This is a genomic window from Pseudomonas sp. JDS28PS106 (genome assembly GCF_036706555.1).
Lineage (GTDB): Bacteria > Pseudomonadota > Gammaproteobacteria > Pseudomonadales > Pseudomonadaceae > Aquipseudomonas.
In genome coordinates this window covers 57,555-114,250 of sequence record NZ_JBAJGT010000005.1, presented here as the reverse complement: position 1 = coordinate 114,250, position 56,696 = coordinate 57,555, and the positions used below count along the sequence as shown (strand labels likewise).

Genomic DNA, 56,696 nt, shown 5'->3' with positions numbered 1-56,696 from the left:
TGGCCGCCGCCCGCGGATGTGTCTCGTGACAGAGTCGCGTTGGTGCTGCCCGCAGCCGCCTGTAGCCATTTCCAGATCCCCGCGCCGCCAGGTCTCAAGCGGCATGAATGGCCGTTGCTGCTGGAGGACGTGTTACAGCAGCCGGTCGAGCAGGTGAGGGTCGAGTGTCTTGCCCGCCGAGAAGGCCGCCTGGAGCTGCTGGTGGTCGAGCAGGCCAGGTTCGATCAGTGGTTGGCCGAATGCCAGGCGCTCGGAATGGCGCCGCATGCGGTATGGGCCGAACAGCAGCTGTTGCCGCAACAGCTTCCAGGTCAGGCCTTGTGCTGGACCCGTTCCACGAATGATTGTCTGCTGCGCGCAGCGGATGACGGTACGCAGCACTGGCTGGTCTGGCCAAGGCAATTGGGAGCATGCCCCGCGGACTGGCCGCAGGCCGATCTGCACATGACCGGCGAGTGGCCTTCGGAATGGGCGCGTCTGGAGCATTTGCCCAGCCTGCTCGGGCGTCCGGTGGTGCGTCGCCCACGCGGGCCTGGACGCGTCTCGTTCACCCGGTTCCAGCGCCGTCTGGCCGGTGTCTGCGCCGGGTTGGCGCTGTGCTGGGCAAGCGTGCTGGCAGTGCAGTTCTGGCAGCAACTGCCGGTCTGGAAAGCCCAGGTCGAAGCCGTGACCGGGCCGGTTGCCGATACCCGGCAGGCGGCTCGCGCGCTGTCACGTTTGCAGGCGCGGCAGACCGACTGGCGCAGTCGTCAGCAGCAGGTTGCGGAGCTGGAGGCCGCGGTTGCAGACTGGCTGGCGAGCAGGCCGGGTTGGGGCGTGTCGGGCAACTATTTCGACGGCCGCAACTGGCGACTGGTGCTCAGCGGCGACGCAGCGGCCTCGGATATCGGGCACTGGCAGGCCATGGGCAAGGCGGTGGGCGCGGTCGCCAACGCGGTGGTCGATGACAAGACTTCCCTGCTCACCGTCAATTTCGATCTGGGTGCACAGCCATGAACGCTCTGACGCAACGCGCATCGATCGCCTTCCAGGCCCTGCCGCCCGTGCGGCGCTATCTGTTGCTGGGAGGCTGGGTCGTGGTCCTGACGCTGGTCCTTGTTCTGGTCGGCCGACCTGTGGTTTCGGCCGTGAAAGAGGTGAGCCAGTGGCCGCAACTTGCGCGCCTGGCGCAAGCCCTGAACCCCGGCCCGGTATTCACTGCCGAGCACTGGCAGACGCTGGCGAGCGCGCGGGGTATCGTCCTGACCAAAGTGGAACAGCGCGGTGACATCTGGCTGTTGCGTGGCGAGGTCACAGGCGCCGAAGCGCTGGCGCGGTTGATGCGCAGTATTCAGGAGCAGGGCGGCACGCCCATGCGCTGGAGCCTGGAGCAAGGCCATCAGGCCATGCTGTTCAGTCTGGATGTCGGTCGCGGGAGTGTCGGTCCGTGACGCGCAGACTCTGGATCATCGGTGCCGTCGTCTTCGTTGTGACGCTGCTGCTCAACCTGCCGGCCGCCTTGATCGCGCGCACGATCGACTGGCCGTCCGGCTGGGAGCCGAAAATCATCACCGGCAGTCTCTGGACCGGACGCGCCGAGCAGATCGGCCCGTTCGGTCCGCTGGCCTGGAAGCTGCGCCCCTGGCTGGGCGAGGCGCACCTGGACGGGGGCTTCCAGCAACAGGCGTGGGGAATGTCGATCAGCGGCTGGCCTTGGGCCTGGCGAGCGGACCTGCTACCCGGCGCGGCCACGGTCACGCCGCCTGTCGGTTATGCGCTGGACGGTCAGTGGCGGGGCAGGTTGCAGATCGAGGGGCGCGGTGCGCGTTGCGTGTCTAGCGAAGGCGAACTGATCGGCGACGACATGGTGCTGCTCTCGCCGTGGATGATGGTCCTGGGCAATGCGCGACTCAACGTGGACTGTCGGGAGAAAATACTGCTGCTGGTCCAGGTCGCGCGTAACGGGCAGCATCGATTCGACGCCCGGATCGACCCGTTCACCCGCCGGACGCAGATCACCGGCCAGGTCGAAGCCGAGGCCGGCGTACGACCTTTGCTGATCCAGGCGGGCTTGCTGAGGCCGGGCGAAACACGCTTCGAGCGAACGCTGGGGAAATAACCGCGGAATCTACATGACCGCAGCATGTAGGAGCGGCCGGGCGGCGTTCCGCTTTAGCCGCGATTGACCGCACAGGCGCAAATTTTTTCATCGCCTGATCAATTGCTTCGCGGATGAATCCGCTCCTACGCTTTATCCCCGCTTGGTATGCGCGTGACTGGCCAGCCGCTCCAGCGCGGCGCGCAGTTTCGGGTCCGTGATACCTTCGGCCGTGGCCTGAATGTTTTCGGCGGCCACTGGAGACAGGTCGATGGTATGACCCGCTGTCGCGCCGCGCACCGTCGGCGGCTGGACCTTGAATACGATCCGGGTGAGGTTCATGAACTCGTCGAACGCCAGCAACTGGCGATGCAGGCGCTTCTGCTGATAGCGCAGGCGGGTAGCCCAGTGCCCGTCGGTGACGATCAACAGCAGGCAGCCCTCGCGCCATGACGCCACGTGGCAATGTTCCCGGGCGGCTGGTTGCAACTGGCTTTCGAGCAGGCGCTGCAGATGGCCGAGGCGTTCGGCCTGGCGGAAAATGGCTTTGAGCGGCTTGGCTTCGCGCAACAGGACAGCCGGGGCGCGGGCGTTGAGGGGACGAAAGGCCATGAGGTGCAATGCCTGGGTGTGACGAGGCCGATATCTTAGCAGAAAGCGGGCAGGGCGCCGTGAGCCGCCCGATTTGCGGGCTTTCATAAGAAAATCAATGAGTAACTTCAACTATTCGGGGGTTGAAGTGTCAGAAAACGGCCCCATTGTACCTGTGCCCCGTCACAGCGCTGTGCCAGCATCGTGGATTAACGCCACTTTCCTCACCATCGTTTCCGGGTAGAATGCTCGTTCGCATGCGGCCTTGGGGGCTGCACGGGCGACTCACGGGGCCGCCCTCCATTCCTATGTGTGGAAGATCCTGTCGATATGTTTGCGCCTTTGTTAAAAAAACTTTTTGGAAGCAAGAACGAGCGTGAAGTCAAACGCATGCTCAAGACGGTACAGATCGTCAATGCCTTCGAAGAGCAAATGTTGGGCCTCACGGACGAGCAATTGCGCGCCAAGACCCCAGAGTTCAAGGCCCGCATAGCCAAAGGCGAGACCCTCGACCAGCTTCTGCCGGAAGCCTTTGCCGTCGCGCGTGAAGCGGGCAAGCGCATCATGGGCATGCGTCACTTCGACGTTCAGCTGATCGGTGGCATGACCTTGCACGAAGGCAAGATCGCCGAGATGCGTACCGGTGAAGGCAAGACCCTGGTCGCCACCCTGGCGGTATACCTCAACGCGCTGTCCGGCAAGGGCGTGCACGTTGTGACCGTCAACGATTACCTGGCACGCCGCGACGCCAACTGGATGCGTCCGTTGTACGAATTCCTCGGCCTGACCGTCGGCATCGTCACGCCGTTCCAGCCGCCCGAGGAAAAGCGCGCCGCCTACGCCGCCGATATCACCTACGGCACCAACAACGAATTCGGTTTCGATTACCTGCGCGACAACATGGCGTTCAGCATGGACGACAAGTTCCAGCGCGAACTCAACTTCGCCGTGATCGACGAAGTCGACTCGATTCTCATCGACGAAGCCCGTACCCCGCTGATCATCTCCGGCCAGGCCGAAGACAGCTCGCGCCTGTACACCGAAATCAACCGTTTGATCCCCAAGCTTGAACAGCACATCGAGGAAGTGGAAGGCGAAGTCACCAAGCCGGGTCACTTCACCATCGACGAGAAATCCCGTCAGGTGGAACTCAATGAAGCCGGGCACCAGTTCATCGAGGAAATGCTCACCAACGCCGGCCTGCTGGCCGAAGGCGAGAGCCTGTACTCGGCGCACAACCTGGGCCTGCTGACCCACGTCTATGCCGGCCTGCGCGCGCACAAACTGTTCAACCGCAACGTCGAGTACATCGTGCAGGACGGTCAGGTGCTGCTGGTCGACGAGCACACTGGCCGTACCATGCCGGGCCGTCGCCTGTCCGAAGGCCTGCACCAGGCCATCGAAGCCAAGGAAAACCTGAACATCCAGGCCGAGAGCCAGACCCTGGCGTCGACCACTTTCCAGAATTACTTCCGTCTGTACAGCAAGCTGTCGGGCATGACCGGTACGGCGGACACTGAAGCGTTCGAATTCCACCAGATCTACAACCTGCCGGTCATGGTCATCCCGCCGAACAAGCCGCTGGCGCGCAAGGACTTCAACGACCTCGTCTACCTCACCGCCGACGAGAAGTACGCGGCCATCGTCGCCGACATCAAGGCCTGTCTGGCGGAAAATCGTCCGGTACTGGTGGGTACGGCGACCATCGAGACTTCCGAACACATGTCCAGGCTGCTGGAACAGGAAGGGATCGAGCACAAGGTCCTGAACGCCAAGTTCCACGAGAAGGAAGCCGAGATCATCGCTCAGGCCGGCCGTCCGGGCGCGCTGACCATCGCCACCAACATGGCCGGTCGCGGTACCGACATCCTGTTGGGCGGCAACTGGGAAGTCGAAGTCGCGAGTCTGGAAGACCCGACTCCCGAGCAGATCGCGCAGATCAAGGCCGACTGGCAGAAGCGTCATCAACAGGTCATCGAAGCGGGCGGCCTGCATGTGATCGCCTCCGAGCGTCACGAATCGCGTCGTATCGACAACCAGCTGCGTGGTCGCGCGGGTCGTCAGGGCGATACCGGTTCCAGCCGTTTCTACCTGTCGCTCGAAGACAGCCTGATGCGCATCTTCGCCTCCGACCGGGTCAAGAACTTCATGAAGGCGCTGGGCATGCAATCCGGCGAGGCCATCGAACACCGCATGGTGACCAACGCTATCGAGAAAGCGCAGCGCAAGGTGGAAGGTCGCAACTTCGACATCCGCAAGCAATTGCTTGAATTCGACGACGTGGCGAACGAGCAGCGCAAAGTGATTTATCACATGCGCAACAGCCTGCTGGCCGCCACCAACATCGGCGACACCATTGTCGATTTCCGCGAGGAAGTTCTGAGCAACCTGATCAGCCAGCACATTCCGCCGCAGTCGCTGCCCGAGCAGTGGGACGTAGCGGGCCTGGAAGCCGCGCTCAATACCGACTTCGCCGTCAAGCTGCCGGTCCAGCAGTGGCTCGACGAAGACGACAATCTGCACGAAGACACTCTGCGCGAGAAGATCCTGGCGGAGCTGCTGGTGGCTTACAGCGAGAAGGAAGATCAGGCGAGCGCCGAAGCGCTGCGCAGCTTCGAGAAGCAGATCGTGCTGCGTGTGCTCGACGATCTGTGGAAAGACCACCTGTCGACCATGGACCACCTGCGTCACGGCATTCACCTGCGCGGCTATGCGCAGAAGAACCCGAAGCAGGAATACAAGCGCGAGTCCTTCACCCTGTTCCAGGAACTGCTCGACTCGATCAAGCGCGACTCCATTCGTGTGCTGTCTCACGTACAGGTTCGTCGCGAAGACCCCGAGGAAGAAGAGGCGCGCCTGCGTCAGGAAGCCGAGGAACTGGCCAAGCGCATGCAATTCCAGCATGCCGCGGCGCCAGGCATCGAGCAGCCGGCCGAAGAAGAGGAAGCTGCGGACGTAGCCGTCGCCGCCGCGCCGGTCCGCAATGACCAGAAGCTGGGCCGCAACGAGCTGTGCTGGTGCGGTTCGGGCAAGAAATACAAGCACTGTCACGGCCAGATCAACTGATCGCCTGACCTTGCAGTCACCACGCCGCGACCGGCTTTCCTGTCGCGGCGTTTTTTCATTGAACGCCGCTGCGATGCGCGCGGCGCGGATTGTCCTTGAGGAGCACACCCATGGCTGTTGGTCTTGGTCCTTTGCCTACGCTGCACCCGGTTCCAGGTTTCGAACTGGGCATTTCGTCCGCCGGCATCAAGCGCCCAGGGCGCAAGGACGTGGTGGTCATGCGCTGCGCCGAAGGCTCCAGCGTTGCGGGCGTGTTCACCCTGAACGCCTTTTGCGCCGCGCCGGTGATTCTCGCCAAACAACGCGTGCAGGGCACCGTGCGTTACCTGCTGACCAACACCGGCAACGCTAACGCCGGGACCGGTGAGCCGGGCCTTGCCGCGGCTCGTCGTACCTGCGAAAAGCTGGCCGAGCTGACTGGCGTCAACTCGTCCGCCGTTCTGCCGTTCTCCACCGGCGTGATCGGCGAGCCGTTGCCGGTCGAGAAAATCGAAGGTGCCTTGCAGGCCGCGATCGACGACCTGTCCGTGGATAACTGGGCGGCCGCCGCGACCGGCATCATGACCACCGACACGCTGCCCAAGGGCGCGAGCCGTCAGTTCCAGTATGAAGGCGTGACGGTCACCGTGACCGGTATCAGCAAAGGCGCGGGCATGATCCGGCCGAACATGGCGACCATGCTCGGTTACATCGCCACTGACGCCAGAGTGTCGCAGTCCGTTCTGCAGGACCTGATCCGCGATGGCGCCAACAAGTCCTTCAACCGCATCACCATTGATGGTGACACCTCGACCAACGACTGCTGCATGCTGATCGCCACCGGTCAGGCCGACGTGCCTGAAGTCACCGAGGCCAGCGGCCCCTTGTTCGACGCGCTGAAAAAGGCGGTGTTCGAGGTGTGCATGGAGGTGGCCCAGGCGATCGTTCGCGATGGCGAGGGCGCGACCAAGTTCGTGACGGTAGAAGTCAACGGCGGCGGTAATCACCAGGAATGCCTGGATGTCGGCTACGCTGTAGCACACTCGCCGCTGATCAAGACCGCGCTGTTCGCGTCCGATCCTAACTGGGGTCGCATCCTGGCCGCGGTGGGCCGCGCGGGCGTGCCGGATCTGGATGTCAGCAAGATCGACGTATTTCTGGGCCAAGTGTGCATCGCCAGCCAGGGCGGTCGCGCCGCGACCTATACCGAAGAGCAGGGCTCGGCGGTCATGGCCGAGGAAGAAATCACCATCCGCATCGAACTGGGCCGCGGCCAGTGCAGCGAGACGATCTGGACGACCGATCTTTCTCACGAATACGTGAAGATCAACGCCGAATATCGGACGTAAGCGGCGATCTGCGCGGCCGATCGCCAGCAAGCTGGCTCCTACAGGTCGTGTAGGAGCCAGCTTGCTGGCGATAAGGCTATATCCACGCGTTTCCTGTCACGGAGCCAAGAACATGTCCCTGCACCTCATCATCGGCGACAAACGTTACTCCTCCTGGTCAATGCGCCCTTGGCTGGTGCTGGAGATGACCGGCGCACCGTTCACCGATCAGGTAATCCGCCTGAACCAGCCTGACACCCGCGAGAATATTCTCAAGTACTCGCCGACCGGCAAGGTGCCGGCGCTGCAGTGTGAGTACGGCACCATCATCGACTCGCTGGCCATCTGCGAATATCTGGTCGAGCGCTTCCCCGAAGCCAACCTGTGGCCGACCGACATCGCAGCCCGCGCCCAAGCGCGCTCGGCGTGCGCGCAGATGCACAGCGGTTTCGTCAATCTGCGCTCCAGCATGCCCATGGACCTGCGCCGCGATCAGCCGCTGGAAGTGATCCCCGTCGACACCCAGAACGACATCGATCGCATCATCGAACTGTGGGGCGAGTGCCGGACAGCGTCCAGCGAAAGCGGGCCGTTCCTGTTCGGCAAGCCCAGCGTCGCCGACGCCTTTTTTGCGCCGGTCGCCGTCCGCTTGCGCACCTATCACGTAGACCTGCCGCCCGAAGCGCAGGCTTACGTGGAAACCATCTATCAATGGCCTGCGTTCAAGCGCTGGGAGCAGGCGGGCCTGGAGGAATCCTGATCGTGAAACGCGTGCATGTAGCCGCAGCCGTCATTCGCCGTGCCGATGGCCGAATCCTGATCGCCAAGCGTGCCGACACCCAGCATCAGGGCGGGTTGTGGGAGTTTCCGGGCGGCAAGGTCGAGGAGGGCGAAGGCATCGAAGCCGCGCTGGCCCGCGAGCTGCACGAAGAACTGGGCATCGTGGTCACGGCCTCGCGCCCGTTGATCAAGGTGCATCATGACTACGCCGACAAGCAGGTCTTGCTGGACGTACGAGAAGTCACCGCTTACACCGGCGAACCTCACGGCGCGGAGGGGCAGCCCTTGCGCTGGGTTACGCCCAGGGAACTGCCCGATTACGAGTTTCCCGCGGCGAACCGGCCGATCGTCTCGGCGGCACGACTGCCCGGCGAATACCTCATTACGCCCGAAGGCCTGGAGACGCCCGAGCTGTTGCGGGGCATCCAGAAAGCTATCGCCGGCGGTACGCGCCTGATCCAGCTCCGCGCGCCGGGCGGTTACGATCCGCAATATCGAGACCTGGCGGTGGATGCCGTGGGGCTGTGCGCCGGCAAGGCTCAGTTGATGCTCAAGGGTCCGCTGGAATGGCTCGGGGATTTCCCGGCGGCAGGCTGGCATCTGACCTCGCAACAACTGCGCAAATACGCCAGCCGGGGCCGACCGTTTCCGGAGCATCGCTGGCTGGCGGCTTCCTGCCACGATGCCGAGGAACTGGCGCTGGCCGAGCAGATGGGTGTGGACTTCGTGACGCTTTCGCCTGTGCAGCCGACCCTGACCCATCCCGATGCAGAGCCATTAGGCTGGGACAAAGCGCGAGAACTGATCGCCGGTTTCAGCAAACCCGTGTTCCTGCTCGGCGGCGTCAGCCCCGACCAGCGGCAACAGGCTTGGGAATGCGGTGCACAGGGCGTGGCCGGTATACGGGCGTTTTGGCCTTAGACCCCGCGCCCAGATCGCCAGCAAGCTGGCTCCTACGGTACCGTGTAGGAGCCAGCTTGCTGGCGATGAAACGATAGCGGTTCGCCTGAAACGCCGACCCGGCCGCTCCTACGGTTTTGACGCTGGTTGCCACAGGATCTCGGCCACCATCTGCCGACGGGCGATGATGCGGGCAGCGACGAACAGCAGGTCCGACAGCCGGTTGATATAGGCCAGACCCACGCCCGCCAACGGTTCGATAGCGTTGAGGTGCTGACAGCGACGCTCGGCGCTGCGAGCCAGGCTGCGGCATACGTGCGCTTGTGCAATCAGCATGGAACCTCCCGGCAGGATGAAGTTTTCCAGTGGCCCCAGTTCTTCGTTCCATTGATCGATGGCCACCTCCAGACGCTCGATTTCAGCGGCGGTCAGCGCCTGCCAGGCCGGCATAGCCAGTTCTCCGCCCAAATCGAACAGGCGATGCTGACAAGGTTGCAGCACTGTGATCACTTCCCCCAGCTCGGGTGTGTTCAAGGCTTCCTGCGCCAGCTGGGCAAGCAGCAAACCCAGCTGGCTGTTGAGCGTATCAACCTCGCCGATGGCCTCTACACGCGGGTGGTCTTTGGGCACTCGTCGACCATCGCCCAGTCCGGTCTCGCCACTGTCCCCGGTGCGGGTGTAAATCTTCGACAAACGAAAGCCCATTGCGCATGACTCCTGGTTACAGCCTGGAAATGACCTGTTCCTGCACGCTCACCGGGCTGGCGACCAGAGGCAGCCGGAGGGTGAAGCAGGTGCCCGAACCAACGGAAGAATGCACTTCCATCTGGCCTTTATGGTTATTGGTGATGATGAAGTACGAAACCGAAAGACCCAGCCCGGTTCCCTGACCGATCTCCTTGGTCGTGAAGAACGGCTCGAATGTCCGCTTGCGTACGTTTTCCGGCATTCCGACGCCATTGTCTTCCACCTGAATCTCCGCCCATGGCGGATTCAGGCGAGTGCGCAGGATGATCCGGCCCGGCTCGGCGTTGTCCGGCCGTTGATGGATCGCCTGGGCCGCATTCTTGAGCAGATTGAGCAGGACCTGCTCCAGTTCGTTGGCAATACAGGGTACCTGGCCGAGTTCGGGATCGAACTGGCGGATGATGTTCTGACCCTTGAAGTCGAAGCCTATGGTCAGGTCGAAGTCGTTGCCGGCGATTTCCACGGCCTGATCGATAAGGGCGGGCAGGTCGCAAGGCGATAGCTGACGGTCGCTGAGCCGGCTGAAGTTGAGCATGTGGCTGACGATCTTCGCCGCCCGGCTGCCGGCCTGTTGAATGCCATCGAGCAGCTGCGGCACCTCGCGGCTGACCAGATAACTATTGACCACCGCCAGATCGATGCCGTCGGCCTGCGCCTGTTCGATGTTCCTGGGCAAATCCGGTGACAGACGCCGGCGGATGTTCTGCACGTTATGCAGGATCGCGCCGAGCGGGTTGTTGATTTCGTGCGCCATGCCCGCCGCAAGACCGCCCACGGACAGCATTTTCTCCGATTGCACCATCATTTCCTGCATGGAAATGCGCTGGGTCACATCGTCGATGCGGATGACCACGCCGCGCCCCGCGTCGCCGGTCAGCGGGTAGAAGGTGAGCGCGTAGTGCCGGGGCTCGTCATTGCGGGTCCAGGTCACCCGCTCGATCTTGATCACGCTATGGCGCTCGATGGTCTGCTTGAGTTGCGGCAGAAAGGCCCGCATCGGCTCGAATGCAATGAAGATGGGCTGGTTCAAGGCCTCGTCCAGCCGCGTACCGGAAAGGGCTGTGGCCTCCTGGTTCCATTGCGTCACATAGAGCTGCTCGTCCAGCGCGATCATGGCTGATGGCATCGAGTCGATGATGCTGTTGAGGTAGTTCTGAAAGCCGGTCAGTTTCTTTTCGATCTTGCTGCGCACCTGGACTTCCAGCTCCAGCTTGCGATTGGTGTGGCGTGTCTCTTCGGCCAGACCCTGAGCCTGATCGTAGGCTTCCTGGGAGTCGTCCCGCGCCCGTTTGAGCTGCTGCTCGCGGGCCTCGATACGGGAAAGCATGGTGTTGAAGGCTTCCGCCAGCGAACCGATTTCATCGTGATTACCCGGCATGGCGCGCAGGGCGTAGTTTTCTTCGCGGGTAACCTGGCGCGAGAGTTCTTCGAGCTGATAGATAGGCTCGGTGATCAGCCGGCGGATCTGTCGCGCCACGACCAGCCACAGCAGCACGCTGAAGATCAGGATGGCAAAGCTTGCGGTCAGGGTGCCTGTGTAGAACGCCGGAGGCAGTTCGCTGCTGGCAACCAGTAACAGATGGCCCGGTGCCCGCTGGCCATTGGGGACGGGAATCAGCTGAGTGCTGCGAAACTCGGTCAGGCGCCAGCCTTCGATGTCCTGATAGCGCGTCGGCAGCGCAAGCTCTTCGCCCTGCTGGACTTGGGCGAGGCGGGTGCCGTCGTTGTCATAGATCGCCGCCGCCCGTAGCGGGCCGTAGGTCTTGAGAACCCGAAGCAGCGCTCGCGCATCGTCGGGCGATTTAAGTGCCCGCTCATTGAGATCGGCACTGCTGATCAGACGGCCGATGGTCTGCAATGCCTGCGGGGCCATGGCTTCCTGGGAGATGTAATAGGCCGCGCTGATGAACGTCAGGTTGGCGACCAGCAGTACGGCGGTCATCAGCACCAGCAGAGCCGCGAGCAGCTTTTGTCCGACGGGCAGGTTTTCCAGGCGTTGACGCAAAGGCATGGGCGAATCACACACGGATAAGGAATCAGCAGGGTAGCGCGGGCTAGTCGGTACGCAAACCCTTGGCAGCGAGATAGGCGCTCAGCCGCGCATGCAGCTGCTCAAGCCCCGGCTGCGGACACTGCGCGGCCAGACCCGCGTTGCGGGCGTGCCCAAGCAGAAAGCCGATCTCGGTGCGCCGTTGTCGGGCGACGTCCTGGTGCATGGATGAATAGTTCGCCGCGGTCGCCTCAATCACCTTCCAGACGTCGTCACGCAAACCCTGCGCGGCCGCTGCCTGATCCACGCTGTTCAACAAGCGGGCCAGCTCATCGCATAACGCATCGACTTCACTGCGATGTTCCAGCAGACCGCCGTTCCGGCAGTCGTGCAACACGGTCAGCGGGTTGATCGCGCAATTGAGCGCCAGCTTGCGCCACAGTCGGGTGAGAATGTCGGGTGTCCACCCGTGAGGAATGCCGGCCATTTCCAGCGTTGACAGCAGCGACGGCGGCGCCGGATTACCGGGGTCGCCGAGCCAGGTATGGCCGATGCCCGCGAAGACGACACGCCAGTCGGCGTCGCGGAAGGCACCTTCGGTACTCGACGCAAACAGGCAGCGCGCGTCCGGAATGCGTGCCGCCACGGCATCCTGGCTGCCCAGACCGTTCTGCAACAGGATCACTTCGGCGCCCGGTGCCAGTCGCTGCGCCAGCGCGGCGACTGCCGGTTCCGCGTCGTAGGCCTTGCAGGCCACCAGCAGACGGGCGATGGGCTCGGGTTCCCCGGCGGTCTGGGCATCGATCTCGTAAGTCTGCTCCCTGTCTTTTTCGACCAGAGTCACGCGAGCGCCCGAGGCCCGATAGGCTTGCAGCCGGTCGGCATGGCGCAGAATCAGGCGCACCGGTACGCCGGCCCGCGCCAAGCGTGTCGCCCATAGACTACCCAGGCTGCCGGCGCCCAAAACGTGCCAGACGTCGCTCATCGGAGCCACTTCGCCAAAGGATTGAACAATGAAGGTGCATTGAAATCAGAAAACGACATAAAGGCTCAGCGTGAAGGCCGGAAAAGTCTCGTTATAATGACCGGTCTTTCACACCGTCAAGTCACGCGCGCCCGACCCCGTCCCGCGCTATTCAATTGGAGAAGATACATGCCCTCGTTCGACGTAGTGTCCGAACTGGATAAACATGAAGTCACGAATGCCGTCGACAACGCCATCAAGGAACTGGATCGCCGTTTCGACCTTAAAGGCAAAGGCAGTTTCGAGTTCAAGGAATTGACTGTCACACTGACCGCCGAGGCCGAGTTCCAGCTCGAAGCCATGATCGATATCCTCAAAATGGCACTGGTCAAGCGCAAGATCGACGTCAAATGCCTGGAAGTCAAAGAAGCCTATGCCTCCGGCAAGGTCATGAAGCAGGAAGCCGTGCTGCGCGAAGGCATCGACAAAGAGCTGGCCAAGAAAATCGTGGCCCACATCAAGGACGCTAAACTCAAAGTCCAGGCCGCTATTCAGGGCGAGCAGGTTCGTGTGACCGGCAAGAAGCGGGACGACTTGCAGGAAGCCATCGCTCTGCTGCGCGGCTACGATTCGGGCATGCCGCTGCAGTTCAACAACTTCCGCGACTGAGTCCGGGGCCGACGGGTCGGGAACCCCGCGTTCACCGACCAGTCGGAATCAAGTCGGCAATAGCTGAAACGATTGCGTGTTGCGGTCTTTCACTGTCGGCCATGACAGGCAAGGAGAAACACGATGGATTTGAATGCGGAAGTCGACCAGCTGTGGAGAGCCTCCCAGGCCTGGATTCCGATGATCATGCAGTACAGCAGCCGATTGCTCCTGGCGATCGTGACCCTCAGTATCGGCTGGTGGCTGATTAACCGGGTCACCAGCAAGCTCGGCGCGTTGCTGGCGCTGCGTCATGCCGACCTGGCGCTGCAAGGGTTCGTCAGCAGTCTGGCGAACATCATCCTGAAGATCCTGCTGATCGTCAGCGTTGCGTCGATGGTAGGGATCGAAACCACCTCGTTCGTCGCTGCGATAGGTGCCGCGGGTCTGGCAATCGGTCTGGCCCTGCAAGGCAGCCTGGCGAACTTCGCGGGCGGCGTGCTGATTCTGCTGTTCCGTCCTTTCCGCATCGGCGACTGGATCGAGGCGCAGGGCGTGCAGGGCACCGTGGACAATATCCAGATTTTCCACACCGTGCTGCGCACCGGCGATAACCGGACCGTGATCATCCCCAACGGTAATCTGTCCAACGGCATCATCACCAACACCAACCGGCAGCCAACTCGCAAGATCGTGTTCGACGTGGGTGTGAACTACGAAGCCGACTTGAAGAAGGCTCTGGAAGTTCTGCTGGACATGGCCAAGGACCCTCGCGTCCTGGAGGATCCGGCACCGCAAGCGGTGGTGGCGACCTTGGGCGAAAGCGCGATTACCCTGTCGCTGCGGGTCTGGACCAAAACGTCCGATTTTGGCGACGTCATGTCGTACTTCAATGTCGAAGCGCGCGATCGTCTGAAAGCGGCCGGCATCGACATCCCGTTCCCGCAGCGGGTGATCCGCGTCGTGCAGGACGCTCCGCAGGTGTAAGTCACCCGCATCGCCAGCAAGCTGGCTCCTACGACGACTTTGTAGGAGCTGGCTTGCCAGCGATCTGCCGCAAAGCGGCAGCAAACGATCCTGCTTGTACTTACGACTTTTCCACCGCGGCGGCTTCGTTGCCTTGCGGAGCAGGCGTGCCACGCCCTTCCTTGCTCCACTGCAGAATGATCATCACCAGTGTCGGAACCCCGAGCAGGGCAGTGATCAGGAAGAAGTTGTGGTAGCCGAACTTCTCTACCATCACCCCTGAGTAACCGCCAATCAGTCGCGGCAACAGCAGCATGATCGAGCTGAGCAGCGCGTATTGAGTCGCGGAGAACTTGAGGTTGGTGAGACTCGACAGGTAAGCCACGAATGCCGAGGTCGCCAGACCTGAGCTCAGGTTGTCCAGCGAGATGGTCAGAATCAACATCTGGAGGTTCGGCCCCATGTCCGCCAGCAGCAGAAACAGGATATTGGTCGCCGCCGAGGCCAGGCCGCCGATGAACAGGATCGGCATGATGCCGAAGCGCACGATCAACAGGCCGCCAATGCCCGCCCCCAGCAGTGTCATGATCAGACCGAATATCTTGCTGACGCTGGCAATCTGATCCTTGGTGAAACCCTGGTCGATATAGAAGACGTTCGCCATGACGCCCATCACTGTGTCAGACATGCGATAAGTGGCGATCAGCCCCAGTAGCAACAGTGCCTGCCAGCGATAGCGCACGATAAAATCGTTGACCGGCGTCAGCACCGGCGCCAGGCCGCGTCGCCCCGCCGAGGAAAGACAGGCGATGGTCAGCAGCGTATAGAGGATGGAGCGCAGGAATGCGCGGTCTTCCAGCAGCAGGTCCAGCCAGGTGGCATCATGAAACAGTACGCTGGCGAAATCGGTGTTGTAGAACTGGGTGAACATGGCCGGCACGGACACCAGCAACACGATCAGCACGAAGACCGAAGCCAGCTGATGGATGAAACCGTAACGGGCGGCGGAGAGCTGGGTACGCAATGGCACCGGTGGCTCGCGCATCACCAGTGTGGTGATCAGGGCCGGGATCATCAGCAAACCGAAAAGCACGTAAGTCCCGGTCCATGCCGAGTGCTTGTAGGCAAAACCGGTCGAGCCGAAGCCTTCTGCAAAATACAGCGCGCCGGCGGTCGCCAGCAGCGCCGCGACCCGGTAACCGGACATATAGCTGGCGGCCAGGGCGGCCTGCTGGGTGTCCTGAGCGATTTCCAGACGATAGGCATCGACGGCGATGTCTTGAGTGGCGGACGCGAACGCAACGACGACGGCAATCGCGATCAGCCATGACAGGTGCTGCTGCGGATCGCAGAAACCCATGCCGATCAGTCCCAGGATCACCAGCGACTGGGACAACACCAGCCAGGACCGACGGCGGCCCAGACGGCCGAGTACCGGCAGCCGCCATTGGTCGAGCAGTGGCGACCAGACCCATTTGAAGGCGTACGCCAGGCCGATCAGACTTGCATAGCCGATGGTTTCGCGTGCCACGCCCGCTTCGCGCAACCAGACCGACAACGTGGAGAAGACCAGCATGTAAGGCATGCCCGCAGCGAATCCAAGCAACAGCAAGACGAGTGTCGAAGGGCTGGCATAGGCAGCGAGCGCGGCGCGCCAGGTTTTACGGGGCATGGGCTGGAGTCTGCCTCAGGTTGCGAAAACAAAGCGCGCACTCTAACCGCTGTGCTGCATGGGACGCCAGCCATGACGCTGCATATCGACCCGATTGTTCCGAATGGTAAGGCCTTCGGCGCGCAGGCGGGCGCGCTGTTCGTCACCTGACGCGCTGCCGGCAGGAAGACTGATCCGGCCGCCGGCGCCCAGAACCCGATGCCAAGGCAGTCTCGAGCCTTCGGGCAGCTGACTCAATGTCCGGCCCACCCAGCGTGCCGCTCGTCCGAGACCTGCCAGTTCTGCCAATTGGCCGTAGCTGACGACTTTGCCTTCCGGCACCTGGGCCAGCGTGACGTAAAGCGCGGCACGACGTGCGTCGGCGGCGGAAGGCGGGTTCAAGTGCATGGATTGCTTCCGATCAAGGAGTTCTGTTTAGCCTGGTTACCATTATTGTCTACGGGAACTACGGAAATTTCCGACTGTCAGTCATACTCGTGCCCGGCGGTCCCCCGACCGTTCCAGGCCTACCCAGCACGCCTCCATTCCCGTTACCAGAGCTCAGTCGCCGCTTATGTTGTCCAGAACTTTGTTGTGCCTCGCAATCACCACTGCTTCCACTCCATTGTTCGCCGACACGGTCTGGTTGAAAAACGGCGACCGTCTGACCGGTACCATCAAGGTCTTCGATGGCGGCAAGCTGTTGCTGCAGACCGAGTATGCCGGCGCCATCCCTCTGGACTGGGCGCAGGTCAAGACCCTGGAAAGCGACCAGCCGTTGCTGGTCAAGCAGGGTAACGGTTCCGGTGAAGTGAGCAAGTCCCTCAAGGCGGCCGACGCCGGCAAGGTCACGCTCGCCAACGGTGACGCGCCTAAGACCGTCGAACTCGCCAGCATCGATCAGATCATCAAGCCCAAGCCGGTCATCACCGATCTGGTCTGGAAGGGCAATGTCGACGTCGCGCTGGATTTCCAGCAGGCTGAAAACGATACCGATGACTACAACATCGCGTTCAACACCTCGGCGCGTCACGGCCAGTGGCGCCATAACGCCAAGGGCGAGTACAACCGCGAATCCACCGATGAAGTGGTCGGCACCGATAACTGGAGCGCCGAGTATTCTCTGGATCGCTTCATCACCGAGAAATTCTTCTGGGCCGGGCGGGTGAATTACAAGCGCGACAAGATCGAAGATCTGTCCCGCCAGCGCACCATCGGTACCGGTCCGGGCTACCAGCTCTGGGACGACGAACTGGGCGCCTTCAAGGTCGGCGCGCTGCTCAACCGCACCGACTACCAGTTCTCCAATGGCGAGAAGGAAAACTTCTACGCCGTCGCGGGCACCTGGGACTATAACCGCTATCTGGTAGGCAAGAAGTTCGAATTCTTCACCAACGGTGAGCTGGGCAAGCCTCTCAGTGGCGTAGCGGACTACGCGCTGGATGTGGAAGCGGGCCTGCGTTACAAAGTCACCGACTGGGCTTCGCTCAATCTCAAGGCCGAGAAAGACATCATCAGCGGCGCCGACAACGGCAATGTCGACAAGACCCGATATACCGCGGGCTTCGGCGTAACCTGGTAAGCCTTATCGCCAGCAAGACGGATCGCCGCCCGCTGGCTCCTACACAGTCCGTGGGAGCCAGCTTGCTGGCGATGTCGCCCGGTCTGCTGCCGCTGCGCGGCAGATCGCGGATAAATCCGCTCCTACACAGCCCGTGGGAGCCAGCTTGCTGGCGATTGTTGCATCAACGCCGATGCAGCGTCACAGCCGCATCGCCCCATCCAGCTCCAGAACCCGCCCGCTGAAATAATCGTTCTCCAGGATGTACGCCACCGAATGGGCGATTTCCTGGGGTGTGCCCATGCGTTTGAGCGGGATCGCGGACGTCATTTTTTCCAGCGCCTCGGGCTTCATGCCGCCGGTCATTTCGGTCTCGATGAAGCCAGGGGCGATGGCCGCGACGCGGATGCCGTAGCGCGCCAGTTCCCGTGCCCAGGTAACGGTCGCCGCCGCGACGCCGGCCTTGGCCGCCGAATAGTTGGTCTGGCCGATATTGCCGGCGCGGGAAATGGACGAAATATTGATGATCACCCCTGAGGATTCAAGCTCGATCATCTTGGCCGCCACTTCCCGGGTGCAGAGAAACACGCCGGTCAGGTTCACATCGATCACGGCCTGCCACTGCGCCAGACTCAGTTTGGTCATGACGCCGTCCTTGACCTTGACCAACAGGCCGTCACGCAGGATCCCCGCGTTGTTGATCAGGCCATCGATGCTGCTGAAGTCCTCGGCGACTTGAGCGACCGTCCGCTCGACCTGCGCTTCGTCGGCGACGTTGCACAGATACGCGCGCGCCTGGGTGCCGAGCGCCTGGCAGGCGGCGACCGCTTCATCGAGTTTTTCAGAATTCAGGTCCACCAGCGCGAGGCGGGCGCCTCTGGCCGCCAGGTCCTCTGCCATTGCACGTCCAAGACCCTGGCATCCGCCAGTAATTATTATTAACTTGTCTTTCAATTCCATGTGCGTGCCCAATCAGCTGAACTGTCATCACGGCATTGCCGGCGTCATGCTCGTGCAAGGCCGTGGCCAGAGCACGTTATATGCCTTTTCCCGGCGTGCGTCTTCCATCCGCTGACCACCCGTCCAGGAGCCCCTCCATGAGCGCGAAAGCCTCTGCCAAAGCCCGAGCACTGTTGCTCAATGAATATCGTGGTGTGTTGTCCACCCATTCGAAGTCGATGCCGGGTTTTCCCTTCGGCTCGGTCGTCCCGTATTGCCTGGACGGGCAGGGCAGGCCACTGATCCTCATCAGCCGTATCGCCCAGCACACTCATAACCTGGCCCAGGACCCCAAGTGCTCGATGCTGGTGGGCGAGCGCGAGGCCGTCGACGTGCAGGCGGTAGGGCGGGTCACTGTGATGGCCGAAGCCCGCAAGCTGACCGACCCGCAAGCGGTAGAAGACGCAGCGTTGCGCTACTACCGTTTCTTCCCCGAATCGCAGAGCTACCACACCGCCCACGATTTCGACTTCTGGGTGCTGGAACCTGTGCGCTATCGCTATATCGGCGGTTTCGGCGCGATCCACTGGCTTGATGACGTAGCGCTGGCCAATCCTTTTGCTGGCGCGGTCGAGACCGGCATGGTCGAGCACATGAACAATGACCACGCCAAGGCTATCGCCCACTACGTTGCGCTGACCGGGCTGCCGCAGACACAGGCCGCACAGATGGTCGGGATCGACAGCGAAGGCATGCACCTGCTCATCGGCCAGAGTATTCACTGGCTGGCGTTTTCCGAGCCCTGCAATACACCGAAACAAGTGCGCGAAGCACTGGTGGCGCTGGCTCACGCTACGATCTGGCCAGCCATAGATGAGCGGGAAGCTTGATTTAACGACTTTCCGACATCACTTAGGGTCTACTGGAAGGCATTCTTCCGCTGAGGAACTGATTTGATGCGTGTTTTTTTGCTGCTTTTTCTACTGTTTCCGGTGCTTGAACTGTTCGTGCTGGTGCGCGTCGGGATGTCCGTGGGCTTTTTCTGGACCTTCCTGATGGTGCTGGCGACGTCAGTGCTGGGCTTTTTCGTCATGCGCATAGCCGGTTTCGCGACCGCGTTGCGCGCGCGCGAAAGTCTGTCCAGAGGCGAACTGCCCGCACGGGAAATGCTTGAAGGACTGATGGTCGCGGTGGGCGGCGGATTGCTGCTGCTGCCCGGCTTCATCAGTGATTTGCTGGGTGTCGTGTGCCTGTTGCCATTTACCCGCCGAGTACTGGTCGACAAGCTGCGCAAGCGTGCCGAAGACCAGGCCGTGCGCCAGCGCGCCTTTGCCGACGACCAGCAGACCCATGCCAATCCCGGTCATGCGTACCGTCCCGACGCTATTCACCAGCCGACCCGCGAGCCGGATGTCATCGAAGGCGAATTCGAGCATCGCGACAAGTAACCCCGAGCATCGCGACAAGTAACCCATAGTCGCTTGAACCGACACGGCACCCCCAGGGTGCCGTGTCTGTTTTCGGCACGGGTGAAAAGTAAAAAATTTTCTGGTGCGCACTTGTAATAGTCAGGCACGCCCTTATGTATGGGTCACCGCAAGGTTTCTGGCCGAGGCGCCAGACCGTTTTCTGCGGTTCGCTCGTCGAACCGTAACCGGCCAGGCCGGATTTTAAACCCGCCGGTGCTGTCACCCGGCGTCAAAAAACATAATCAGGAGATCGACAATGAAGCTTCGTCCTCTGCATGACCGCGTCGTAATCCGTCGCAGCGAAGAAGAAACGAAAACTGCCGGCGGTATCGTGCTGCCAGGTTCGGCTGCTGAAAAGCCTAACCGTGGCGAAATCGTCGCTGTGGGTACCGGCCGCGTGCTGGACAACGGTGAAGTGCGTGCGCTGGCCGTGAAAGTGGGTGACAAAGTAGTGTTCGGCCCTTATTCCGGCAGCAACACTGTGAAAGTTGACGGCGAAGACCTGCTGGTGATGAGCGAGAACGAAATCCTCGCTGTCGTCGAAGGCTGAGTGCTCCCCGACTGATTTCCGTTACTACAAAGTATTCAAGGAATAATGATCATGGCTGCTAAAGAAGTTAAATTCGGCGATTCCGGCCGCAAGAAAATGCTCACCGGCGTAAACGTCCTGGCTGACGCGGTTAAAGCGACCCTGGGCCCAAAAGGCCGTAATGTCATTATCGAGAAGAGCTTCGGCGCTCCTCTGATCACCAAAGACGGTGTATCGGTCGCCAAGGAAATCGAACTGAAAGATCGTTTCGAGAACATGGGCGCGCAGCTGGTCAAAGACGTTGCCTCCCGTGCGAACGACGACGCCGGTGACGGTACCACCACCGCTACCGTTCTGGCTCAGGCCATCGTCAACGAAGGCCTGAAAGCCGTCGCTGCCGGCATGAACCCGATGGACCTCAAGCGCGGCATCGACAAGGCCACCGTTGCCATCGTCGCTCAGCTCAAGTCGCTGTCCAAGCCTTGCACCGACACCAAGGCAATTGCCCAGGTCGGCACCATTTCCGCGAACTCCGACAATTCCATCGGCGACATCATCGCTGAAGCCATGGAAAAAGTGACCAAAGACGGCGTCATCACCGTTGAAGAAGGTTCGGGTCTGGAGAACGAACTGTCCGTCGTGGAAGGCATGCAGTTCGACCGCGGCTACCTGTCCCCTTACTTCATCAACAAGCCGGACACCATGGTGGCCGAGCTGGACAGCCCGCTGCTGCTGCTGGTTGACAAGAAGATCTCCAACATTCGCGAAATGCTGCCGGTTCTGGAAGCAGTCGCCAAGGCTGGCCGTCCTCTGCTGATCATCGCTGAAGACGTCGAAGGCGAAGCGCTGGCGACTCTGGTCGTCAACAACATGCGCGGCATCGTCAAGGTCGCTGCTGTCAAGGCGCCAGGTTTCGGCGACCGTCGCAAGGCCATGCTGCAGGACATCGCTGTCCTGACTGGCGGTACCGTCATCTCCGAAGAGATCGGTCTGAGCCTGGAAAGCACTACCCTGGAGCACCTGGGTAACGCCAAGCGCGTCGTGCTGAACAAAGAAAACACCACCATCATCGATGGTGCCGGTGAGAAATCCGATATCGACTCGCGCATCGCTCAGATCCGCCAGCAGATCGGCGACACCAGCTCCGACTACGACAAAGAGAAGCTGCAAGAGCGTCTGGCCAAGCTGTCCGGCGGTGTTGCGGTGATCAAGGTCGGCGCCGGTTCCGAAGTCGAAATGAAAGAGAAGAAAGCCCGCGTTGAAGACGCCCTGCACGCTACCCGTGCGGCCGTCGAAGAAGGCGTGGTGCCTGGCGGTGGCGTAGCGCTGGTTCGCTCGCTGCAGGCCATCGAAGGTCTGAAAGGCGACAACGCCGATCAGGACGTCGGTATCGCTCTGCTGCGTCGCGCGGTAGAAGGTCCTCTGCGCCAGATCGTTGCCAACTCCGGCGACGAGCCAAGCGTAGTGGTCGACAAGGTCAAGCAGGGTTCGGGTAACTTCGGTTACAACGCTGCTACCGGCGAATACGGCGACATGATCGAAATGGGTATCCTGGACCCGGCCAAGGTGACTCGTTCTGCTCTGCAGGCGGCGTCCTCCATCGCCAGTCTGATGATCACCACCGAAGCGATGATCGCTGACATCCCTGAAGACAAGCCAGCTGCTGGTGGCATGCCTGACATGGGTGGCATGGGTGGTATGGGCGGCATGATGTAAGCCGGCTTTACCCTCAGCGACAAAAAAGAACCCCGCCTTGCGCGGGGTTTTTTTATTTCATTTTATTTATTCAAGCGTTATCGCCAGCAAGCTGGCTCCTACACGGGCCTGAGGAGCCAGCTTGCTGGCGATAAATACGACACCCCGAACCGATAGGTGCTGGCCCTCACGCGCGCTTCGTCTTAAAGTGCGCCAGCCTCAATTGCATACGAGAGTGCCCCATGCGAATTCTTCTGGTCGAAGACAACCGCGACATCCTGGCGAACATGGCCGACTATCTGGGCATGAAAGGCTATACGGTCGACTGCGCCCAGGACGGCCTGTCCGGACTCCATCTGGCGGCCACGGAGCATTACGACCTGATCGTGCTCGACATCATGTTGCCCGGGATCGACGGCTACACGCTGTGCAAGCGCCTGCGCGAAGACGCGCGCCGCGACACGCCGGTGATCATGCTGACGGCCCGCGATCAGCTGGACGATCGGCTACAGGGTTTCCGCTCCGGTGCCGACGACTATCTGCTCAAACCATTCGCACTGTCCGAACTTGCCGCGCGGATCGAAGCGGTCTTGCGTCGCGCCCAAGGGGGCGGGCGACGCACCTTGCAGGTCGCCGATCTGGTCTACGATCTGGACACGCTCGAAGTGACCCGTGACGGACGGATGCTCAAGCTCAACCCCGTCGGTCTTAAACTGCTGGCAGTGTTGATGCAGAAGAGTCCGCACGTCCTGCGACGGGAAATCCTCGAAGAAGCCTTGTGGGGGGACGACTGCCCCGACAGTGACAGCCTTCGCAGCCACGTTCACCAGCTGCGCCAGGTGATCGACAAGCCGTTTCCCAAGCCGCTGCTGCAAACCGTACATGGCGTAGGCTATCGGTTGGCCGAGGGCCGGGATGGAGTTTAAGCAAAGCCTTGCCCAGCGGATCATCATCGCTTTTGCATTGATGAGCGCACTGGTAGCCGGATCCTTCGCAATGGGGATCATTTCCACGGTGCATCTGGTCGAGGAGAGGCTGATCTCGGCTCAGTTGGGCGGCGACCTCAATCGCCTGATGCTGATGGACAGTGTCAGCGACTGGAGCCACCGACCCAGGCCTGATCAGTTGTTCTATTTCAGCGGCGGGCCGGGCGACTTCGACCTGCCCCAGGACGTGCGTCACCTGCAACCCGGTTTTCACGAGGTGTTCCGGGGCGATCTGTCGTACCACGCGATGGTCGGGGTGGTCGATGGACGTCATTACGCACTGTTGCAGGACCAGAGTGATTTCGAAGAGCGCGAACGCGTGCTGTTCGCCGTCGTGCTGGTCGGGTTCGTACTGGCTCTCGCGCTGGCCGTCTTCCTGGGCTGGGTGCTGGCCCGTCGCGTAATGGCGCCCGTCGTGCGTCTCGCCCGTCAGGTGCGGCATCGTGATCAGTTGCTAGGGCTGGCGCCGCCCCTGGCTCCGGATTACGCGGCCGATGAAGTGGGCGAGCTGGCCGTGGCGTTCGACGCGACCCTGGGTCGTCTGCGGCAGGCGCTGATTCGCGAGCGAATGTTCACCAGTGACGTCAGCCACGAGTTACGTACGCCATTGATGGTGCTCGCCAGTTCCTGCGAACTGCTGCTGGAAAATCCGGCGCTGGATCAGCGCGCGCGCAAACAGGTCGAGCGCATTGCGCGAGCCTGTGAAGAAATGCGTGATCTAGTGCAGACCTTCCTTATGCTCGCCCGGACCCAGCGCGAGGACCCAGCCATGACGCCGAGCGCTACGCTGGGTGGGGTGGCTGAGCAACTGGTCTCCCAGTGGCGAGGCCCCATCGAGGCCAAGGGGCTGCAACTGATATTCAAGGAGGAAGCGGGCCATCCGTCGGACGCCCGCTACAACGCGACCTTCCTGCATGCGGTCATGGGCAACCTGCTGCGTAACGCGCTGCACTACACCGACGATGGTTTCATCGCCCTGACACTCTACGAAGACGGATTCATGGTCGAAGACAGCGGCGTCGGCATTCCGGAGGAGAAGCGCGAGGCCATGTTCGAGCCTTTCGTGCGAGGTAATGAGCAGCGGGGTGAGGGCCTGGGGCTAGGCCTCTCGCTGGTACAACGAATCTGTGCGAATCAGGGTTGGAGCGTGAATCTCACGCCGCGCGAACCCAATGGTTGCCGGTTCAAGGTAAGACTCGAGACCGCGCGGAGCTGAGGTGCGTCTGTCCGCTCCTTGAACGAGCGGCGTAAACAGATCGAGAAAGACCGGCGATCAACAGGCGCTGCCATCAGTTGCGCATGTGGGTCGCCGATGCATCACCCGGATTCACAACGCTTTTTTCACCTGCCGATGACCTGACGATGACAGTTGCGAGAATATTTTGATGCGCGTCTGAATCAGGAGCTGCTCCCATGGGCAAGCGCATCGAACTCGAATTCTCCAGCAAATATGATCGGCAGCACGCCGCTCAATATCAGCAGAAGCACCAGAACGGAATCTGGCGCAGGCTGTCTCATCAGCGCGATGAGCAACTGGCCCGCAAAGCGTTGCGTCTGGCGGGCGATCCAGGGTTGGTACTTGATTTGCCCTGTGGCGCGGGTCGTTTCTGGCCGCTTCTGGCGGAAAAACCAAACCGAAGCATTATCGGGGCAGACTACTCGCCGGCCATGATCGAGGTCGCTTGTCGCTCCAATGACCCGGAGGTGGTCAAACGGGTACAGCCTTTGCAGACATCAGCATTCGCAATCGACCTGCCGGCCAACGCGGTGGACGGCATCTTCTGCATGCGCCTGCTGCACCACATTGGGCAGTCGAGCGACCGAATGGCTCTGTTGCGGGAGTTTCACAGGGTCACGCGAGACAGCGTGGTCGTATCGCTGTGGGTCGACGGGAATTTCAAAGCCTGGAAACGCAAGCGTCTCGAACAGCGGCGCGTGCGTGAAGGTGGGCAAGAAAGTTACCAGAATCGATTTGTGTTACCGGCTGCAACCGTGGAATCGGAATTCGAACAGGCAGGTTTCAGCGTCCAGAAGCATTTGGATTTCCTGCCACTCTACGCCCTGTGGCGAGTTTATATATTGCGCAAAAGGTAAGCGGATGGACGTTCAGGCGGCGGCACCTCGATCAACGGAGGCCCAAGGAGGAGGGCGCTTCACGGAATTCTGGGATCAGCGAGGCGAATGGGTCGAACCGCCTAACCTGCGTCGGGGTGGCGAAAGCGGTGTACAGAGGGTCACGACCAGTGATGGGCAGATCCTGTACAGCAAGCGTCAGACGGGGCATATCTACCGCAGCTGGCTGCATCCGTTTGGCCGTCCGACAGTATTGCGCGAGCGGGATGCGCTCGAAGGCCTGCGCCGGCTGGACGTACCGGTTCCCCAAGTGGTGTTCTGCGGCGCCGAACGCGGTGAAAACAACGAGTGGCGAGGCCTGCTGGTGACAGCCGCTCTGGACGGCTACGAAGAACTGGACAAATGGTGTACCGCTGGCGGGCGAGAGCGCCACGGGGAACTTTTCTGGGAACAGGTTCTCAAGGAAGTGGCGCTCACGCTGGCGCGTATGCATCTGGGACGCTGGCAGCACAGTTGCCTGTACAGCAAGCACATATTCATACGCGTCACCGAAGAGGGCGGTGAGGCTAGGGCGCACATAGCATTGCTGGACCTTGAAAAAGGTCGCCGCAGGTGGACCGCATTTGGCGCAGCCCAGCACGACATGAAGCAGCTCAGGCGCCACTCGTCATTCATCGACGCAGACTGGAAAAAACTGGTCTACTTTTATGAAGCGGCGTTTGGCAGCGCTATCAAAGGTTTAGAGTAATGAAGCTCGAAATTGCTAGAGGTTTGTTCCTGCTTGGGGCATTGGCGACGACGACGGCAGCCGTGGCGGCATGGCAGCAGCCTTCTCCCAGGATCCTGAGTGCGGAGCATGGTGAAGGAAATTGTCCTATGCCGAGGGTCGCCAAGGCTGAGCAGGTCATCAAACCTGATCATGACCTGCTGCTGCTCATGTATAGCCTGGCACAGGGAACAGGTACGAAGAACTGATCTTTGCGCCTGCGTTATCGAGCATGAACAACCGGGGCGACACCCGGCTCTCCCGCGACGGGCTGCCACGCAGCCCTGCTCCATTATGCAGCCCTCATATCCTGTCAGCCTGGTCCAGGTCTTCTGCAGTCTGTCCGCTCGAAGTTGTTTCCCGCGCCGCCAGCAACGTGTAGACACAAGGCAGCACGAACAGCGTGAACAGCGTACCCACCGACATGCCGGTTGCGATCACCAGACCTATATCGAAGCGGCTTACCGCACCCGCTCCGCTTGCAAGGATCAACGGCACCATCCCGAATACCATCGCCGCCGTAGTCATCAGGACCGGGCGCAAGCGAATGGCGGCGGCCTCTTCCACGGCAAGGCGCGCTGAAAGACCTTTTTCCTGGCGCAGCTGATTGGCGAACTCGACGATCAGAATGCCGTGCTTGCTGATCAGTCCGATCAACGTCACCAGCCCCACCTGGGTATAGATATTCATGCTCGAAACACCCAGGAACAACGGGATCAACGCGCCGCAGATCGACAGCGGCACCGTTACCAGGATCACCAGAGGGTCCCGGAAGCTTTCGAACTGGGCGGCCAGCACCAGAAAGATGATTGCCAGCGCCAGGCCGAACGTGACCCACAGCGCGCTGCCTTCCTGCACGTATTGCCGCGAGGCGCCCGCGTAGTCATAAGCGAAACCGGCTGGTGCTTCCTCGATGGCGATCTGGCGGACCGTTTCGATGGCTTCCCCCATGCTGACGACAGGGAAACCCTGGATGATCGCGGAATTGAGCTGTTGAAACTGGTTCAGTTGACGAGGGCGGGCCCTGTCGCTGACCGTAATCAGCGTCGAAAGCGGCAGCAACCGGCCTTCCTTGTTTCTAACGTAATAGTTGTTCAACCACCCGGGGTTATCGCGATAAGGCCGTTCGACCTGAGCGATCACTTTGTAGCTGCGACCTTCGATGGTGAGCCGGTTGATTTCTGCTTCACCGAGCAGCGTCGCCAGGGTGCCGCCCACGTCCTGCATGGAAACGCCCAGTTGCGCGGCCTTGGCCCGGTCGATTTCCACGACCACCTCTGGCTTGTCGAATGCCAGATCGATATCCATGAACGCGAACTTGCCGGACGCCTCGGCGCGCTTTTTGACCCGTTCCGCCACCTCCAGCAGCGCCGGATAGTCGTTGGGCGTATTGATGACGAACTGGAAGGGCAGCCCTTCGCCGGTGCCAGGCAGTGACGGCAGGTTGAAGCCGAATATCTGCAGGCCGGGAATCTGCGCCAGCCGTATCTGCACGTCCGGGAGGATTTCCATCTGCGTCCGGTTGCGCTCATCCCAGGGCTTGAGCAGGAACCCGCCGATCCCGGTCTGCACGCCGTTGAATCCGTTGATCTGGAACGACGAATAGTATTCGGGGAAGTCCCTGAAGATCGCGGTGAACTGATCGGTGTAAGCGTTGATGTAGTCCAGGTTCGTGGGCTGCGGAGAGGTCGACATCATGAAGATAATGCCCTGGTCTTCATCCGGGGCGAGTTCCGAACGCGTGAACATGAGCAGCACGGGAATCAGGCACAGGACGATCGCCGCGAACACCAGCACCACAGGCCTCGTTTCAAGGGTGCCGTTCAGCATGCGCCTATAGCGGTTCTTCAAGCGTTCGAACAGGTGATCGAGGCGGCTGGCGAAACCGCTTGGGTTCTGCTCATGGCGCAGCAGCAACGCGCACATCATGGGCGACAGCGTCAGCGCGACGATTCCGGAAATGATCACCGCGCCGGCCAGCGTCAGCGCGAATTCCTTGAAGAGTGCGCCAGTGAGTCCTTGCAGGAAGCCAATAGGTGCATAGACCGCGGCCAAGGTGATGGTCATGGATACGACCGGCATGGCGATTTCCCTGGCGCCTTGCAGCGCCGCCTCCAGGGGTGTCTTGCCTTCTTCGATGTGGCGATGAATGTTCTCCACGACCACGATGGCGTCGTCCACCACCAGGCCTATGGCCAGAACCATGGCAAGCAGGGTCAACAGGTTGATCGAATAGCCCATCAACTGCATGAAGAAGAGGACGCCGATCATTGACAGCGGGATGGTGATGACCGGTATCAGCACCGAACGGAATGCGCCGAGAAACAGGAACACCACCACGATGACGATCAGCACCGCTTCAGCCAGGGTCTTGACGACCTCGTTGATCGAAGCCTGGATGAACAGGGTCGCGTCGTAGGCGATGGATACCTTGAGACTCGGTGGAAGCTGGCTTTCCAGTTCCGGCATCACCCGGCGCACTTCCTTGATCACCTCCAGCGGGTTGGCGCTGGGGGTGGCCGTGACAGCGATGTACACCGATGGCGTGCCATCGAAGGAGCTGATGGAGTCGTAGCTTTCGGCGCCCATCTCCACCCGGGCCACGTCCCCGAGCAGGACGCGACGGTCGCCCTCGGTCTTGAGCGGGATCGCGGCAAAGGCTTCGGCGGACTTCAGCTCCGTGGCCGCATTGATGCTGGTGACGACATACTCGCCCTTGATCTCACCGGCAGCCGACAGGTAGTTGTAGGCCCGCACCGAATCGGTCACGTCCGCGGCGGTCAGGCCGAAACCGGCGAGTCGGACCGGGTCCAGCCACAAGCGCATGGCGAATACCTGATTACCCAGGATCTGCGCTTCGGCCATGCCGGGAAGCGTGGCCAGCTTAGGCTGGATCACTCGGGAAATGTAATCGGTGATCTGTGGATTGCTGAGCTCCGTGCTGTAGAAACTGATGTACATCAGCGCGGAGGCATCCGCCGCCTCCTTGCTCAACACCGGGTCTTCAGCGGCCGGCGGCAGCTGGTTCTTGACTTCGTTGGCCTTGGCCAACAGCTCGGTGAAGAGTCGGTCGGTATTGGCGCCGATCCGCGCATAGATCGAAATGACCGAGAAATTCTGACGGCTGACCGACGTCATGTAGTCGATGCCTTCGGCGCTCGCCAGACTCTGCTGCAACGGCTGGGTGATGTAGCCCTGGATGGTCTCGGCGTTGGCGCCGGGATAGGCCGTGGTGACCGTGATCAGGGCGTTTTCCATCTGCGGATATTGCCGGATGCTCAGGCTGCCAAAAGCCTGAACACCCAGCAGAACGATCAGCAGACTGACGACGGCGGCCAGAACAGGGCGGCGAATGAACGGGTCTGTGAATGCCATGGGACGCTCCTGTCAGTCGGCACGCGGCGTATCAGCGCCGCCGGTGCCCAGCGGGTCCGGGGATATCGCCACAGGGCTGCCATTGTCGAGCTTGAGCTGCCCGCCACTGACGACCCGGTCTCCGACCGCGAGCCCCTTGCCGATCGCGACCATGCCGTCCCGGCGCTCACCGGTTTCCACGAAACGTCGCTCGACGACCCATTTGGGCGCGCCCTGGGCGTCCCGTTCAGGTTCACCCTTGTCGTTCTTTCCAGGAACGATCACGTAGACCGAATTGCCGTAAAGCGAATAGGTGATGGCGCTTTCAGGGATCGCGATGCGGTCGGGGCTCTCCGGCAGCAGCACCTGAACGCTGGCGAACATACCGGGCAGAAGCTTGCGCTGCGGATTAGGCAGAGTGGCACGGACCAGCAGGTTGCGTGTGGCGTCATCGACCTTGGGGTTGATGGCGCTGATCGTCGCCTGGAAGGATTGTCCGGGCCAGGCGGCGACCGTGACCTGCGCGAGCTGGCCGACCGAGAGTGACGGCAACGCCTGTTCGGGAACATAGAAATCGAGGTACAGGCTGCTCGTATCCTGCAGCGTAGCGATGATGGTGCCGCTGGCCAGATAGTCGCCGACGTCTACCTGGCGAATGCCGATGGTGCCGTCGAAGGGCGCCACGATCTGCTTCTTCGCCAGCGATGCCTTGAGCTGGGCGACAGTCGCCTCGGCCTTCCTGAACTGTGCGGCGAGCCTGTCGTACTCGCCCCTGGAAATGGCCTGGTCCCCCACCAGCCTGCTGCCGCGGCCATATTCCACGCGGGCAAGACCCAGATCCGCCTCCGCGGTGCCGAGCGTTGCGCGCTCTACATCGTTATCTAGCTGGAGCAATACCTGACCGGCGCGTACCTGCTGACCGGACTCGAACTTCAGCGCCGTGACCGTGCCGGCAACTTCCAGGCTCAGATCCACACCCTGAAAAGCCTTGAGCGTCCCGATAGCGGGCAGGCGGCTTTGCCACGGATGGCTGGCGACCGTGACCGCTGCGATGCTGACCGGAGGTTTCGGTGCCGTGAACTGCTGGATTTGCCGGTAAATCGAAAAAGCCTTGTAACCCGCGAGCGCGAGCACCACGAGCACTACTACACCGAGCATGACCAGCATACGTCGACGCAACATGATCCACATCCTTGGGAAGTTCTGGCAGGAGAAGCCCGCAACTCAGGCTAGTCGCAGTATTCCAAATCCGCTCGGATATGCAAGTTTTTATATATTTCGGTCGGGAAAAAGATATCCGCTTAATAAACTCGGAAACTTCTTACGTTGATAGTTGATTATTCTTATATGTAGATAGCGTTATATATGTTTTGTCAGTTTTGAGTCCAAAGATTTTCCGCCGGCAGCTGCGGTTCAGGCGCCGGCCGCCAGCGTTCAAGGCAGGACTCAAGCGAGATGCAAATGGTTATCCCACAGCCCGCTCGGCAGGTCGAGGGGCTTCGCGAGCAGCTCCGGTTTGCGGCAGTCGTAGAACCGGCAACGGCCCTGACCGGAGGTCACCACGAAACCATCGCTGACCGCGCCCACCCCGGCGCAGTCCGGCAGGGGCGCATCCAGTTTCACCTCGCCGCTGTCCAGGTCCCAGATGAAGAAACGGTTGCCGCGCGGGGCAGTGAGCGCCACCAGACGCAGCTCGTCATGAACGGCGACGCTTGCGGTGTAGTGATTCATGGCATCCAGTTGCTGTGCGGCCACCGGAAACGCCATGAACGGTTGTCCTGGTCGCTTGATCGCCAGAAGCTCCGCTGACTCGTGCGCGTCCCCCATGAATTGCTGACCGGCCACGACAGTACCGTCGCCGGCAACTGCCAGATGACGCACGCTGTTCATTTGCTGGGCCAGGGTTTCTTTGCTCAGCAGGGTGCCATCGCGTTTCATGAGCACCAGGCTTGGCTCCATCGCGTCCAGATTCATTTCCACACGACTCTCCGCTTCGGTGCGAATACCGCCGTTGGCGACCACCAGGGTTTCGCCGTCCGGCATCCACGACACCTGATGAGGGCCTATCCCGTGGGTGGATATTTCCCCGCTATGCTCAAGGCGTTCGCCGACGAAGCGGTACACGCCCAGTAACCCGCGTCCCGGATCTGTCGTGTCGTTTTCAGTGGCATATAACCACTCGCCATCACGGTGAATCACCGCATGTCCGTAGAAATGCCGGTCGGGGCGCGAAGCGATGGTCTGCAACAGGCGCCCGTTACGCAGATCGATCAGGTAGCTCTCGGTTCCCGGACGGCGCGCGATGAACACCGCCAGAGGCAGGGTCGGGTGGTTGATGATGTCATGGCAGCGTTGACCGACGCGGGTGGCGAAGACCTCGGTGCCATCCAGTCGGTACCCGACCGCAAAGTGACCGCCTTCACCGTCGTCCCGTGCCGACAAGAGCAGCGGGCTGCGGTCTTTCTGGCGAAACAGCGTCCAGCCACCCAGCGTACAGGCGCTCAGCAACAGGCTGCCGATGGCCACTACCTGACGTCGCAACATGTTCTATGTTCTCCTGATCAGTCGCCGTCGTTGGCGTTGAAGCCCAACTGAATGCCGAGGGCTCGGGCTAGCTCGCCTTCATGCAGCCGGTGAACCACGTTCAGGCTGTCGTAGAACGCATTGAGCTGCTGGCGGCCGGCTTCATTGGCCAGAAGATCGACCAGAGGCGGCTTGAGACCGGACAGCAGGTTGCGGCTGGCAGCGTAGGCCGCGTCGATTTTGTCCGCCAGCGCTTTCTGCTCGGCGGGCAACAGGCCGCGCAGGCCCTTGTTGTCCACGCCTGTCCAGACGTTTTCGGCGCTCAGCAAGCTGGCTTCCAGGCTGCTGAGCGAGGCATTGCTGCGCCAGGCTTCGGCCTGGAACGGCTGCGGCTGGCCTTTGGTCTGGCGACCCAGCGGGGTGCCCAGCTTTTTCTTGAGCGTGTCCAGGGCAGTCACCTGGACACGCAAGAGCTCGGCGATGGCTTCGTGGGAATCGGCGTAGCGCTGGTTAGGAAACTTGCTCAGCTGGGCCAGCATGCCGTCATTGCTGTTCCAGCGCTGGAGAATCTCCTCGGCCAGTTGCTTCTGACGTTCGCCGATGGCCATGAGCAGCGGGCAATAGCGCGCTTTCTGATCCGCGCCGGCCATGTCGATGCCAGCGTCGAACAGGATGTATTCATAAGCGGAAAGACCCTGGACCACGACGCTGGCCTTGGACAGTGCTTCGGCGTTGACCTGGGGTTGCGCGGTGACCAGTTGCTCGACCTGACGTCCGACAAGGTTCTTCTTGTCCGGCCAGAACTGCACCTGCCAGGCCCGGTTGCCCTCGGCGAGCGGGCCGATCAACAGCGGCTGCAATTGCGCCCAGGCCTTTTGTGCCTTGAGGAAGTCGTTGCGAGCGCTTTCCAGATCGGTCTTGCCCTGACAGAACGAAAGCGCGCTGGATGCCAGTTGTCGGTCCGCGTCGACCCAGCGGCTGTAGGTCGGCAGGATCACCTTCTCGGCGATGGCCGCCGAGGTGACCGCTTGCGGGTCCGCAGGCGCGCAGGCACCCAGGGCGAGCGCCGCCAGACTGGTGAACAACAACTTGGGTCGGAACATTTCCGGCTCCTTATGGCTTGAGAAAGAAAGTCATAGCGATTCGAGAAACGCCAGCAGCGCCGCGCGCTGCTCGGCATCGTAGGCCAGTACCTGACGCTGCGCGGCCTGGGCTTCGCCGCCATGCCAGAGAATGGCTTCAAGCAGATTGCGCGCGCGACCATCGTGCAGGAATTGGGTATGGCCGCTGACCTGACCGGTCAGGCCGATGCCCCACAACGGGGGAGTGCGCCACTCACGGCCATTGGCCTGAAATTCGGTGCGGTTGTCGGCCAGCCCTTCACCCATGTCGTGCAGCAACAGATCGGTGTACGGGCGGATGATCTGGCTGGACAGTTCGGGCTCGGCGGCATCGGCCCGGGTGGTGAAGCGAGGCGTATGGCATTGATTGCAGCCGGCCTGGAAAAACAGCCCCTTGCCGGCGAGAACCTGCGGATCGTCTACCTTGCGCCGGGCCGGAACGCCAAGATTGCGGGTGTAGAACTCCACCAGCCGGAGAATGTTGTCGCTGACTTCCGGCTCGCCGCCCGGCCCATTGCCGTTGGGTGCGGCGAGGCAGTCGGTCTGGCTCGGCGTGCAGTCATCGAACGCCCGCAGGCGGGTTGTCAGCCCCATGTCCCCGCTGAACGCATGAACATTCTGCTGATTGACAGAAGGCTGACCGGCTTTCCAGCCAAAGCGACCCAGCGCCACCTTCTGCTGCACGTCGTCCCAGACCCAGTTCGGCCGGCCCGACACGCCTGTGCCGGATTCACGCTGCGCATCGGCGTTAGCGAGGACCGCTGCTTCGGGAATCGCTTCCAGCAGCCCGAGTCCGATCATGGGCGGAGCGACGCGCGCGGACGCACGCGCTTCAGGATGCATCGGGCCATAACCCAACTGCGTGATCCGCAAGGTCGGACGGCGCAATTCGACGGTCATGCCGTCCCTGAAGCGTAGGGTCAATGGATCGTATTCGACCCGCACCTTGCCTTCGGGCACGACGCCGGGTATGGCCATGTCCTGCAACTGGACGCCATAGGTCGGCTCGGGAAAGACGCCGGTACGCTTGATGAACTCGGCCTGGGAGGCATGGTCGGGAATCGACAGCCGGACCAGCATGGACACCGCATTCGCCGCGCCCGGTTCCGGCGGATGTCCGCGGCCGTCCTTGATATGGCAGTTTTGACAGGCATTGGTGTTGAACAAAGGGCCCAGGCCGTCGCGCGCGGTCGTGGTCGAAGGTGCGATCACCCAAGGGTTGCGAAAGAAGCTGTTACCCACGCTGAAGTCCAGACGCCGCATCGGGGACAGGTTGGCCGACGGCATGGAAAAGGCATTCTGGTCACTGCGTCGAACCGTTGCCTCTCCGCCGGACAGCGCTTCGCCGGGCTCCGCCTGAGTGAAGCGCGGGGCATCGCCACACCCGCCCAGGACCAGAGTCATGAGCAGGACAATGACCGTGCGCGACCGCAGACTCATAGACATCCTGGAACGAGGCGAAATTCGGGGCGAGCAAGCTTATCAGCCTCGGGAGGATTGAATAGGAGAGATTATCGTTTAGACCCTGTGGTGCAATGTATTGTTACTATTTCGGTATCCGTCCGGTCGCGAAGTACAACGGATTAGTGGAGGGGAAGACCTCCTCTAAAAGTGTCGCCCATTAAAAAGCCGGTCAGCATTGCGCTGGCCGGCCTCTTGATCGGAACGAGCGAGATGTTATCGATCAGAACTCGTGATCGGCGTTATCCGGGTTCAGATCGGTGATGCCAAGTTTGCCGGCGGCCTGCTCGATGGCGCTGGTCTGTTTGACCAGGGCTGCGATGGCATCGCGCACGACCTGATTGCCCTCGGTGTTGCCTGCGGCGATCAGCTGGTCGAAATGCTGGCCTTTGTCCGCCTGATCGACCAGTGCCTGCAGCTTGGCCTGGGTGTTGTCCAGGTCGGTGCGCACTGTGCTGTCGGCTGCCGGGTCGACCTTGGCGACCAGCGAGGACAGGCTCGGTCCACTGATCTTGCTGCCGTCGGTGCGGGTGTATTCGCCCAGGTAGACGTTGCGGATGCCCTTGCCGTTATAGAAGTGCGAGTTGTGGGTGTTGTCGCTGAAGCAGTCATGCTCGTCTTCGCTGGAGTTGGCCTCCAGCGCGACTTTCATGCGCTCGCCCGCCAGTTCGCCTAGGGACAGGCTGCCCATGCCGAAGAGCATCTTGCGCAGACCGTTCTCGCCGGATTCGCCTTCCAGGGTGGCGCGATAGTTGTCGGCGACGCCGGCTTTCCAGTTGCCGGACATCTCTTCCAGATCGCTGACCAGCAGGTCGGTCACGGCCTTGAGGTAGGCGCGGCGGCGGTCGTTGTGGCCGCCGGTTGCGCCCGCGCCTTCCAGGTAATCGCTGGCCGGGCGCGCGCCGGCGCCGGCATTGGTGCCGTTCAGGTCCTGGCCCCACAACAGGAATTCGATCGCGTGATAGCCGGTCGCGACGTTGGCTTCCGAGCCGCCCAGTTCATTGAGCGCGGCGAGTGCTTCGGGGGTGATGTCCTTGATATCGACCTTGTCTTCGCCCACCTGGATCTCGGTGTTGGCGACGATGTTGGCGGTTGCGCCCGGGTTGCCCAGCGCGTGCTGATAGTCTTCGGCAACGTAATCGATCAGGCCTTCGTCCAGCGGCCAGGCGTTAACCTGTCCCTCCCAGTCGTCGATGATCGTATTGCCGAAGCGAAAGACTTCGCTCTGCATGTACGGGATTCGCGCTTCGAGCCAGGCCTGGCGAGCGGCCTTGAGGGTTTCGTCGCTGGGCTTGGCGAGGAAGGCGTCGACGGCGGTGCTCAGTTTCTTCGCGCCGTTCTCGGCATCCTCGAATACCGCCGCCACGATGGTGGCGTAGTTGGCAACCACTGCGCGGGCGTCTGCATCATTGACCTGCGCCGCCGCGGCCGGCGCCGTACCTGTCGATGCCGCCGCGGGCGCTGCCGGGGCAGCGGCCGGCGCGGGAGCGGGGGTGGCAGCCTTGTCCTTTTCCTCGCCACACCCGGCGAGAGAGATAGCGATGGCCAGCAGACTTGCGGTTGCCAGAGGCATACGAATCATGACGGAATCCTGCGTCTAAAAAGGTGATGGCGGCATGCGCCCCAAAAAGCTGCCACATGATGCGAAAGATTTTCATTTGATGCAAAGCCGCAGGCCGCAGGAAGTGGCAAACTGACCTTCGAGGTTGTAACAGTCGGTTACAAGGCGTCCGGCAAGGCCGTTTCGGTGGAAATCAGGAGACAGCGACGCCACTTCGCTGATGTTGTTTCAGGTAAGCGAGCAACTCCCGGGCCGGCAACGGCTTGCTGTAGAGGTAGCCCTGACCCTCGTGGCATCCCTCGGAGATGATGTAGGCTTCCTGCGCGGTGGTCTCCACGCCCTCGGCGATCACCTGCATGCCCAGGCTTTTGCCCAGCTGGATGATAGCGCGTACGATGGTAGCGTCGTCGTCATCCTCGACCAGATCCTGGACAAAGCTCTTGTCGATCTTGATCTTGTCCAGCGGCAGGCTCTTGAGATAACTCAGCGAGGAATAACCGGTCCCGAAATCGTCGATGGCGATCAACGCGCCGGAGCGACGCAGGCTCAGCAAATGCTGGGCGGCGGTGCTGATGTCCTCCATCAGGCCGGTTTCAGTGACCTCCAGTTCGAGGCTGCGCTGGGGAAGTCGATAGATCTGCAGCAGATTGTTGACCACGCGCGGCAGTTGCGAATGGTGCAGCTGGACAGTCGACAGATTGACCGCCATGCGCAGATCGTTGAAACCGTGATCATGCCATTCGCGCAGCTGACGACAAGCCTGATCCAATACCCACTCGCCGATGGCGATGATGGTGCCGTTCTGTTCGGCGAGGGGAATGAAGGTGTCCGGCGGCACCATCCCGTGCTCCGGATGCTGCCAGCGGATCAGCGCCTCGACTCCCATCACGCGGTTGTCCCGATAGCTGATCTGCGGCTGGTAAACCAGGTGCAACTGGTTGCGCGGCAATGCCTCGCGCAGGTCCTTTTCCAGTTCGCGGCGCCTGCGCATCTCACTGTCCACGCTGGCGATATAGAACTGGTAGCGGTTGCGCGACCGGGCCTTGGCCAGCGTCATGGTCTGTTCGGCTTTTTGCAGCAGCTTTTCGGTGCTGTCGCCGTCTTCCGGGAACAGCGTAATGCCGATGGTGGCGCGCAGCTGGATGTGGTGATCGCCCAGGGAGAAAGGGGCTTCGAGTTCATCGAGGATCTTTTGTGCCAGCTCGGCCGCTTCGTAAGGTTGCTCGATGCGTGGCTGGACCAGCGCGAACTGGTCGCCGCCCAGTCTGGCCAGCGCTCCAAGCTGGCCGCTGTAGGCCCGCAGCCGGTCCGCCAGTGCCAGGAGCAGGCGATCACCGGCGTGGTAGCTGAACTGTTCGTTGATCCCCTTGAAATCGTCCAGCCCCAGGCATAGCACGGCTACCCGACGCTGAGCGCGACCGGCGTCGTCGAGGATCTGATCCAGCTCGGTCTGCAAGCGCAAGCGGTTCGGCAGGCCGGTCAGGAAATCGCTATGGGCCAGCCGTTGCAGACTGTTCTCGGCCTCGTGGCGCAAATGGGCGTTGCGCTCGATGGAAGCCAGCAACTGATTGGCGGTATCCACCCAGACGCCCAGCTCGTTTTTCTCATGCCCTTTCAGCGGCGGCAGCAGGTTTTCACTGGGGCGGTCGGGGTTGATGCGAGCCAGGTGCTCGATGATCCTCGACAGCGGTCGGGTCAGCAGCCAGTGATAGACCAGATACAGCACCAGGCCCAGCGCCAGCGCGCGCAATACGCCGGACACGAAAATGATCACGGCGCTGAATAGAAAACCTTCGCCGTAGGTGGCCGTGTCAAGGGTAATGCGCAGATCGCCGTAATATTCGTTGAAAGGCGGGCGACCGACCAGTTGGGTGATGAAGGTGCGTTCCTGACCGAGAATCAGGTCCGTGAGCCAGCGAGTGCCGGTCATCTGCAGTGGCCGTTCTTTCTCGGCCAGCAAGGTTTCGTCGGGATGGCCGATGGACGCCATGCGCACGGCGTTGTCCTGGAACAGTCCTTCGATGACCTGCATGCCCATCTCGCGATCGAGGCTGTAGACCGCCTGGGTAGAAGGGTCGCGGAACATGCTCAGGATCCGGCCCGCATCGTTCGCGACGGCGCGTCGTGTCTGGTAAGCGTCGAACACGATCTGAGCGCAGCTGAGCACCACGCCTACCAGCAGCGCGGACAGCAGCACGACGCGTAACAGCTTGATCGAAAGACTGTTCCTGAGCTCCAGCTTCAAATGGTCATTCCTTAATCCGTATCGGGAACGTATTACCCTGCCACCATCGAACATCAGCTTGATCAGCCGGCCGCTCCGCGATAGACCTCCGGGGGCCACTCCGGGTGCCAAAGCAGCGATCTTTCTATGTCGGACACCTGGACATGGAACTTGAGCCGCACGCCGGGACTGATATTAGTCTGCTATTTCGGTGAAGCACCAGATGCATGACGCATACAGAACATCCGTGCATAAAAAAACCCGGCGCCAGGCCGGGTTTTTTCGATGAAACGTGAATCAGGCAGCGTATTGCTTGGCCACGAATTCCCAGTTCACCAGGTTCCAGAACGCTTCGACGTACTTTGGACGCAGATTGCGGTAGTCGATGTAGTAAGCGTGCTCCCAGACGTCGCAGGTCAGCAGAGGGGTGTCGCCGCTGGTCATCGGGTTGCCCGCGCCGATGGTGCTGGCCAGAGCCAGGGAACCGTCAGCCTTCTTCACCAGCCAGCCCCAGCCGGAGCCGAAGGTGCCGATGGAAATCTTGCTGAACTCTTCCTTGAACTTGTCGAACGAACCGAAAGCGGCGTTGATGGCCTCGGCCAGTTCGCCAGTAGGTTCGCCGCCGGCATTTGGCGCCAGGCATTCCCAGTAGAAGGTGTGGTTCCAGACCTGAGCCGCGTTGTTGAAAATGCCACCCGAAGAAGTCTTGATGATTTCTTCCAGAGTCTTGCCTTCGAACTCGGTGCCCGGGATCAGGTTGTTCAGGTTCACGACATAGGTGTTGTGGTGCTTGTCGTGGTGATATTCCAGTGTCTCCGCGGAAATGTGCGGTGCCAGAGCATCTTTGGCATAGGGCAGCGGCGGCAATTCAAAAGCCATGGTCTATCTCCTTTCAGGTCAGTTGCAGTAATCGCAAGGCCGATCACGGGCGGCCAGATTCAGCATGCACCGGGAGTTTTACTCTTTTTGCGGCGCAGACCCGGGATCATAGCACCGGGCCTGCGGCTTAACCACGCAACAACTGTGTGGGATAGAGGTTCCAGAGCCTTCGCGGCCTGGTTGAGGGAATCGTCAGACGCCTCGGATCAACTGTGCCGCCACCCCGAACATCATCGCCGCAACCATCAGGTCCAGCAGTCTCCAAGTGGCGGGACGCGCCAGCCACGGAGCCAGCCACGCGGCGCCCAGGGCAAGCGCCGAAAACCACAGCAACGAAGCACTGGCGGCACCGACGACATAAGCGCCCGGCTCAGTCTGCTGCGCCCCGAGCGAGCCGATCAGCAGCACGGTGTCGAGATAGACGTGAGGATTGAGCAGCGTCACTGCCAGCGCACTGAGCAGGACCGCCCGCCGCGAGCGCACGCCCGTCGAGCCGTTCTGCTCCAGGCTCTGCGTCGAACAGGCCCGGCGCAGCGCCTGAAGCCCGTACCAGCCGAGGAAAACCACGCCGCCCCAGCGCGCGATGGCCAGCAGGGTCGGGTTCTGAGCCAGTACGTTCGCCAGGCCGAAGACGCCGACGGCCACCAGAACCGCGTCACAGACAACGCACAGCATCGCTACCGGAAAATGGTGCTCGCGACGCAGGCCCTGGGCGAGCACGAAGGCGTTCTGCGCGCCGATGGCCATGATCAGGCCCGCGGCCACCAATAAACCGTTGAGATAGCTTTGCCACATGAAAGGACGCCCGGACGTGAGAGAAGAGTGGCGATTGTCCGGGTATCAGCTGTATAAGAAAAACCAATAATCCTGATTGCTCATTAGGAAATCTGATGTTCGATTACAAGCTTCTCTCAGCGCTTGCCGCCGTGGTGGAACAAGCCGGCTTCGAACGGGCCGCCCAGGTGCTGGGTCTGTCGCAGTCGGCGGTGTCGCAGCGCATCAAGCTGCTTGAAGCCCGTGTCGGCCAGCCGGTGCTGATCCGCGCCACGCCGCCGGGGCCGACCGAGATTGGCCGGCGTCTGCTCAACCATGTCCAGCAAGTGCGCCTGCTGGAACGTGACCTGCAGAGCCAGGTGCCGGCGCTGGACGAAGAGGGCATGCCCGAACGGTTGCGCATCGCGCTCAATGCCGACAGCCTCGCGACCTGGTGGGCGCCGGCGGTCGGGGACTTCTGCGCCGAACACCACCTGCTGCTCGATCTGGTTGTGGAGGATCAGGACGTGGGCCTCAAGCGGATGCGCGCCGGCGAGGTGGCCGCCTGTCTGTGCGGCAGCGAGCGACCGGTCGCTGGCGCCCGTAGCCAGCCGTTGGGCGCGATGCGCTATCGTGCTCTGGCCAGTCCTGCATTCATCGCCCGCAATTTTCCGGACGGCATTACGCCCCAGCGGCTGCAGCGTTCTGCCGCGCTGGTGTTCGGGCCGGACGATTATCTGCAGCATCGCTACCTGGCTTCACTTGGGGTCGAAGGCGGTTTCGAGCATCATCTGTGCCCATCATCGGAAGGTTTCATTCGCATGATCGAGGCCGGGCTCGGCTGGGGCCTGGTTCCCGAGCTGCAAGTGCGCGAACAGCGACAGCCGGGCGCGCTGCTGGAGCTGGTCGCCGATCGCTACATCGATGTCCCGCTGTACTGGCATCACTGGCGCAACGGCGGGCAGTTGCTCGCCCGGCTGACCGCTCACCTGGCCCGCACGTCCGGCCAATGGTTGGTGCCGCTGGGCGGCCAGTGAGCGTCAACAGGTTCATGTCATGATCGGGGACGGTCTACAGCGTCCCCGCACAAGGTTTTATGGAGCGGTAAATGAAGATTCTGGTCACCGGCGCAAGCGGCTTCATCGGCGGGCGTTTCGCGCGTTTCGCGCTGGAGCAGGGCATGAGCGTGCGGATCAATGGCCGGCGTGCGGCGGGCGTCGAACATCTGCAAAAGCGCGGTGCCGAGTTCGTGGAAGGCGATCTGACCGACGCCGATCTGGTCACCCGACTGTGCACGGATGTCGAGGCCGTGGTGCATTGCGCCGGAGCCGTCGGCACCTGGGGGCGACGTCAGGATTTCGTGACCGGCAACGTTCAGCTCACCGAAAATATCGTCGAAGCGTGCCTGAAGCGGCGGGTCCGGCGCCTGGTCCATTTATCGTCGCCCTCGATCTATTTCGATGGTCGGTCGCACCTGGACATCAAGGAAAGCCAGGTCCCTAAACGTTTTCACAATCACTATGCTGCCACCAAGTACATGGCCGAGCAGAAGGTGTTCGGCGCCGAGGAATTCGGCCTGGAAGTGATTGCGCTGCGGCCGCGCTTCGTCACCGGAGCCGGCGACACCAGCATTTTCCCGCGCTTGCTGCACATGCAGCGCAAGAAACGTCTGGCGATCGTCGGCAACGGTCTCAACAAGGTCGATTTCACCAGCATGCAAAACCTTAATCAGGCCATGTTAAGCAGTCTGCTGGCTTCCGGTTCTGCGTTGGGCAAGGCCTACAACATCAGTAACGGCGTACCGGTGCCGCTCTGGGATGCGATCAACTATGTGATGCGGCGCATGCAGTTGCCGCAGGTCCGGCGTTACCGCTCATATGCGCTGGCGTATGCCGCCGGAGCGCTCAACGAGGGTGCCTGCCTGCTCTGGCCGGGCAGGCCGGAGCCGACCGTGTCGCGGCTTGGCGCGCAGATCATGAACAAGGATTTCACCCTGGATATCAGCCGCGCACGGCATTATCTGGGCTATGAACCGCAAACCAGCCTGTGGTCGGCGCTGGATGAGTTCTGCGGCTGGTGGCAAGCGCAACAAACGATCTGAGCACTGTAGGCCGCAAGCGTCGTCGTTATACTGCTCAACTTTGGTTTCAACAGTTTCTTGAAGGGTTGCCCATGCGTAACGATCCCTATGACGACGTCGATGACGTTCCAAGCCTGAGCGCAAAGGACGACGACGATGACTTCGTACCGGCCCCAGGCGCTCGCGAGCGCACCACGGTCTATTCGAGATCCACGCCCGCCGCGAAGATCAAGGCACCGAGCACCGGCCCGTTGTGGGCGTTGGTCGGTGCGCTGTTCATCGCCTTCTGCGGCCTGGGCTGGTGGAGTTTTCAGCAGATCTCGCTGATGGAGCAGCAACTGGTTGCGACTCAGGAAAGTTTTGCGCGGATCAGCGAGGAAGCGGCGGGGCGTCTGCAGGATATCTCCGGCAAGGTGGTGGCGACCGAATCGCTGTCCAGCGAAGGCGAGGCGCTCAAGCAACGGATCAAGCTGCTCGAATCGCAACTCGACGATCAGGAAAAGATTCGCGCCGGTGCCGAAGGTCAGCAGTCGAGCCTGGACAAGCGTCTTGAAGAATTGAGCGCTCAGGCGGCTCAGCAGCGCACCGACAACGCGCAGTTGCAGGAACAGCTCAAGGCCGTGGTCATCGAATTGACCAACGTCAAGAACGGCCTGCCGGACATGAAGGCCGCGCAGGCCGGACAAGCCACACTCGATGCCCAGCTCAAGAGCCTGAGCGCCGATGTGGCGACGTTGAAGAAACAGGGCAACCCGACAGCGGCCATCGAACGGCTGGAGCAGGACCTGATCGTGCTCAAGAGCGAGCAGGAAAACCGTCCCGCTCCGTCAGCGGCCAGTAATACCACCGAGTTCGATGCGTTCCGTGCCCAGGTGACCCGCAACATCAATACACTGACCAGTCAGATCCAGAACCTGTCCCGACAGGTCAGCGCCCAGCGGTGAAGCGATGTGCGGGTGTAGGAGCCAGACGTCTCGCCGCCGCGGTCGTTTTTACATCCGCGGATAATCGATATACCCGACCGGCCCCTTGGCGTAGAAGGTTTCCGGGTGCGGCTCGTTCAGCGGTGCGTCCTGGGCCAGTCGCTCCGGCAGGTCCGGATTGGCGATGTAAGGCACGCCGAAGGCCACGGCATCGGCCTTGCCTTCAGCTAGCCAGGCGTTGGCGCTGTCCTTGGTGAATTTCTCGTTGGCGATATACACACCGCCGAACGCTTCTTTCAGTTGCGGTCCGATGCTGTCGTCCGCGTCCCGCTCGCGGGCGCAGATGAAGGCGATACCGCGCTTGCCCAGTTCGCGAGCGACGTAGCCGAAGGTTTCCGCCAGGTTTTCATCGCCCATATCGTGCAGATCCGCACGTGGCGACAAGTGAACGCCTACCCGACCCGCGCCCCAGATTTCGATGGCCGCATCGGTCACTTCCAGCAACAGGCGGGCACGGTTTTCCACCGAGCCACCGTAGCGGTCGGTGCGCTGGTTGGTGCTGCTTTGCAGGAACTGATCGAGCAGGTAGCCGTTGGCACCATGAATCTCTACGCCGTCGAAACCCGCGGCCTTGGCGTTTTCCGCGGCAATGCGATAGGCCTCGATGACATCGGCGATCTCTTCCAGGTCCAGCGGACGTGGCGTCTCGAAGCCGGTGATCGGCCGCATCAGGCTCACATGGCCTTCGGGCTTGATCGCGCTCGGTGCAACCGGGGCTTCACCGTCCAAATAAGACGAATGCGAAATCCGGCCCACATGCCATAGCTGCAGCATGATCCGCCCGCCCGCGCCATGCACGGCCTTGGTGATGTTGCTCCAGCCACGGACCTGATCGCTGGACCAGATCCCCGGCGTGTTCGGGTAGCCGACGCCCATCGGCGTGACCGACGTCGCTTCGCTCAGGATCAGGCCGGCGGACGCGCGCTGCACGTAGTACTCGGCCATCATGGCATTGGGAACGCGGCCCTCGTCGGCGCGGCAGCGGGTCAGCGGCGCCATTACGATGCGGTTGGGCAGTTGCAGGTCGCCGATTGTGATCGGGTCGAAGATAGTGCTCATGTTGAACCCTCTTGAGTGATCAGTTGGTAGCGGGAGCCAGAATTGAGTAGCGGGGTACGCGAACGATTTTGTCGAGAAGCGGATCAGGAAGGCTTGTCGAGCTCTTTGACCAGCGCCGCGACGAAGGCCTGGATGACGGCTTCGTTGCGCTTGAAGAAGTGCCACTGACCGACCTTCTTGCTGGTGATCAGGCCTGCGCGTTGCAGCGTTGCCAGATGCGCGGAAACCGTCGATTGGGAAAGCCCGGCACGCTGATCGATCTGCCCGGCGCAGACGCCGTGTTCGTTGGAATGAGCCTGGTCAGGGAAGCACGCCAACGGGTCTTTCAGCCAGGTCAGGATCTGGCGGCGTACCGGGTGGGCCAGGGCTTTCATGATTTCGTCGAGGTCGATGGTCATGTCGTTCTCTGAAAAGATGTAACGGTATATCGCGATACAGCGAATCGTATATTGGTGTTTCGCGATGTACAAATACGCGAAGGTTATCACCCCGGAACGAATCGCTATATCGGGTTATAACGATATTGGCTTGCGGTCCCGAATCGGCGTAGTCTCTGTGGCATGAACTACCTCGCGCACCTTCACCTCGGCGGGCAGCGCCCCGCGCAATTGCTCGGCAGTCTTTATGGCGATTTCGTCAAAGGTTTGCTGGCCGGACGCTTTGCGCCCGAGCTGGAAGCCTCGATCCGCCTGCATCGCAGCATCGACGCGTTCACTGACAGCCACCCGCTGATCCTGAACGCCCTGGCGCGGTTTCCTGCCGAGCAGCGCCGTTACGCCGGGATCATGCTGGATGTGTTTTTTGACCACTGCCTGGCACGCGACTGGCATCTGCATGCTGACATGCCGTTGGAAGCTTTCACGCGCAACGTCTATGCGGTATTGCGCGCCGAACCCGATCTGCCGGGCCGGCTTGCGGCCATCGCGCCGCGCATGGCAGCGCAGGACTGGCTGGGTTCCTACCGCGACTTCGAAGTGCTGGAGCAGGTGCTGGCGGGCATTTCCCGGCGTCTGTCACGGCCGGAGGCGCTGGCCGGCGGCATGCGGCAACTGCGCACCCTCTATCAGCCATTGAGTGACGACTTCGCGGCGTTCTACCCGGTGCTGCAGGACTTTGCTCAGGCCGCTCTGGCCGGACGCGACGCGACCTGATCTTCAATGCCGAACAGCGCGCCATGAATGGCCTGGCGGGCTTGAAACGCTAGAGCGGCACGTTCCTGTCCCGCTGTGGGAATGGGTTCGAGCAGATGAATGTGCACGTCGCTCTGCTCGTGGGCGAACAAACGACGCAAATGCGAGAGCAGATCGTCATCGCCGATGAAAGGAGCGATGAGGTCAGGCTGGCCGTCGCGGGTGTAGGCGATGGCCACGGGCTGGATTTCCACGTGCGCCTCGATGGCACTGGACAGAAGCCGCCCATGAAAGGTGCGCAGGCTGCGCCCGTCGGTCGTGGTGCCCTCGGGAAAGATCATCAGTGCATTGCCCTGTCGCAAGTGGCCGCACATCTGGTTCTGCAGCAGACGGCTGTCTCCCGAACCGCGGCGGATGAACAAGGTGCCGGCCTTGAGCGCCAGCCAGCCCGCCACCGGCCAGGTGCGCACTTCGGCTTTGGACAGAAACGACAGCGGGGCGAGCATGCCCAGCAGGGGGATGTCGGTCCATGACACGTGATTGGCGACCCACAGCATTGGTCGGGTCGGCAGGTTGCCGCTGACGGTGACGCGAAACGGCAGGGCGTTGCTCAGGCGCGCCATGAACCAGCGACTCCAGCGCTGGCGGCGCTGCATGGAGCTGCCGACCTTCAAGCGCTCGAGCAACCCGAAAGCGCCGGCGATCATCAAACCCAGGGCGACCACCAGCAGCACCCGTATCACCCGCGCGTAGCCGCGCAGCCGATTCATCACACCGCAGCCTTGAAGTGGCGGGCGTAGCGCGGGCAGAGGTCGTCGCGCTTGAGCAGGATGAACACATCGGCGACCTGGAAATCTTCGTCCCAGCACGGCTCGCCGCAGATCTTCGCGCCCAGGCGCATGTAGGCCTTGAGTAGCGGCGGCATTTCGCAGATCACATTGCCGGGGATGTCCATTTGCGGCAACGGGTTCTTCGGTTCGGCACGCAAGTGCTGATTGCATAGATAACGGTCGCGCAGGCGCTGCATGATCGCGTGAGCCTGGACGCCGCCGTCCTGCATGGGAATGCTGGCGCAACCCATCAGATAGCTGTAGCCGCCTTCGTTGAGCACTTCGGCCAGTTCGCTCCACAACACCGCGATGGTGCCACCGTTGCGGTAGGCAGGGTCGACGCAGGTGCGGCCCAGCTCCAGAATCGGCCCTTCCAGCTGAACCAGCCCATGCAGGCTGAATTCTTCTTCGCTGTAGAAACGCCCAAGGTTCTTTGCCGCCTGATGATCCAGCAGGCGGGTGGTTGCAACCAGTCGCCCGGTGTTCAGATCGCGCACACCGATATGTGCGCAATGCAGGTCGTAATCGTCCATATCCAGGCCCAGCTCCGCGCCGTTCAGGAGGGCGTTGAACTCTTCGCTGAACACGCTGAAACGCAAAGCCTGGGCTTCCTGCAAAGCGCTTGGCCCGATCAGGCGCTCGGCTTGAAGGCGGCGTTCGGAAGTGTTGTCACGAATGCGGGCGATCTGGGTCATACGAACTCTCCTGAGCCAGCGTTGCATGGCTGGCCGGTCGACTGAGTGGTCCAAGCGCTTTGCTGTACCCGCAGGCTAGGGAGATGCCGTGTCACGGCCGTGAAGCTTTGGTGATGGTTGTGTGACCGGGGCGCGTGACGCGGGTAGGAGCCAGCTTGCTGGCGATAAGCGCTTGGTGACCGATGCACCGTGGTGTTCGCTTTGCTGCCGCTTCGCGCCAGATCGCCAGCAAGCTGGCTCCTACGGCGGGTGGCGCAGCGCGCCTGAACCAGGCCAAGAGTGTTTTCGCATGCGATTAGTGTCATGAAGCCCTGCCAGAATGCGAAAACTCCCTGTCAGGTATCGCCGGATGTTTCATCGACTCGTATCGCTATGCGCGCTCTTGGCGGCGAGCCTCAGCGCGCAGACTGCCCACGCCGAAACCTGGCCGGGCGAACAATGGACCACGCGTCCGATCCCGCACACTACGGCGCTGGAGGCCCTGGAGCGCTACGCCTTTGCGCCCCGCGACGACGACACCCGCGCTGGCATTCGTACCGACGCGCTGCTGGTGATCGGCAATGGAGAGATCCTGTATGAGCGCTACGCCGGACCGACCACGGTCGATACGCCGCATCTGACCTGGTCGATCAGCAAGAGCGTGCTGGCCAGCGTGCTGGGTGTGGCTTTCGGAGAAGGGCGCTTCGGCCTTGACGACCCGGTGGCAAGGTTCTACCCGGCGTTCGAAGCCCACCCGGATATCAGAATCCGCGACCTGCTCAACTGGACGTCCGGGCTGGACTGGCAGGAAGACTACGAATACGCACCGCTCAACTCCTCGGTGGTCGCGATGCTCTATACCCGCGGTCGGGGCGACATGGCCGGTTTCGCGGCCGGCCATCCGCGTTACGCGACTGCCGGCAGCCACTATCGATACTCCAGCGGCGACAGCAACGTGCTCGCCGCGGCGTTGAAGACCATGGTCGGCGCAGAGGCCTACCCCGATTATCCCTGGACCGCCTTGTTCGACCCGCTCGGCATTCGCAGCGCCGTCTGGGAAACGGACCACAGCGGGACGTTCGTGGGCTCGTCCTATGTCTACATGACGGCTCGCGACCTGGCGCGGATCGGCCTTGCGATGCAGCGCGGCGGACGCTGGCGGCAGCGGCAGATAATCCCCACGCAATGGATCGACTTCGTTCTCACGCCAGCTGCCGCCATCAACCTGCAGCCGGGCGGCGAAGCGCCGGGCGGGCACTGGTGGCTCAACCGCAGCGCCGCGTCGAGTGCCGGTCCGTGGCCCGACGCCCCACCCGACACCTTCGCCGCGCTGGGTCACTGGGGACAGGCGTTGTACGTCATCCCCAGCGAAGGTCTGGTGGTAGTGCGTTACGCAGACGGCCGGGACGGCAGCTTCGAGCACAACCGACTGCTGGGGCTGGTGCGGGCGGCCTTCACCGGGCAGGGTACGAAATGAGCGAGCAGAGCTTCGTCCGAAGACATCCTTTTACCAGCCTGGCATTGCTGGCCGGCGCCGGTCTCGTGATTCTCGTCTGGCAGCATCGGGTTGCGTTGCAGGCCTTCCCAAGCATCATCAGCGCCTACACCGCCAAGGAATATTGTTCCTGCCGATATGTGATGAGCAGCCCGGAAGCCTACTGCCGAGGCTACGTAAAACAGTACGTGTCCAGCACGCTGGTCGATGATTCGGTGCGCAGGAGCGTCACGGCGCGCGGTCTTGGCCGCAGCGCCACTGCGACCTGGCTGGGTGTGCGCCAGGGCTGCCGACTGGAACCCTAAGCTGTATGCCTGGAGAAACATTGTGACGAACGTAGCGGATTGCCAGCGGTCAGACAGGCGGATAAGGTTGCGCCGACCTTGACCTCACGGAGTTCGCATGCTCAAAACGCTTCGCCTGCTGCCGGCTTTACTGGCCGCGCTGGCGTTACCCGCCCATGCCGGTTGGTACCTGGACAACGAGTCGTCCCGCTTGTCCTTCACCTCCACCAAGAATGCCGATATCGCCGAAGTGCATCGCTTTCTCGTGTTGCATGGCAAGGTCGACGACAAGGGGCTGGCGGAAGTCGAGGTCGAACTGGAGTCGGTCAATACCGGCATCCCGCTGCGTGACGAGCGCATTCGTGAACAAGTGTTTCAGATTGGCAAATATCCCTCCGCGCGTATCAGCGCCCGACTGGATCTGCGGCCAATCAATGCGCTCGCGCCGGGTGCGCAGCTGGAGCTGAGACTGCCGTTGAACGTGCGGTTGGCCGGCCAGAGCCACAGCTACAACGCGCAATTGCTGGCGACCCGCCTGGATGATCGCCGCTTTCAAGTGGTGACGCTGGAGCCTTTGGTGGTCCACGCCCAGGATTTCGGACTGGTGCCGAACTTCAACGCCTTGCGCGCTTCGGCCCGTCTCTCGGCGCTCAGCCTGTCGGTTCCGGTCGGCGCCGTGCTGATCTTCACGGCGCGCTGATATGGCTGGAATGATCTTTCCGTGGCGTGAAGACAATCGGTTCAGTCTGCTGATCGACGGCCCGGCGTTCTTTCCGCGCATGATCGCGGCCATCGATGCGGCCGAGCAGCAGGTCGATCTTGAACTCTATCTGGTGGAAGCCGGCGCTTGCGCCGATGCCATCGTCCGGGCGCTGGCGGACGCCGCCCGGCGTGGCGTGATCGTACGCTGCCTGTTCGACGATTTCGGTTCCCAGGCATTCGACGCCGGGCTGCGACGGCAACTGACCGAGGCCGGGGTAATCCTGCGCTTCTACAACCCGATTTCCTGGCGACGCGGCATACGCAACTTCTATCGCGACCACCGCAAGATTCTGGTGGTCGACAAGGCGCTCGCAATGGTCGGCGGCACCGGCGTCACCGACGAATTCTGGGAGCCGGATCGCGATACCAGTCAGTGGCACGAGGTGATGGTGGAAATCACCGGGCCCTTGGTGATCGACTGGCAGGCACTGTTCGATCGGCAGTTCCACGCCAACCAGCAGCGCATCGCCTGGCGACCGCAGGAGAACTTCGGCCTGACGCGCCTTCCCCGCGCGCCTGCCGCGGGCGAGGGCCTGGGGCGGGTCGCTTATGCCGACTCGCGGCAGCATCGCGACATCGTGCAATCGCTGGTCCGTGCCGTGAACAGCGGGCGCAAGCGAGTCTGGCTGGCGACACCGTATTTTCTGCCCACCTGGAAAATACGCTGGTCGTTGCGCCGCGCCGCCGCTCGGGGCGTGGATGTTCGCCTGTTGCTCACCGGGCCCCGCACCGACCATTCTTCGGTACGTTATGCCGGGCACCGCTACTATCCGCGTCTGCTGCGCGCTGGGGTGAGGATCTTCGAATACCAGCCCTGTTTCCTGCATCTCAAGATGGTGTTGATTGATGACTGGGTGAGCATCGGCTCGTGCAACTTCGATCACTGGAACCTGCGTTTCAACCTGGAAGCCAACCTCGAAGCGCTCGACCCCGAGCTGACAGGCGACGTCGTCGCCAGCTTCGAAAAGGATTTCGCCCACAGCACCGAAGTGACGTTGCAGGACTGGAAGTCCAGGCCGCTGTGGCGTCGGGTCAAACAACGTGTCTGGGGTTGGGTGGACCGGTTGGTGGTCAATCTGTTGATCCGACGGGATTGAAGAACGACGAATGCCCCGCGTAGGAGTCAGCTTGCTGGCGAGAGGCCGGCATAGCCACAACATGCTTGTCGCTCAATGAAACGCTATCGCCAGCAAGCTGGCTCCTACGACGGTTTCGCGTACAACGCCTTCAGGCGTTCCGGCGCAAAACGCCGCCCGGCAGTCGGGCAATGAATCTGCGGCACTCCCGGTCTAGGCTGTTCTCTTATGGAAAACCACCAGGAGAATGACGATGACTGCCAGGAAAATCCTCATGCTGGTCGGCGATTACGTCGAGGACTACGAAGTGATGGTGCCGTACCAGGCGCTGCAAATGGTGGGGCATGTCGTGCATGTCGTTTGCCCCGGCAAGACGTCGGGGCAGACCGTGCGCACGGCCATCCACGATTTCGAGGGCGACCAGACCTATAGCGAAAAGCCCGGACACCACTTCGCGCTGAACCACGATTTCGACAAGGTCAGGATAGAAGCCTACGACGCACTGGTCATTCCAGGCGGAAGAGCCCCTGAATATCTGCGACTCAACGATACCGTTCTCGAATGGATTCGCAACTTCGACAAAGCGGACAAACCCATCGCTGCGGTCTGTCACGGCGCGCAGTTACTGGCCGCCGCCGGCATTCTCAAAGGCCGGGAATGCAGCGCGTATCCAGCCTGCGCGCCTGAAGTGCGGCTGGCCGGCGGAACCTTCATGGACATCGAAATAACCGCCGCCCATACCGAGGGCAATCTGGTGACGGCACCCGCCTGGCCGGCGCATCCTGCCTGGCTGGCGGCGTTTCTGGAGTTGTTGGGGACTGAGATTCAGCCGTGAATCAAGACGCAGTGTCTGGTCATCTTCCACAAAACCCACAAAAAACCCGGCTTTCGCCGGGTTCTTTTTTTGCGATGACGCGCTTACTGCACTTCCACCGCCAGGCTGTCGCTGATCTTCTTCTGCCAGATCGCAGGGCCAGTGATGTGGACCGATTCGCCGTTGGCGTCGACCGCGACGGTCACTGGCATGTCCTTGACCTCGAACTCGTAGATCGCTTCCATGCCCAGCTCGGCGAAGGCGACGACTTTGGATTTCTTGATCGCTTGAGCCACCAGGTAAGCGGCGCCGCCGACGGCCATGAGGTAGACGGCCTTGTGTTCCTTGATGGCGTCGATGGCGGTCGGGCCGCGCTCGGATTTGCCGATCATGCCCAGCAGGCCGGTCTGATCGAGAATCTGGCGGGTGAACTTGTCCATCCGCGTGGCCGTGGTCGGGCCAGCCGGGCCAACGACTTCCTCGCGCACCGGATCGACCGGGCCGACGTAGTAGATGAAGCGGCCCTTGAGGTCTACCGGCAGGGTTTCACCCTTGTTGAGCATCTCGACCATGCGCTTGTGCGCGGCGTCGCGGCCGGTGAGCATCTTGCCGTTGAGCAGCACGGTTTCGCCCGGTTTCCAGCTTTGCACTTCTTCCGGCGTCAGGGTGTCGAGGTTGACGCGGCGGGCCGACGGGCCGGCTTCCCAGACGATTTCCGGGTAGGCGTCCAACGATGGCGCTTCCAGTTCGGCAGGGCCCGAGCCGTCGAGCACAAAGTGCGCGTGGCGCGTGGCGGCGCAGTTGGGGATCATGCACACCGGCAGGGATGCCGCGTGGGTCGGGTAGTCCATGATCTTGACGTCGAGTACGGTGGTCAGGCCGCCCAGGCCCTGGGCACCGATGCCCAGCTGGTTGACCTTTTCGAACAGCTCCAGACGCAGCTCCTCGATACGGTTCTGCGGGCCACGTGCCTTGAGCTCATGGATGTCGATGGACTCCATCAACACTTCCTTGGCCATGACCGCCGCTTTCTCGGCGGTGCCGCCGATGCCGATGCCGAGCATGCCGGGCGGGCACCAGCCGGCGCCCATGGTCGGCACGGTTTTCAGGACCCAGTCGACGATGGAGTCGGACGGGTTGAGCATCGCCATCTTGGACTTGTTTTCCGAGCCGCCGCCCTTGGCCGCGACGTCGACTTCAACGGTGTTGCCCGGCACGATGGAGTAGTGGATGACAGCGGGGGTGTTGTCCTTGGTGTTCTTGCGAGCGCCCGCCGGGTCGGCCAGGATCGACGCGCGCAGCACGTTTTCCGGCAGGTTGTAGGCGCGACGCACGCCCTCGTTGATCATGTCGTCCAGGCTCAGGGTAGCCCCGTCCCAGCGCACGTCCATGCCGACGCGCACGAACACGGTGACGATCCCGGTGTCCTGGCAGATCGGGCGATGACCGGTCGCGCACATGCGCGAGTTGATCAGGATCTGGGCGATGGAATCACGGGCAGCGGGCGATTCTTCGCGCAGATACGCTTCGTGCATCGCCTGGATGAAATCCACGGGGTGGTAATACGAAATGAACTGCAGGGCATCGGCAACGCTCTGAATCAGGTCGTCTTGCTTGATCACGGTCATGCGGCGCGCTCCTCTGTGGGGACGGGAACATTCAATTACGCTATCGGCGGGCGTCTGGAAGCGCGGCAGTGAACCTGCGTTTGCAGTGAGCCGAAGCGGGCGCAAAAAGGCGCGGCAGTATAACCCGCCCAATCGGCCTGGCTGTACAATCGCGAATATTTTCTGTGCCTGGCCTGGAACTATCCCGATGCCTGAATTACATGTCGGCGACCGTCACTGGCCGGTGGCAGCCGGCAGCAATCTGCTGGATGCCTTGAATGACGCGGGTCTGGGCGTGCCTTACAGTTGCCGGGCCGGCAGTTGTCACGCGTGCATGGTGCATTGCGTGCGCGGCGAACCGCTCGACGGGGCACCCGACGCGCTGACCCCGGAACAGCGCCGACAAGGTTGGCGTCTGGCATGTCAGTGTCGCATCGTCGATGACCTGAGCATCGAAGTCTTCGATCCGGCCCGTGACGGATTGCCCGCCAGTGTAGTTGGCAGCGACTGGCTGAGCCCTGCGGTGCTGCGCCTGCGTCTGCGGCCTGAACGCCCCGTGCGCTATCACGCCGGACAACACCAGGTACTCTGGGTCGAAGGCAGCATCGCCCGGCCTTATTCGCTGGCGAGTCTGCCAGGAGCAGATGACTTTCTGGAATTCCATCTCGATTGCGCGCGACCGGGCGCGTTCTGCGATGCCGCCAGGCGCCTGCAACCGGGCGACAGTGTCCGGCTCGGCGAGCTGCGCGCTGGCGCCTTGCATTACGATCCCGACTGGCAGGACCGGCCGCTTCTGCTGCTCGCTGCCGGAACCGGGCTGGCGCCACTCTGGGGCGTGCTGCGTGAAGCCTTGCGGCGCGAGCACCAGGGGCCGATCCGGGTGATGCATCTGGCGGCCGACAGATCGGAGCATTATCTGGCGAATGACCTTCAGGCATTGGCCGGCTCGTATCCGCAATTGAACGTCCGCTTGATCGTTCCGGACGAACTTCAAACCTTGTCCACGGATCTGCGCCTGTTGTCCCGACAGACCATCGCACTGCTGTGTGGCAGCTCCCACAGTGTCGAAAGCTTCGCCCGCAGCCTTTATCTGGCCGGGTTGCCACGCCATCAGGTGCTGGCGGACCAATTCCTGGCGCGCGCATAGAACGGGCAGGCCGCCAAAGAAAAGGCCCCGCCTCTTGCGAGACGGGGCCTTTTTCACAGCGCTGGTCGATCAGACCATCGGATCGCCGACGTGCAGGATCTTCATGCCGTTGGTGCCGCCAATGGTGTGGTAGCTGTCGCCCTTGGTCAGGATGACCCAGTCGCCTTGCTCCACCAGCCCGCGCTTGAGCAGCTCGTCCACGGCGGACTGGCTGACCTGGCCCGGCGGCAGGTTCGCCGGGTCGAACGGCACGGTGTAGACGCCACGGAACATGGCGGCGCGTGCCTGGGTTTCCCGGTGCGGGGAGAACGCGTAGATCGGTACCGAGGAGCGAATCCGCGACATGATCAGCGGGGTGTAGCCGCTTTCGGTCAGCGCGATGATCGCTTTCACGCCCGGGAAGTGGTTGGCCGTGTACATGGCGGCCAGCGCGATGCTTTCGTCGCAACGGGTGAAGGAGTGACCGATGCGATGGCTGGATGTCTTGCCGGTCGGGTGACGCTCGGCGCCCAGGCAGATGCGGGCCATGGCCTGTACAGCTTCGATCGGGTACGAGCCGGCGGCGCTTTCGGCGGACAGCATCACGGCGTCGGTGTAGTCGAGCACGGCGTTCGCCACGTCGGACACTTCGGCGCGCGTCGGCATCGGGCTGGAAATCATCGACTCCATCATCTGGGTGGCGACGATCACGGCCTTGTTGTGGCGACGGGCGTGCAGAATGATCTTCTTCTGGATGCCGACCAGTTCGGCATCGCCGATTTCCACACCCAGGTCGCCGCGAGCGACCATCACTGCGTCGCTGGCGCGGATCAGCTCATCGAGCACTCCGTCGTTTGCGACGGCTTCGGCGCGCTCGATCTTGGCGACCAGCCAGGCAGTGCCGCCTGCTTCGTCACGCAGCTGGCGCGCGTATTCCATGTCGGCGGCATCGCGCGGGAAGGAAACGGCCAGATAGTCCAGCTCCATCTCGGCGGCCAGCTTGATGTCCTGCTTGTCCTTGTCGGTCAGCGCCGGGGCGGTAAGACCGCCGCCGCGACGGTTGATGCCTTTGTGGTCCGACAGCGGGCCACCGATCAGCACGGTGCAATGCAGTGCTTCGGCGGTCTGGGTGTCCACGCGCATGACCACGCGTCCGTCGTCGAGCAGCAGCTCGTCGCCCACGCCGCAATCCTTGACCAGGTCCGGATAGTCGATACCGACGATGTCCTGGGTACCCTCGGTCAGCGGATGAGCGGTAGAGAAGGTGAATTTGTCACCGACTTTCAGTTCGATTCGCTTGTTGGCGAACTTGGCGATCCGGATCTTCGGACCCTGGAGGTCGCCCAGCAGCGCAACGAAGCGGCCGTGCCTGGCGGCGATATCGCGAATCAGCTTCGCGCGAGCCTTGTGCTCGTCCGGGGTTCCGTGGGAGAAGTTCAGGCGGGCAACGTCCAGACCCGAGAGGATCAGTTGCTCGATGACTTCCGGCGAGTTACTGGCAGGGCCCAGTGTGGCGACGATTTTGGTGCGGCGAACGGTCATGCACAAACTCCTTAATTGAAGCGCAGCGAGAGGCTACTCCTGTCTGTGCTTTTAGTCATTGTTCCTGTGAGGGTGTTTAAAATCGGCGAGCGAAGGCAAGACAAGGCGAAATCGGTCGAAAAAGCGGAGTTTACATGGAGTAAATGAGCATTTTGAGACCGATTTCAACGCTGTATTGTCGAGCGCAGCCATTTTGTAAACACCCTCTTTGCACTAGCGCGCCATGAATCGGCAGGGCGATCGGCTGACAGTCGGCGCGCAATCGATGGTGAAGAAAATCGCTGGCAGGTCGATAAACGAGCACAGGACAGGAGATTTTCATGCGTATTCTAGTGATTGCTGTAATGCTCGCCGCGCTCGGCGGCTGTACCCGTTGGTCGATGAATTCCAATCTGGACCATGCCTACCTGGCTTATCAGCAGGGCGATTGCGAGCGGGTCATGCTCGATCTGTCGAAAGTCGAACGTCAGAGCCGTTCGCGCCGCTACGTCCAGCCGGAAGTGTCCATGTTGCGCGGTCAGTGTCTGGAGCGACAAAAGCTGTACGTCGATGCTGCGCAGACGTATCAGTTCCTTATCGCCCAGTACCCCGAAAGCGAATACGCCTATCGGGCACGGGCACGCCTGGATACGCTCGCGCAGTTGGGGCATTTCCCTAAAGCCCCGCCAGTCAAGGCTTTTCCTGCTTCACGCTGATTACACCCGATTGGATGACTGGTGGCGTTTTCGGGTGGATGTCAGTGATTTTTGAGCTAGTCTGACTGTTACGGGTGCGCAAGGGTCTGTTAAGACTCTGTGGCGGAAGGATCTGCAGCAGGATGCGTAGTAAGGCTGCAGCAAGCTCGAAATGTTTGCTTGACCAGGCTCACTTGGTCTCTAGAAAGGCGGCCACCATGCTTATAGAACGAAGAATCGAACGTCACCAATTGCAGGACTATCTTCAGGTATTCAACCGACATACGGACCGTCCGCTAGGTTGCCTGGGTAACGTCTCCGAGAACGGTTTGATGGTGATCAGTGATCTGCCGATGCTGACAGGCGCGCAGTTCGAGCTTCGGCTGAAAATACCTGCCGGCAGTAACGAACAGAAATACATCGATGTTCAAGGGACGTGCATGTGGTGTAAGGAGGACGAAACGCCCGGCAGTTATGATTCCGGCTTTCTGCTCAGTGGAGCTCCCACTGAGTATCTGGAATTCATTGGTCTGCTGCGTCGGTATTTCAGCTTTTATCCGCTCGAAGCCTCTGCCTGAACGATTGGACGGGGCCGGCTCATAGCGTGCCGGCCTTTTTCCAGTCCAGATAACGCGTGATCAGGCGCGGCCCCAGTTCCGCGGGGCGAGCATCGAGTACCGGCACGCCTTGGGCGACAAGGCGCTCGTGCAAGCGGTTACGGGCATTGAGCAGTTCCAGCACGCCGCAGTAGGTCAAGGCGTCTGCGTAGGTCTGCACTCTGTTGTGTCTCACCCGTTCGAACATCTCCTCACGAAGGCTCGCGACCAGCACTCGATGGTGCTGGCCGAGGCGTTTCGTCGCGTCGAGCAGTTCCTGGTCCTCTTCATCCCGCAGGTTGGTCACGAGCACGATCAGCGCACGCTTGTACTGACGCGCCATCAATTGTCGAACCGCGTTGGCGTAATCCGCCGGACGATGC

Annotated in this window: 54 protein-coding genes (2 of these 54 cut by a window edge); 31 read left to right on the top strand and 23 right to left on the bottom strand. The window is 61.7% G+C overall.

The annotated features are described in order from the left end of the window. The 3 genes in view from TRP66_RS09810 to TRP66_RS09800 are tightly spaced (each overlapping or abutting the next) and all read left to right on the top strand, a layout consistent with a single transcriptional unit that may run on beyond the window. Positions 1-996, top strand: partial view of a type II secretion system protein GspL gene (locus TRP66_RS09810; protein ID WP_333401440.1) — the 3' portion only. It extends 135 nt beyond the left edge of the window; 996 of the gene's 1,131 nt are visible here — the last part of the coding sequence; its start codon lies off the left edge, out of view; the stop codon is at positions 994-996. Beyond that, positions 993-1,430: a type II secretion system protein GspM gene (gene gspM, locus TRP66_RS09805; RefSeq protein WP_333401439.1), complete on the top strand. Its 438-nt coding sequence runs from the start codon at positions 993-995 to the stop codon at positions 1,428-1,430. The genes TRP66_RS09810 and gspM overlap by 4 nt, the downstream gene beginning before the upstream one ends. Continuing rightward, the gene (locus TRP66_RS09800; protein ID WP_333401438.1) at positions 1,427-2,098 is read left to right on the top strand and encodes a hypothetical protein; all 672 of its coding nucleotides are present in this window, start codon (positions 1,427-1,429) and stop codon (positions 2,096-2,098) included. The genes gspM and TRP66_RS09800 overlap by 4 nt, the downstream gene beginning before the upstream one ends. Positions 2,099-2,230: 132 nt before the next feature. Here TRP66_RS09800 and TRP66_RS09795 read toward each other — a convergent pair whose 3' ends face one another. Next, entirely contained in the window at positions 2,231-2,689 is a 459-nt protein-coding gene (locus TRP66_RS09795; protein WP_333401437.1) for a DUF721 domain-containing protein, read from the bottom strand. A gap of 309 nt (positions 2,690-2,998) precedes the next feature. Here TRP66_RS09795 and secA point away from each other — a divergent pair, with 309 nt between their 5' ends. The 4 genes from secA to TRP66_RS09775 all read left to right on the top strand — a co-directional run bounded on the left by secA (position 2,999) and on the right by TRP66_RS09775 (position 8,742). Then, positions 2,999-5,734 (top strand): preprotein translocase subunit SecA, encoded by a 2,736-nt coding sequence (gene secA / locus TRP66_RS09790; RefSeq protein ID WP_333401436.1) that lies wholly within the window; start codon positions 2,999-3,001, stop codon positions 5,732-5,734. Between the two features lie 110 nt (positions 5,735-5,844). Beyond that, positions 5,845-7,062: a bifunctional glutamate N-acetyltransferase/amino-acid acetyltransferase ArgJ gene (gene argJ, locus TRP66_RS09785; protein WP_333401435.1), complete on the top strand. Its 1,218-nt coding sequence runs from the start codon at positions 5,845-5,847 to the stop codon at positions 7,060-7,062. Between the two features lie 112 nt (positions 7,063-7,174). Continuing rightward, positions 7,175-7,801, top strand: a complete 627-nt coding sequence (locus TRP66_RS09780; protein ID WP_333401434.1) for a glutathione S-transferase family protein — start codon at positions 7,175-7,177, stop codon at positions 7,799-7,801. A 2-nt stretch (positions 7,802-7,803) separates the two neighbouring features. Next, positions 7,804-8,742 carry a Nudix family hydrolase gene (locus tag TRP66_RS09775; protein WP_333401433.1) on the top strand — a complete coding sequence of 313 codons (939 nt, stop codon included), beginning with the start codon at positions 7,804-7,806 and terminating at the stop codon, positions 8,740-8,742. 108 nt (positions 8,743-8,850) lie between these two features. Here the strand turns inward: TRP66_RS09775 and TRP66_RS09770 are convergent, their stop codons facing one another. The 3 genes from TRP66_RS09770 to TRP66_RS09760 are packed head-to-tail and all read right to left on the bottom strand — an operon-like array spanning position 8,851 to position 12,443. Beyond that, a complete protein-coding gene (locus TRP66_RS09770; protein ID WP_333401432.1) occupies positions 8,851-9,426 on the bottom strand; it encodes a cob(I)yrinic acid a,c-diamide adenosyltransferase in 576 nt (191 codons plus the stop codon). A gap of 16 nt (positions 9,427-9,442) precedes the next feature. Beyond that, entirely contained in the window at positions 9,443-11,479 is a 2,037-nt protein-coding gene (locus TRP66_RS09765; RefSeq protein ID WP_333401431.1) for a sensor histidine kinase, read from the bottom strand. A gap of 43 nt (positions 11,480-11,522) precedes the next feature. Further along, a complete protein-coding gene (locus TRP66_RS09760; protein ID WP_333401430.1) occupies positions 11,523-12,443 on the bottom strand; it encodes a putative 2-dehydropantoate 2-reductase in 921 nt (306 codons plus the stop codon). Positions 12,444-12,611: 168 nt separating this feature from the next. Between TRP66_RS09760 and TRP66_RS09755 the strand changes: the two genes are divergently transcribed. Further along, positions 12,612-13,091, top strand: coding sequence for a YajQ family cyclic di-GMP-binding protein (locus TRP66_RS09755; RefSeq protein ID WP_333401429.1), 480 nt, complete (start codon positions 12,612-12,614; stop codon positions 13,089-13,091). 123 nt (positions 13,092-13,214) lie between these two features. Further along, positions 13,215-14,057 (top strand): mechanosensitive ion channel family protein, encoded by an 843-nt coding sequence (locus TRP66_RS09750; protein ID WP_333401428.1) that lies wholly within the window; start codon positions 13,215-13,217, stop codon positions 14,055-14,057. Positions 14,058-14,157: 100 nt separating this feature from the next. Here the strand turns inward: TRP66_RS09750 and TRP66_RS09745 are convergent, their stop codons facing one another. Beyond that, positions 14,158-15,708, bottom strand: a complete 1,551-nt coding sequence (locus TRP66_RS09745) for an AmpG family muropeptide MFS transporter (protein WP_333401427.1) — start codon at positions 15,706-15,708, stop codon at positions 14,158-14,160. A gap of 42 nt (positions 15,709-15,750) precedes the next feature. Next, positions 15,751-16,095, bottom strand: a complete 345-nt coding sequence (locus tag TRP66_RS09740) for an MGMT family protein (protein ID WP_333401426.1) — start codon at positions 16,093-16,095, stop codon at positions 15,751-15,753. Positions 16,096-16,261: 166 nt separating this feature from the next. On the opposite strand from TRP66_RS09740, the gene TRP66_RS09735 reads away from it, so the two are divergent. Beyond that, entirely contained in the window at positions 16,262-17,269 is a 1,008-nt protein-coding gene (locus TRP66_RS09735; RefSeq protein WP_333401425.1) for a DUF481 domain-containing protein, read from the top strand. Positions 17,270-17,449: 180 nt separating this feature from the next. Here the strand turns inward: TRP66_RS09735 and TRP66_RS09730 are convergent, their stop codons facing one another. After that, the gene (locus TRP66_RS09730) at positions 17,450-18,208 is read right to left on the bottom strand and encodes an SDR family oxidoreductase (protein WP_333401424.1); all 759 of its coding nucleotides are present in this window, start codon (positions 18,206-18,208) and stop codon (positions 17,450-17,452) included. Positions 18,209-18,345: 137 nt separating this feature from the next. Here TRP66_RS09730 and TRP66_RS09725 point away from each other — a divergent pair, with 137 nt between their 5' ends. From TRP66_RS09725 to TRP66_RS09685, 9 genes are all read left to right on the top strand, one after another. Then, positions 18,346-19,077, top strand: a complete 732-nt coding sequence (locus TRP66_RS09725) for a HugZ family pyridoxamine 5'-phosphate oxidase (RefSeq protein WP_333401423.1) — start codon at positions 18,346-18,348, stop codon at positions 19,075-19,077. Between the two features lie 66 nt (positions 19,078-19,143). Further along, positions 19,144-19,635 (top strand): FxsA family protein, encoded by a 492-nt coding sequence (locus tag TRP66_RS09720; protein WP_333401422.1) that lies wholly within the window; start codon positions 19,144-19,146, stop codon positions 19,633-19,635. 277 nt (positions 19,636-19,912) lie between these two features. Next, entirely contained in the window at positions 19,913-20,206 is a 294-nt protein-coding gene (locus TRP66_RS09715) for a co-chaperone GroES (RefSeq protein ID WP_003304675.1), read from the top strand. A 51-nt stretch (positions 20,207-20,257) separates the two neighbouring features. Beyond that, positions 20,258-21,901, top strand: coding sequence for a chaperonin GroEL (gene groL, locus TRP66_RS09710; protein WP_333401421.1), 1,644 nt, complete (start codon positions 20,258-20,260; stop codon positions 21,899-21,901). 221 nt (positions 21,902-22,122) lie between these two features. Further along, positions 22,123-22,806 (top strand): two-component system response regulator ColR, encoded by a 684-nt coding sequence (gene colR, locus TRP66_RS09705; protein WP_125831543.1) that lies wholly within the window; start codon positions 22,123-22,125, stop codon positions 22,804-22,806. Beyond that, a complete protein-coding gene (locus TRP66_RS09700; RefSeq protein WP_333401420.1) occupies positions 22,796-24,082 on the top strand; it encodes a sensor histidine kinase in 1,287 nt (428 codons plus the stop codon). The genes colR and TRP66_RS09700 overlap by 11 nt, the downstream gene beginning before the upstream one ends. A 197-nt stretch (positions 24,083-24,279) precedes the next feature. Beyond that, complete coding sequence (locus TRP66_RS09695) at positions 24,280-24,960, top strand: class I SAM-dependent methyltransferase (RefSeq protein ID WP_333401419.1); 681 nt, start codon at positions 24,280-24,282, stop codon at positions 24,958-24,960. Between the two features lie 4 nt (positions 24,961-24,964). Further along, positions 24,965-25,687 (top strand): lipopolysaccharide kinase InaA family protein, encoded by a 723-nt coding sequence (locus TRP66_RS09690; RefSeq protein WP_333401418.1) that lies wholly within the window; start codon positions 24,965-24,967, stop codon positions 25,685-25,687. Continuing rightward, positions 25,687-25,914, top strand: a complete 228-nt coding sequence (locus tag TRP66_RS09685; RefSeq protein ID WP_333401417.1) for a hypothetical protein — start codon at positions 25,687-25,689, stop codon at positions 25,912-25,914. The genes TRP66_RS09690 and TRP66_RS09685 overlap by 1 nt, the downstream gene beginning before the upstream one ends. A 94-nt stretch (positions 25,915-26,008) precedes the next feature. Here TRP66_RS09685 and TRP66_RS09680 read toward each other — a convergent pair whose 3' ends face one another. From TRP66_RS09680 to TRP66_RS09640, 9 genes are all read right to left on the bottom strand, one after another. After that, positions 26,009-29,080: a multidrug efflux RND transporter permease subunit gene (locus TRP66_RS09680; RefSeq protein WP_333401416.1), complete on the bottom strand. Its 3,072-nt coding sequence runs from the start codon at positions 29,078-29,080 to the stop codon at positions 26,009-26,011. 12 nt (positions 29,081-29,092) lie between these two features. Continuing rightward, positions 29,093-30,241 carry an efflux RND transporter periplasmic adaptor subunit gene (locus tag TRP66_RS09675; RefSeq protein WP_333401415.1) on the bottom strand — a complete coding sequence of 383 codons (1,149 nt, stop codon included), beginning with the start codon at positions 30,239-30,241 and terminating at the stop codon, positions 29,093-29,095. A 264-nt stretch (positions 30,242-30,505) separates the two neighbouring features. Then, positions 30,506-31,603, bottom strand: a complete 1,098-nt coding sequence (locus TRP66_RS09670) for a DUF1513 domain-containing protein (RefSeq protein ID WP_333401414.1) — start codon at positions 31,601-31,603, stop codon at positions 30,506-30,508. A 17-nt stretch (positions 31,604-31,620) separates the two neighbouring features. Continuing rightward, positions 31,621-32,685: an imelysin family protein gene (locus TRP66_RS09665; RefSeq protein WP_333401413.1), complete on the bottom strand. Its 1,065-nt coding sequence runs from the start codon at positions 32,683-32,685 to the stop codon at positions 31,621-31,623. Positions 32,686-32,715: 30 nt separating this feature from the next. Continuing rightward, positions 32,716-34,143 (bottom strand): di-heme oxidoreductase family protein, encoded by a 1,428-nt coding sequence (locus tag TRP66_RS09660; protein WP_333401412.1) that lies wholly within the window; start codon positions 34,141-34,143, stop codon positions 32,716-32,718. A gap of 244 nt (positions 34,144-34,387) precedes the next feature. Beyond that, entirely contained in the window at positions 34,388-35,746 is a 1,359-nt protein-coding gene (locus TRP66_RS09655; RefSeq protein WP_333401411.1) for an imelysin family protein, read from the bottom strand. Between the two features lie 172 nt (positions 35,747-35,918). After that, positions 35,919-37,970 (bottom strand): putative bifunctional diguanylate cyclase/phosphodiesterase, encoded by a 2,052-nt coding sequence (locus TRP66_RS09650; protein ID WP_333401410.1) that lies wholly within the window; start codon positions 37,968-37,970, stop codon positions 35,919-35,921. 276 nt (positions 37,971-38,246) lie between these two features. Continuing rightward, complete coding sequence (gene sodB / locus TRP66_RS09645) at positions 38,247-38,828, bottom strand: superoxide dismutase [Fe] (protein WP_333401409.1); 582 nt, start codon at positions 38,826-38,828, stop codon at positions 38,247-38,249. A 192-nt stretch (positions 38,829-39,020) separates the two neighbouring features. Beyond that, entirely contained in the window at positions 39,021-39,623 is a 603-nt protein-coding gene (locus TRP66_RS09640; protein ID WP_333401408.1) for a LysE/ArgO family amino acid transporter, read from the bottom strand. A gap of 95 nt (positions 39,624-39,718) precedes the next feature. On the opposite strand from TRP66_RS09640, the gene TRP66_RS09635 reads away from it, so the two are divergent. From TRP66_RS09635 to TRP66_RS09625, 3 genes are all read left to right on the top strand, one after another. Further along, positions 39,719-40,618, top strand: coding sequence for a LysR family transcriptional regulator ArgP (locus TRP66_RS09635; protein WP_333401407.1), 900 nt, complete (start codon positions 39,719-39,721; stop codon positions 40,616-40,618). A gap of 71 nt (positions 40,619-40,689) precedes the next feature. Beyond that, the gene (locus TRP66_RS09630) at positions 40,690-41,682 is read left to right on the top strand and encodes an NAD-dependent epimerase/dehydratase family protein (protein ID WP_333401406.1); all 993 of its coding nucleotides are present in this window, start codon (positions 40,690-40,692) and stop codon (positions 41,680-41,682) included. A 71-nt stretch (positions 41,683-41,753) separates the two neighbouring features. Further along, positions 41,754-42,605, top strand: a complete 852-nt coding sequence (locus TRP66_RS09625) for an ATPase (protein ID WP_333401405.1) — start codon at positions 41,754-41,756, stop codon at positions 42,603-42,605. 48 nt (positions 42,606-42,653) lie between these two features. On the opposite strand, the gene TRP66_RS09620 is transcribed toward TRP66_RS09625, so the two are convergent. Next, complete coding sequence (locus TRP66_RS09620; RefSeq protein WP_333401404.1) at positions 42,654-43,703, bottom strand: alkene reductase; 1,050 nt, start codon at positions 43,701-43,703, stop codon at positions 42,654-42,656. 83 nt (positions 43,704-43,786) lie between these two features. Next, positions 43,787-44,101 (bottom strand): ArsR/SmtB family transcription factor, encoded by a 315-nt coding sequence (locus TRP66_RS09615; RefSeq protein WP_333401403.1) that lies wholly within the window; start codon positions 44,099-44,101, stop codon positions 43,787-43,789. A gap of 162 nt (positions 44,102-44,263) precedes the next feature. On the opposite strand from TRP66_RS09615, the gene TRP66_RS09610 reads away from it, so the two are divergent. Further along, positions 44,264-44,854, top strand: a complete 591-nt coding sequence (locus tag TRP66_RS09610) for an acyl carrier protein phosphodiesterase (protein WP_333401402.1) — start codon at positions 44,264-44,266, stop codon at positions 44,852-44,854. Here the strand turns inward: TRP66_RS09610 and TRP66_RS09605 are convergent. Beyond that, positions 44,821-45,603 (bottom strand): lysophospholipid acyltransferase family protein, encoded by a 783-nt coding sequence (locus TRP66_RS09605; protein ID WP_333401401.1) that lies wholly within the window; start codon positions 45,601-45,603, stop codon positions 44,821-44,823. The two genes, TRP66_RS09610 and TRP66_RS09605, sit on opposite strands and share 34 nt — an antisense overlap. Further along, positions 45,603-46,358: an L-ornithine N(alpha)-acyltransferase gene (olsB, locus tag TRP66_RS09600; RefSeq protein ID WP_333401400.1), complete on the bottom strand. Its 756-nt coding sequence runs from the start codon at positions 46,356-46,358 to the stop codon at positions 45,603-45,605. The genes TRP66_RS09605 and olsB overlap by 1 nt, the downstream gene beginning before the upstream one ends. 349 nt (positions 46,359-46,707) lie before the next feature. On the opposite strand from olsB, the gene TRP66_RS09595 reads away from it, so the two are divergent. The 5 genes from TRP66_RS09595 (at position 46,708) to TRP66_RS09575 (ending at position 50,789) form a co-directional block, all read left to right on the top strand. After that, positions 46,708-47,814 (top strand): serine hydrolase domain-containing protein, encoded by a 1,107-nt coding sequence (locus TRP66_RS09595; RefSeq protein WP_333401399.1) that lies wholly within the window; start codon positions 46,708-46,710, stop codon positions 47,812-47,814. Then, positions 47,811-48,137 (top strand): amidase, encoded by a 327-nt coding sequence (locus tag TRP66_RS09590; RefSeq protein ID WP_333401398.1) that lies wholly within the window; start codon positions 47,811-47,813, stop codon positions 48,135-48,137. Before TRP66_RS09595 ends, TRP66_RS09590 begins: the two co-directional genes overlap by 4 nt. A 97-nt stretch (positions 48,138-48,234) precedes the next feature. After that, entirely contained in the window at positions 48,235-48,816 is a 582-nt protein-coding gene (locus tag TRP66_RS09585; protein ID WP_333401397.1) for a YceI family protein, read from the top strand. Position 48,817: 1 nt separating this feature from the next. Further along, complete coding sequence (locus TRP66_RS09580; RefSeq protein WP_333401396.1) at positions 48,818-49,975, top strand: phospholipase D-like domain-containing protein; 1,158 nt, start codon at positions 48,818-48,820, stop codon at positions 49,973-49,975. Positions 49,976-50,207: 232 nt separating this feature from the next. Next, positions 50,208-50,789, top strand: coding sequence for a DJ-1/PfpI family protein (locus TRP66_RS09575; protein ID WP_333401395.1), 582 nt, complete (start codon positions 50,208-50,210; stop codon positions 50,787-50,789). 83 nt (positions 50,790-50,872) lie between these two features. Here the strand turns inward: TRP66_RS09575 and TRP66_RS09570 are convergent, their stop codons facing one another. After that, on the bottom strand, positions 50,873-52,396 hold the full coding sequence (locus TRP66_RS09570; protein WP_333401394.1) for a fumarate hydratase: 1,524 nt from the start codon (positions 52,394-52,396) through the stop codon (positions 50,873-50,875). Positions 52,397-52,583: 187 nt separating this feature from the next. On the opposite strand from TRP66_RS09570, the gene TRP66_RS09565 reads away from it, so the two are divergent. Further along, positions 52,584-53,522 carry an iron-sulfur-binding ferredoxin reductase gene (locus TRP66_RS09565; RefSeq protein ID WP_333401393.1) on the top strand — a complete coding sequence of 313 codons (939 nt, stop codon included), beginning with the start codon at positions 52,584-52,586 and terminating at the stop codon, positions 53,520-53,522. 69 nt (positions 53,523-53,591) lie between these two features. On the opposite strand, the gene pyk is transcribed toward TRP66_RS09565, so the two are convergent. Next, a complete protein-coding gene (gene pyk / locus TRP66_RS09560; RefSeq protein ID WP_333401392.1) occupies positions 53,592-55,043 on the bottom strand; it encodes a pyruvate kinase in 1,452 nt (483 codons plus the stop codon). 320 nt (positions 55,044-55,363) lie between these two features. Between pyk and TRP66_RS09555 the strand changes: the two genes are divergently transcribed. Continuing rightward, complete coding sequence (locus TRP66_RS09555) at positions 55,364-55,738, top strand: tetratricopeptide repeat protein (RefSeq protein ID WP_333401391.1); 375 nt, start codon at positions 55,364-55,366, stop codon at positions 55,736-55,738. Between the two features lie 197 nt (positions 55,739-55,935). Further along, the gene (locus TRP66_RS09550; protein ID WP_333401390.1) at positions 55,936-56,295 is read left to right on the top strand and encodes a PilZ domain-containing protein; all 360 of its coding nucleotides are present in this window, start codon (positions 55,936-55,938) and stop codon (positions 56,293-56,295) included. 19 nt (positions 56,296-56,314) lie between these two features. Here the strand turns inward: TRP66_RS09550 and TRP66_RS09545 are convergent, their stop codons facing one another. Then, positions 56,315-56,696, bottom strand: the 3' portion of a protein-coding gene (locus tag TRP66_RS09545) for a DUF58 domain-containing protein (protein ID WP_333401748.1). It continues 941 nt past the right edge of the window; the window shows 382 of its 1,323 coding nt (coding positions 942-1,323); its start codon lies off the right edge, out of view; its stop codon occupies positions 56,315-56,317.

Coding starts and splice junctions, on each gene's coding strand:
- gspM (WP_333401439.1), top strand. CDS start 993: ATGAACGCTCTGACGCAACGCGCATCGATCGCCTTCCAGGCCCTGCCG.
- TRP66_RS09795 (WP_333401437.1), bottom strand. CDS start 2,689: ATGGCCTTTCGTCCCCTCAACGCCCGCGCCCCGGCTGTCCTGTTGCGC.
- secA (WP_333401436.1), top strand. CDS start 2,999: ATGTTTGCGCCTTTGTTAAAAAAACTTTTTGGAAGCAAGAACGAGCGT.
- argJ (WP_333401435.1), top strand. CDS start 5,845: ATGGCTGTTGGTCTTGGTCCTTTGCCTACGCTGCACCCGGTTCCAGGT.
- TRP66_RS09780 (WP_333401434.1), top strand. CDS start 7,175: ATGTCCCTGCACCTCATCATCGGCGACAAACGTTACTCCTCCTGGTCA.
- TRP66_RS09770 (WP_333401432.1), bottom strand. CDS start 9,426: ATGGGCTTTCGTTTGTCGAAGATTTACACCCGCACCGGGGACAGTGGC.
- TRP66_RS09765 (WP_333401431.1), bottom strand. CDS start 11,479: ATGCCTTTGCGTCAACGCCTGGAAAACCTGCCCGTCGGACAAAAGCTG.
- TRP66_RS09760 (WP_333401430.1), bottom strand. CDS start 12,443: ATGAGCGACGTCTGGCACGTTTTGGGCGCCGGCAGCCTGGGTAGTCTA.
- TRP66_RS09755 (WP_333401429.1), top strand. CDS start 12,612: ATGCCCTCGTTCGACGTAGTGTCCGAACTGGATAAACATGAAGTCACG.
- TRP66_RS09750 (WP_333401428.1), top strand. CDS start 13,215: ATGGATTTGAATGCGGAAGTCGACCAGCTGTGGAGAGCCTCCCAGGCC.
- TRP66_RS09745 (WP_333401427.1), bottom strand. CDS start 15,708: ATGCCCCGTAAAACCTGGCGCGCCGCGCTCGCTGCCTATGCCAGCCCT.
- TRP66_RS09740 (WP_333401426.1), bottom strand. CDS start 16,095: ATGCACTTGAACCCGCCTTCCGCCGCCGACGCACGTCGTGCCGCGCTT.
- TRP66_RS09735 (WP_333401425.1), top strand. CDS start 16,262: ATGTTGTCCAGAACTTTGTTGTGCCTCGCAATCACCACTGCTTCCACT.
- TRP66_RS09730 (WP_333401424.1), bottom strand. CDS start 18,208: ATGGAATTGAAAGACAAGTTAATAATAATTACTGGCGGATGCCAGGGT.
- TRP66_RS09725 (WP_333401423.1), top strand. CDS start 18,346: ATGAGCGCGAAAGCCTCTGCCAAAGCCCGAGCACTGTTGCTCAATGAA.
- TRP66_RS09720 (WP_333401422.1), top strand. CDS start 19,144: ATGCGTGTTTTTTTGCTGCTTTTTCTACTGTTTCCGGTGCTTGAACTG.
- TRP66_RS09715 (WP_003304675.1), top strand. CDS start 19,913: ATGAAGCTTCGTCCTCTGCATGACCGCGTCGTAATCCGTCGCAGCGAA.
- groL (WP_333401421.1), top strand. CDS start 20,258: ATGGCTGCTAAAGAAGTTAAATTCGGCGATTCCGGCCGCAAGAAAATG.
- colR (WP_125831543.1), top strand. CDS start 22,123: ATGCGAATTCTTCTGGTCGAAGACAACCGCGACATCCTGGCGAACATG.
- TRP66_RS09700 (WP_333401420.1), top strand. CDS start 22,796: ATGGAGTTTAAGCAAAGCCTTGCCCAGCGGATCATCATCGCTTTTGCA.
- TRP66_RS09695 (WP_333401419.1), top strand. CDS start 24,280: ATGGGCAAGCGCATCGAACTCGAATTCTCCAGCAAATATGATCGGCAG.
- TRP66_RS09690 (WP_333401418.1), top strand. CDS start 24,965: ATGGACGTTCAGGCGGCGGCACCTCGATCAACGGAGGCCCAAGGAGGA.
- TRP66_RS09685 (WP_333401417.1), top strand. CDS start 25,687: ATGAAGCTCGAAATTGCTAGAGGTTTGTTCCTGCTTGGGGCATTGGCG.
- TRP66_RS09680 (WP_333401416.1), bottom strand. CDS start 29,080: ATGGCATTCACAGACCCGTTCATTCGCCGCCCTGTTCTGGCCGCCGTC.
- TRP66_RS09675 (WP_333401415.1), bottom strand. CDS start 30,241: ATGTTGCGTCGACGTATGCTGGTCATGCTCGGTGTAGTAGTGCTCGTG.
- TRP66_RS09670 (WP_333401414.1), bottom strand. CDS start 31,603: ATGTTGCGACGTCAGGTAGTGGCCATCGGCAGCCTGTTGCTGAGCGCC.
- TRP66_RS09665 (WP_333401413.1), bottom strand. CDS start 32,685: ATGTTCCGACCCAAGTTGTTGTTCACCAGTCTGGCGGCGCTCGCCCTG.
- TRP66_RS09660 (WP_333401412.1), bottom strand. CDS start 34,143: ATGAGTCTGCGGTCGCGCACGGTCATTGTCCTGCTCATGACTCTGGTC.
- TRP66_RS09655 (WP_333401411.1), bottom strand. CDS start 35,746: ATGATTCGTATGCCTCTGGCAACCGCAAGTCTGCTGGCCATCGCTATC.
- sodB (WP_333401409.1), bottom strand. CDS start 38,828: ATGGCTTTTGAATTGCCGCCGCTGCCCTATGCCAAAGATGCTCTGGCA.
- TRP66_RS09640 (WP_333401408.1), bottom strand. CDS start 39,623: ATGTGGCAAAGCTATCTCAACGGTTTATTGGTGGCCGCGGGCCTGATC.
- TRP66_RS09635 (WP_333401407.1), top strand. CDS start 39,719: ATGTTCGATTACAAGCTTCTCTCAGCGCTTGCCGCCGTGGTGGAACAA.
- TRP66_RS09630 (WP_333401406.1), top strand. CDS start 40,690: ATGAAGATTCTGGTCACCGGCGCAAGCGGCTTCATCGGCGGGCGTTTC.
- TRP66_RS09625 (WP_333401405.1), top strand. CDS start 41,754: ATGCGTAACGATCCCTATGACGACGTCGATGACGTTCCAAGCCTGAGC.
- TRP66_RS09620 (WP_333401404.1), bottom strand. CDS start 43,703: ATGAGCACTATCTTCGACCCGATCACAATCGGCGACCTGCAACTGCCC.
- TRP66_RS09615 (WP_333401403.1), bottom strand. CDS start 44,101: ATGACCATCGACCTCGACGAAATCATGAAAGCCCTGGCCCACCCGGTA.
- TRP66_RS09610 (WP_333401402.1), top strand. CDS start 44,264: ATGAACTACCTCGCGCACCTTCACCTCGGCGGGCAGCGCCCCGCGCAA.
- TRP66_RS09605 (WP_333401401.1), bottom strand. CDS start 45,603: ATGAATCGGCTGCGCGGCTACGCGCGGGTGATACGGGTGCTGCTGGTG.
- olsB (WP_333401400.1), bottom strand. CDS start 46,358: ATGACCCAGATCGCCCGCATTCGTGACAACACTTCCGAACGCCGCCTT.
- TRP66_RS09595 (WP_333401399.1), top strand. CDS start 46,708: ATGTTTCATCGACTCGTATCGCTATGCGCGCTCTTGGCGGCGAGCCTC.
- TRP66_RS09590 (WP_333401398.1), top strand. CDS start 47,811: ATGAGCGAGCAGAGCTTCGTCCGAAGACATCCTTTTACCAGCCTGGCA.
- TRP66_RS09585 (WP_333401397.1), top strand. CDS start 48,235: ATGCTCAAAACGCTTCGCCTGCTGCCGGCTTTACTGGCCGCGCTGGCG.
- TRP66_RS09580 (WP_333401396.1), top strand. CDS start 48,818: ATGGCTGGAATGATCTTTCCGTGGCGTGAAGACAATCGGTTCAGTCTG.
- TRP66_RS09575 (WP_333401395.1), top strand. CDS start 50,208: ATGACTGCCAGGAAAATCCTCATGCTGGTCGGCGATTACGTCGAGGAC.
- TRP66_RS09570 (WP_333401394.1), bottom strand. CDS start 52,396: ATGACCGTGATCAAGCAAGACGACCTGATTCAGAGCGTTGCCGATGCC.
- TRP66_RS09565 (WP_333401393.1), top strand. CDS start 52,584: ATGCCTGAATTACATGTCGGCGACCGTCACTGGCCGGTGGCAGCCGGC.
- pyk (WP_333401392.1), bottom strand. CDS start 55,043: ATGACCGTTCGCCGCACCAAAATCGTCGCCACACTGGGCCCTGCCAGT.
- TRP66_RS09555 (WP_333401391.1), top strand. CDS start 55,364: ATGCGTATTCTAGTGATTGCTGTAATGCTCGCCGCGCTCGGCGGCTGT.
- TRP66_RS09550 (WP_333401390.1), top strand. CDS start 55,936: ATGCTTATAGAACGAAGAATCGAACGTCACCAATTGCAGGACTATCTT.